Below are 57501 nucleotides of genomic sequence, written 5' to 3' on the forward strand. Positions count from 1 at the left end.
CGGAAATGTAGCGCTGCAGGAGACGGACGTCCTTGTAGTCGATGCGCGGAGCGTTTGCGCCGGAGAACGGGCACGTCTTGCGACGACGATGGAACGGGCGACGGACCGGAGCGGAGGAAGCTTCAGACATTCTTAGATCTCCTTATGCACGGTCTTCGCGCGGACGGCGCGGACGATCTTCACGGTCACCGAAGCCACCTTCACGCGGCGGGCGAGGACCACGGTCGCCGAAGCCGCCTTCACGCGGGCCACGGGCGCCATCACGCGGGCCGCGGTCGTCGCGGTCGCGCTTCTGCATCATGGCAGACGGGCCTTCTTCGTGCTTTTCAACTGCGATCGTCATATAGCGCAGGACATCTTCGCTGATGCGCATCTGGCGTTCCATTTCCTGGACGGCAGCTGCCGGTGCATCGATGTCCATCAGGGCGTAGTGTGCCTTGCGGTTCTTCTTGATGCGGTAGGTGAGGGACTTGAGGCCCCAGTTCTCGATGCGCCCGACCTTGCCGCCGTTAGCTTCGATCACACCCTTGTACTGTTCTACGAGGGCATCGACCTGCTGAGCGGAAATATCCTGTCGGGCAAGGAATACATGTTCATAAAGAGCCATGACAGCTTTGCCTTTCTTGCGTTGGTTCAACCCGATATTCGGCGGCTAAGCCTCAACGACTGCTCCTGACAGGCGGCAAGCGCCAAGCAAGAAAAGCGTTCCGAGACGGTCGAGAGCGGAGACACGGGAGGCTGGAACGCTTCCGTTCCGACGATTCTCTTGCGAAAACCGGCCCTCCGTTCAGCCACCAGCCAGAAGACCGGGTTTGCGAACAGGGCGCCTTATACGGATTTTTGGCGGAAACGCAAGGGACAGTCAGCAATGTTGTCGCTGCGCGCTCAACGACGGAAGCCCCGCCTTGCGCAGGCCGTCGACAAAATGGTCGTAGTGGCTGGGGGCGACATAAGGTGTCAGGATCTTCCAGTAATGCTCGAGATCGGCTGGCACGCTTGTCAAGATTTCCGGGATCAGCCTCTGCGCTTCCTCCTGGCGTCCGAGCTGCCCCAGGCTGGCAAGAAGCACAACGCGATTGAAATAGGCGCGGCGGAGCGAAAGACCTCGCTCGGAGTAATGCACAGCCTCTTCGTAGTTGCCCAAGTGATAGTGCGACAGCGCAATGCGGTCGAGAATGAGATAGGCCAGCGGATCGTGCGGGCTTAGCCTCGTGGCCATATAAAGGGGGTCTAGAGCTTCGACAAAGTGACCGTTGAATATCCGCGCCCAGCCGAGAGCCATATGCGCGAGGGCAAAATTGGGATTGAGGTCGATCGCCTGCTGGGCGGCCTCAATCGCCGCCGGCGCGTTATGGGCTACGAAATGCGCAAGGCACATCGCGTAGTGCGAGTAGGGGTCACGCGGGTCGAGCGTGACGGCGCGCTCCGCCTCTATTCGCAGTTCGGTGCTGTCCCTGTCCACGTCGTCGCTGAAACCATGGAAGCATCGGGCGTAGAGTGAGCGGGCAAGCATCATATGGGCGCGTGCGAAATCGGGATCGAGCTCGATCGCGCGGCGGTGCCAGGCAATGGCTTCGATGAAATGCTCGACGGTATCCTGCGCGTTATGGAGCCAGGTGCCGCGCATATGGCTCTCATAAGCGTCGAGATTGTCCGTTGTCCTTATCAGCGCACGCCGGCTTTCACCAATGAGGATTTCCGGCTCGATTGCGCCGACGACATTCGGGGTCAGTTCGTCCTGAATGGCGAAGATATCGGATATTTCCCTGTCGTAGCGCTGCGCCCACAGGTGAACGCCGCTTTCGGCCTCGATCAGCTGCCCGGTGACACGGACGCGCGTCCCGGACCTGCGGACACTTCCCTCGACGAGGTAGCGGACGCCGAGATCACGTCCGATCTGCTTGACGTCGACGGCGCGCCCCTTATAGGCGAACGATGAGTTTTGGGCGATGACGAAAAACCAGCGGTAGAGCGAGAGCGCCGTGATGATGTCCTCGGTCAGGCCATCGGCAAAGAACTCCTGCTCCGGGTCGTCAGACATGTTGACGAAAGGCAGCACGGCGATTGAGGGCTTGTCCGGAAGTCTGAGCGGTCCACCGAGCGCGCCCGTTTCCACCGGGTCTTCCCGGCCCCAATGGACCCGATGCACTGGCACCGGGCGAGGAATGTTCTTCAGCGTGCGGTCGCCCATCGGCACGAGGGGAAAGTCCAGCTTTCCCTCGATCTGCTCGCGCAACCCGCCGGAAATGCAGAGTCCGGAAGGCAGCGCTACCTCCTGCAGACGGGCTGCGACGTTCACTCCGTCGCCAAGCAGGTTCTCCCCGGAGACGACGACATCGCCGAGATTGAGCCCGAGACGGAATTCCATCCGCCGGTCCGGCGGCAGGTCGGCGTTGCGTCGATGAAGCGCGCGCTGGATCGCGACCGCAGCGCGAACGCCTTGTACGGCGCTTGGGAATTCCGCAACGACGCTGTCTCCGGCGCTGCCGAAGACCCGTCCTCCATGCTCTCGTACGAAATCGCTGATCGTAGCGGTGTAGATGCTCAGCGTCGCAAGCGCATCTTCCTCGTTGGCTGCAACGAGGCGGCTGTAGCCGGCAACGTCGCCGGCAAGGATGACTGCGAGCTTCCGTTCCACGGTATAAGCGCTCCTGTGGCGCTGCCAGAGCCTTATAAACCTAGCTGAAATGCGCAAAACGGAGAAGCAGAAATTGATAGCCGGGCGAAGTCACCGAAACTTGTCGTTGCAAGTGCCGGCGAAAGCCGCACGGCTTCCATGCGGAGTAACGATCTGGCCAGGGAAGGCCAGATCGTTGTGCGTCGTCTGACAGCCCTAGATCGGCATCGGGTACTGGCGGTGAACTTGCTCGATTTCAGCCAAAACCTCGTGTGACAGCTTGAGGCTGACCGAACTTATGTCCGTATCGAGTTGCTTCATCGTCGTCGCGCCGATAATCACGGATGCCATGAAGCGGCGGCTCAGGCAGAATGCGAGCGCCATCGCACAAGGGTCGAGCCCGTGCCGTGCAGCGATATCGAGATAGGCCTTCGTCGGCGCTTCCTGCAAGGGCTGCAAACGGCCGCCGATGTCGCCGTTGATCGATCCGCGCGAGCCCTCCGGCTTGGCGCCGTCGACATATTTACCGCTGAGGATGCCGCCGGCGAGGGGAGAGTAGGCGAGCAGACCGACGTCCTCATGATGCGACAACTCCGCCAGATCGAGATCGTAATGGCGGTAGAGCAGATTGTACTCGTTCTGGATCGTCGCGACGCGCGGCAGATCGAGCTGTTGGGAAAGCGATAGATATTTTTGCGTGCCCCAGGTCGTCTCGTTGGAGAGACCGAAGGCGCGCACCTTGCCCTCCTTCACCAGTTCGCCCATTGTCTCGAGGATTTCGATGACATTGGCGAGCGCCTTCGCGCGGTCCTGCTTGAAGGGATCGTAGTGCCAAGCCTGGCGGAAATGGAAATGCCCACGGCTCGGCCAGTGAATCTGGTAGAGGTCGATGTAGTCCGTCTTCAGCCGCTTCAGGCTCGCCTCGATCGCCAAGCGAATGTTGTTGGCATCGGCGCCGTCGCCGTCGCGAATATAGGAGCGGCCGGGACCCGCGACCTTGGTGGCCAGTACGATATCCTTGCGCTTGCCAGTCTTCTGGAACCAGCCGCCGATATACTCTTCCGTCAGCCCCTGCGTCTCCACCGAAACCGGTGTGGTTGGATAAAGCTCGGCCGTGTCGAAGAAGTTGACGCCTTTCTCGACGGAATAGTCCATCTGCCCATGCGCCTCGGCCTCCGTGTTTTGCGTGCCCCAGGTCATGGTGCCGAGGCAGATTTCGGACACGGAAATATCCGTGCGGCCAAGTTCCTTGTATTTCATCTGAAAGCCTTGAAGGTGATCTGGAAAAGAAAAGGTCTGGAAGGACGGCGCAAATCTAGACCGGAATTGTGCAAGCGCAAGAGGCAAAACCGGGCTTTCTCGCCGCCGGAAAAGCCTTGGAACGCGGGCGTCCGGCACTTGACTCTCTGACAAAGAATGTCAATTGGAGGCAAAACACTCAAAGGCCCATATAAAAGGGACGCAGGATGACCATCGCTTTCACATTTCCGGGGCAGGGCAGCCAGGCTGTCGGCATGGGCAAGGATCTTGCCGAGAATTTCGCCGAGGCACGCGCCGTCTTCCAAGACGTCGACGAAGCTCTGGGCGAGAAGCTCTCCGAGACCATGTTCAACGGTCCGGAGGACACGCTGACGCTGACCGCCAATGCACAGCCGGCGCTGATGGCGGTCTCGATGGCCGTCATTCGCGTCCTGGAAGCCAAGGGTGTCGATCTGGAGGCGAAGGTCTCCTACGTCGCCGGCCATTCGCTCGGCGAATACTCCGCGCTTTGCGCCGCCGGTACCTTCTCGCTTGCAGATACCGCGCGCCTGCTGCGCATTCGCGGCAATGCCATGCAGGCTGCCGTACCGGTTGGCGTTGGCGCGATGGCTGCCATCATTGGCCTCGAACATGCCGATGTCGTCGCCCTGTGCGAAGAGGCTTCAGCCGTCGGCTCCTGCCAGGTCGCCAACGACAATGGCGGCGGCCAGATCGTCATTTCAGGCGAGAAGGCAGCCGTCGAGAAGGGCGCCGCGATTGCGAGCCAAAAGGGTGCGAAGCGCGCAATCCTGCTCCCGGTCTCCGCTCCTTTCCATTCTTCGCTGATGGCGCCCGCTGCTGAAGCAATGCGTGAAGCGCTGGCGGGTGTGAAGAAGTCGAACCCGGTCGTGCCCTTGATCGCCAACGTGCGTGCCGCACCGGTGACCGACGCCGACGAGATTGCCAGGCTGCTCGTCGAGCAAGTCACGGGCCAGGTCCGCTGGCGCGAGACGGTTGAATGGTTCGCGGCCAATGGCGCTACGACGCTTTATGAGATTGGCTCAGGCAAGGTCCTGACCGGCCTCGCACGCCGCATCGACAAGACCGTGAACGGCATTGCCGTCAATACGCCTGCCGATATCGATGCGGCCGTTGCCGCTCTGATGGCATGATTGATTTAACGATTACAAGGAACGCTTCCATGCTCGATCTTTCCGGCCGCAAGGCTCTCGTTACCGGCGCATCCGGCGGCATTGGCGAGGAAATCGCCCGCATCCTTCACAAACAGGGCGCCATCGTCGGCCTGCACGGAACGCGCGTCGAGAAGCTCGAGGCGCTGGCGAATGATCTCGGCGATCGCGTCAAGATCTTTCCGGCGAACCTTGCAGACCGCGACGAAGTCAAAGCACTCGGAGTCAAAGCCGAGGCCGATCTCGAAGGCCTCGACATCCTCGTCAACAATGCCGGCATCACCAAGGATGGCCTGTTTGTTCGTATGAGCGATGAAGACTGGGATAACGTCATCGAAGTGAACCTGACGGCGATGTTCCGCCTGACGCGCGAGCTGACGCATCCGATGATGCGGCGCCGTTATGGCCGCATCATCAACATCACCTCGGTCGTTGGCGTTACCGGCAACCCAGGTCAGGCGAACTACTGCGCCTCCAAGGCAGGCATGATCGGCTTCACCAAGTCGCTGGCTCAGGAGATTGCAACCCGCAACGTCACTGTCAACTGCGTGGCGCCGGGCTTCATCGAGTCCGCCATGACCGGCAAGCTGAACGACAAGCAGAAGGAAGCGATCATGGGAGCGATCCCGATGAAGCGCATGGGCACGGGCGCCGAAGTTGCCTCCGCCGTCGCCTATCTCGCCTCGTCGGAAGCTGCGTATATGACTGGCCAGACGCTGCACGTAAACGGCGGCATGGCCATGATCTGAAACGGGAAACTGCCTTCCGGGCAGATTTTCCCCGCAATAGCGTGTTGACCAACCCGATGGGGTTGATTTTCTGGCTTTGCGGCAGACTTAAACCGTGTTAAGCGGGCCATGACTGTGAACAGTCTCCCGAGAAAGCAGACGGACCGGCGGGCTTTTGTGCAAGCCTGGGACATTTCTGGTAGCCGGGGTCAAAGAGTTTGCCGAGGTGGCTTCAAGGGGCGCCGCAGGCTGAAACAGGGTAGGGATGTCACAAGGCATTCTGATCAGGACATAAGGTCGAGGAAACCGACATGAGCGATATCGCAGAACGCGTAAAGAAAATTGTTATTGATCATCTTGGCGTCGATGCCGACAAGGTTGTCGAAAGCGCCAGCTTTATCGACGATCTGGGCGCAGACTCGCTCGATACCGTCGAACTGGTCATGGCGTTCGAAGAAGAATTCGGCGTTGAGATTCCGGATGACGCTGCTGACTCGATCCTGACGGTCGGCGATGCCGTAAAGTTTATCGAAAAGGCTCAGGCTTAATCCTGAGCATTTGAGAAAGAGGGCGGACCCGGAGTCCGCCCTTTTTATTTCTGGCATGGTTCTCCAAGAACATAAAAGGCGGGGAATGCAGTCGATGAGACGGGTCGTTATAACAGGTACCGGTATGGTATCGCCCTTGGGATGCGGAACGGAAGTGACGTGGTCCCGCTTGCTTGCGGGTCACAACGGCGCCCGCCTGGTCACTGAATTCGAAATCGACGACCTCCCCGCAAAGATCGCCTGCCGCATTCCGGTTGGTGACGGCAGCGACGGCACCTTCAATGTCGACGACTGGATGGAGCCCAAGGAACAGCGCAAGGTCGATCCCTTCATCATCTACGGCATGGCAGCCGCCGACATGGCGCTGAACGATGCGAACTGGCATCCGCAGACGGACGAAGAGCAGGTCTCGACGGGCGTGCTGATCGGCTCCGGCATTGGTGGCATCGAAGGTATTGTCGAAGCCGGCTATACGCTGCGCGACAAGGGCCCGCGCCGTATTTCTCCATTCTTCATTCCCGGCCGTCTGATCAACCTCGTATCCGGCCAGGTATCGATCCGTCACAAGCTGCGTGGGCCGAACCACTCGGTGGTCACGGCATGCTCGACCGGCGCGCACGCGATCGGCGACGCAGCCCGTCTCATCGCATTCGGCGATGCCGACGTCATGGTCGCGGGGGGCACGGAGTCCCCCGTCAGCCGCATCTCGCTGGCCGGCTTCGCCGCCTGCAAGGCGCTGTCCACCCAGCATAACGACAATCCGACCAAGGCATCGCGTCCATACGATAATGACCGCGACGGCTTCGTCATGGGTGAGGGCGCCGGCATCGTCGTTCTCGAAGAACTGGAACACGCCCAGGCGCGTGGCGCCAAGATCTATGCCGAGGTCGTGGGCTATGGTCTTTCCGGTGACGCCTATCACATCACCGCCCCGTCAGAGGACGGCGAAGGCGCGCAGCGTTGCATGACGATGGCGTTGAAGCGCGCCGGCTTGACGCCCGCGGATATCGACTACATCAACGCGCATGGCACATCGACGATGGCCGATACGATCGAACTCGGTGCCGTCGAGCGCCTGGTCGGCAATGCGGCCTCCAAGATCTCGATGTCGTCGACGAAGTCTGCGACGGGCCACCTGCTCGGTGCGGCCGGTGCGATCGAGGCGATCTTTGCAACGCTTGCCATTCGCGATAACGTTGCGCCTCCGACGCTCAATCTCGACAATCCTGAGCGCGAGAGCGCAATCGATCTCGTTCCGCACAAGGCGCGCCAGCGGGAAATCAACGTCGCGCTGTCGAATTCTTTCGGATTCGGCGGTACGAATGCATCGTTGGTGCTGCGCCGCTACGTCGCTTGAGTGCAGGCGTTGACGTCCTGACGGTGGGGCTGCACCACGCGCGGCGTGGCCCTACCTGCATTTTGCCGCATTGCTTAGCAAGAAGCGGGACTTGAGGCCAAGTTTAGAGGATTGCCGGTGAGCGATACGAACCACAGCAACGGGACGATCGGCGAGGAAAGCCAGCAGACGCAGAGCGGGCCGATTATTCCCAAGTCGCCGAGCGAGGCGCTTCGGCCGGAACGAGTTCCCGAGCCGCCGAAGCGCTCGAAGAAGGCGCGCAGCCAGGTTATCATTTTCCTGAACTTCGTGATGACGCTTGTCGTGCTCGGCTGCGCAGCCGCCGTCTTCCTTTTCTATTACGCGATCTCTTCCTACCAGAATCCCGGTCCCCTGGAGACAAATACGAATTTCATCGTACGAAGCGGCGCCGGCGTTGCTGAGATCGCCGCAAGCCTCGAACGCAACAACATCGTGTCGGACGCACGTATCTTCCGTTATCTCACCACGACGCATCTTGATGACGGCGAGAGCCTCAAGGCGGGCGAGTACGAAATCAAGGCGCATGCTTCCATGAACGACATCATGGAACTGCTGAAATCCGGAAAGTCGATCCTGTATTCCGTCGCGTTTCCGGAAGGCCTCACAGTCCGCCAGATGTTCAATCGTCTGAACGAGGATAGCGTGCTGGAAGGCGACCTGCCGACCGTCGTGCCTGCCGAAGGAAGCCTGCGTCCGGATACCTACAAGTTCTCGCGCGGCACGAAGCGGGCCGAGATCATCGAGCAGATGGCTGCGGCACAGCAGAAGCTTGTCGACCAGGTTTGGGACAAGCGCGACCCGTCGCTGCAGCTCAAGTCAAAGGGCGAACTGATCATCCTTGCTTCGATCGTCGAAAAGGAGACCGGCGTTCCGGACGAGCGCGCCCATGTGGCTTCCGTCTTTCTCAACCGGCTGGACAAGGGGATGCGCCTCCAGTCCGATCCGACGATCATTTACGGGCTGTTCGGCGGCGATGGAAAGCCGGCGGATCGCCCGATCTATCAATCAGACCTCAAGAAGGAAACGCCCTTCAACACTTATGTAGTCAAGGGCCTTCCCCCGACGCCGATCGCCAATCCGGGCCGAGACGCGCTGGAGGCTGTCGCCAATCCCTGGAAGACGCAGGATCTCTATTTCGTTGCCGATGGTTCCGGCGGGCATGTCTTCGCAACGACGCTCGAGGAACACAATGCCAACGTCAAACGCTGGCGTCAGCTGGAAGCGGCCAAGGGTGCCGACCCCAATATTGTCGTTGACGGACAGCCTGAAAGCCAGACGCAGTCGGATGCGCCCGCCGCGCCGGCTGCCCAGAAGAAAAAGAAAACGAACTGATTTTCGGAGGCTTGCATGGCTTTGCAGTCCATGACCGGTTTTGCACGGTGTGAGGGCACGAGTGGCCGCTGGCGCTGGGCGTGGGAACTGCGGTCGGTCAACGGCAAGGGCCTGGATCTGCGCTTGCGGCTCCCGCCGGGGCTGGAGCGCATGGAGAATGATGTTCGCCGCCTCGCCGGCGAGCGCTTCAGCCGCGGCAATATGCAGGCGTCGCTTTCCGTCTCTGCCGGCGAGAGCCGCATTGAAACCGTCCTCAATCAGGAAGCGCTCTCCGCCGTGCTCGCCTTGCGTGACCAGCTTGGCGGCATCATCGATCCCGCGCCATTGCAGTTGGATACTTTGCTCGCCATCCGCGGCATCATCGAATTCCGTGAGACCGAAGACGGCGACGAAGCGATCGCAGCGCGCGATTCCGACATTGTCGAAGGCCTGATCACGGCCCTTGCCGACTTGCGTCAGATGCGCGAACTGGAGGGTGCCGCATTGTCGCGTGTCCTTCTGGACCATATCGCCACGATCGAAGGATTGACGCAGACCATCGACCGTGACCCCTCCCGCTCTCCGCAAGAGATTGCTGGCCGACTGGCTGCGCAAGTCGCCTTGCTGATGGATGGTTCGGGAAAGCTGGATCGCGACAGGCTGCATGCGGAAGCCGCGTTGTTGGCCACCAGGGCGGATCTTCGCGAAGAGATCGACCGCCTGAAGGCGCATGTGGTTGCCGCCCGCGACCTGCTCAGCAAGGGTGGTCCCGCCGGGCGGAAGCTCGATTTCCTTGCACAGGAATTTAACCGCGAATCGAATACCATCTGCTCGAAGTCGAATGTCGCTGCGGTCACGGCCGCCGGCATCGAGCTGAAAGTCGCTATCGACCAGTTCCGCGAGCAGGTCCAGAATCTGGAGTAGACCAATGAAGCCGGCGAAAACCGCGCCCATCCCGATAGCCCGCCGCGGTCTCATGCTTGTCATCTCGTCGCCATCGGGCGCCGGGAAGTCGACGATCGCTCGCACCCTGCTGGAAACGGACAAGCAGATCGGTTTGTCCGTCAGCGTGACCACGCGCCAGCGCCGGCCAAGCGAGATTGAGGGCATCCACTACCATTTTAAGTCGGTCCGCGAATTCGAACGGCTGCGCGATGCCGACGAATTGCTGGAGTGGGCCGAGGTGCACGGCAATTTCTATGGCACGCCGCGGGAGCCCGTTGAGCAGGCGATGGCAGACGGCCGTGACATGCTGTTCGATATTGATTGGCAGGGCGCACAGCAGCTTCAGGACAAGATGTCCGCCGATGTCGTGTCCATCTTTGTTCTGCCGCCGACGATGACGGAGCTTCAGTCCCGCCTGCATCGCCGGGCCGAGGACACGGAGGAGGTGATCGCGACGCGTCTCGCCAATTCGCGCTCGGAGATCGGGCATTGGCGGGAGTACGACTACGTCATTATCAATGACGATTTGAACACTGCTTTCGAGGCGGTGCAATCGATCGTTCGTTCCGAACGGCTACGCCGCGACCGGCGCCACGGCATGTTTGATTTCGTCACAAAGCTGCTTGAGGAAACGCCGGCTCTTTAAAGGCTGTTGGCAAGCAGGCAGAACTCGGCGACCGACAGCGTCTCGGCCCGCCGTTGCGGGTCAATGCCCACCTTGTTGAGCAAGGCCTCGCCGCCGAGGGGCTTGAGGCTCTGGCGCAGCATCTTGCGACGCTGGCCGAAGGCCGCGTGGGTGACCTTTTCCAGATCAGCGACAGAGCAGGGGATCGGGTTCTCGTTCGGGGTCAGATGAACGACCGTCGACGTCACTTTCGGTGGCGGTGTGAAGGCCTGCGGCGATACATCAAACGCCATATGCGCCTTCGTGCGCCATCCGCAAAGCACGCCAAGACGTCCATAGTGATCATCCTCTTCGGTCGCGACGATGCGCTCGCCGACTTCTTTCTGGAACATCAGCGTCAGCGATTGCCAGAAGGGAGGCCACTGTTTCGGCAGGATCCAATTGACCAGAAGCTGCGTGCCCACATTGTAGGGCAGGTTAGCGATGATCTTCACCGGACCTTCTGGTGGCAGAGCTTCGAAGTCCGTCTTCAATGCGTCGCCTTCGATCACCTCAAGCCGTCCCGGATAGTGGGCAGCAATTTCGGCGAGGGCCGGTAGGCAGCGAGAATCGCGCTCGACGGCGATCACTTTCTTTGCGCCGAGCGCCAGAATGGCGCGCGTCAGGCCGCCCGGGCCCGGGCCTACTTCGAAAACCGTGACGTCTTCCAGCGAGCCGGCCGTTCGCGCAACCTTTTGCGTCAGGTTGAGATCGAGCAGAAAATTCTGGCCGAGCGCCTTCCGTGCATCAAGGCCATGACGTTGAATGACATCGCGAAGGGGCGGCAGCCCATCCAAGGCAGCCATCAAAGGCGCCCTTCCACAGTGCGTCCAAGGTGGCCGGCGAGCTTCAGGGCTGCGACGAGGCTGCCTTCACGTGCAAGTCCCTTGCCGGCAATGCCGAAGGCGGTACCATGATCGGGCGAGGTGCGCACGAAGGGCAAGCCAAGGGTGACGTTGACAGAATCGTCGAAGCCAAGCGCCTTGGCCGGTATCAGCGCCTGGTCGTGGTACATGCAGATTGCGACGTCGTAACGCGCCCGGGCCTCGTCGTGAAACATGGTGTCGGCGGGCAGGGGCCCGATCGCATTGATGCCTTCGGACCTAAGGAACTGGATGGCCGGCTTGATGATCGCCTCATCCTCCTTGCCGATCGTGCCGTCTTCGCCAGCGTGCGGATTGAGACCGGCTATCGCGAGCCGCGGCTGCTCGATCCCGAAGCGACGCCTAAGGTCGGCATCAGCGATCCGGCAGGTCTCGACGATGAGTTCCGCCGTCAGCGCCTGAGGCACGTCCTTGAGGGGAATATGGATTGTGACCGGAATGGTGCGCAGCTTTGGACCGGCGAGCATCATCACCGGCATAGCTGCTTTTCCCGTCGCTCGGGCGGCGAGATCTGCCAGAAATTCGGTGTGTCCCGGGAAGGGGAAGCCGGACTCGTAAAGCACCGACTTGGCGATTGGATTGGTGACGACGCCAAGGGCTTCACCTGAAATCGTCAGCGAGACGGCTGTTTCGATCGCAGCGATCGTGGCCTTCGCTGTTGCGACGTGGGGCTCGCCCGCCACAACCCCGATGCCTGCAGCTATGGGAAGCACGGGGAGGGCATCGGCAAAGACGTCATTGGCGTTGGCACAATCGGTCTCGCGAATGGCAACCGTCAGGGCCAGCAGCTTGGCACGCAACGCCAGCACATCAGGGTCGCCAATGAACACGAACGGAGGGAGTCCGAGCTCCCTGCGCCGCATCCAAGCCAGCAATGTGATGTCGGGGCCGACACCGGCCGGATCGCCCTGGCTCAGCGCGAGTGGGCGCGAGAACGAAATCGCCATCTTGCTCAGGGGCGCATGATCTGCGCCTTCTTGCGCAGCTCTTCGAGATATTTCTGGGCGTTGGGGTTTTCAGGAGGTGCGTTCTTGCCTGCCTTCGCCTTGTCGAGGTCTTCCTGGCGGAACACCATTTCCGCTGCCTGGTCGTCGGACACCTGACGCTGGCTGCATATGGCTATATATTCCACACCCCTGTCGGTCACGCGCGTCGCCGTCGTGTTGCCCTTTGCCTGTTCGACGAGCGGCTTCCACTCTGCCGGAAGTTCGGGAGCCATAACGCGGCCGAGGTCGCGTACCGATACGTCGCGCATCGTTGCGGCAAACACCTTAGCCTGCTCGCAACCTGGATACTTCGACCGCGATGCCTCGGCTTCGCTCTTGCGCTTGCCGACGATGCCCTTCTTGCTGGCGGGGACGACGAAGATCATCTGCTGCAAAATATATTCCGTGGTTTCCGGCTTCTGCTTGTTCTCCATCATGCGGGCAACAAGGTCGGAATTCGACATATGGGCGCTCGAGCCGTAGCGAGCATTGACGAGGCGCGGCCAGCTCATCTGCACGGCAATGAAAGCCTTGAAATGAGCGACACCGACGCCGGCGCGTTCGAGAATCTGCGTCATCTGATCGGTCGTCAGCTTGTTGCCGCTCGCAAACCGCGCGAACGATGCATCGACGTCGTCCTTGGAAACCGACATGCGCACGCGCGCGATTTCCTGCTGCTTCAGTGCTTGGTCGACCAGCTGTTCTTCGGCGGCCTTCGCATCAGCCTTCTGGTGCTGCAGCCGGAGGAATGCCTGGCGCTTGGCGACATCACCGCTGGTTATGGCCGTGCCGTTGACGACCACTCTGACTTCGCTTGCTGCAAAAACTGATCCCGTCTGCGGTGAGGCAAACGCTGCCAACATTGCGAAAGCCGCGCCGGCAATCATTGTTTTGACGGTTCTTTTGGCGCCAATCATCTATCGACCCTTCCCATTGACGCCGCGCATTCACGTCGCGGCGCGCATACCTTCTCGAGACAAACGGGCGTTGCCGCTGTAAATTGAAAACTCAGCATATGCCCTAGATATCAACTGGCGACAATGTCCTGCATAGTCTTACGGCGAAAGAAAGGCCCTTTCTTCCGCCGTACTGCTGAACTCTCCATCAATTCTGGTAGATGGTCGTGTTGGTATCCACCGCGCCGCCGAGGTTGATATCGCCCAGCGTGCGGAAGGTCAACCTGGCGCCAATACTCCAGTCGCTGGCGGTTTCGGCGCTGGTATCACGCTTTTCGCTATATGCGATCGTAAAGATCGTGCATTCGTCCTCATAGGTCAGGCCGAATGTTTTCCTCACGATGGTGTTGTCCTGAAGATCCCAGGCTACGCCGCCAAATACCGACCAATAATCCTTGAACTTAACAGTTCCCTTGGCCTGGATCTCATCGTTGTCCTCCGCAAAGCCATACGCCGGCTGCGCTGAGACATGCGTGTAGATCAGCTGGCTTTGGAGGTTGTCGTTCTGGAAGCCGGCTGTCAAATCGCCGCGACGGAAACCGAGGTTCTTTTCGTCAAGCCGATAGGAGGCCGCGAGGGCGATGCCCTGCGGCGTTTCAATGCCGCCGAGACCGACGAAGTCGGACACGTCGCTCTCCAGACCAGAGTCCGCGCCGACATTCACCAGATCAGCTGTGTCGAAGGAATTCTGGCCGCCGAGCTGGTAGGACTGGCCGAATATGCCGTGCAGCTTGTAACCATTGTCGAACGTGCCAGTGTACTGGAAGCCGACGTTGGCGCGCGTGCCACCCTCGATGCGGTCGTAACCGGCGAACTTGTCACGTTCGAAAAGACTGGTCGCGTCGAACACAAAGCTCTGCGCGTCCTCGTTCGGAAGACCGCCGGCAAGGCGTTCGTCGGGCCGCGCATAGATTTGAACGATGGGTTCGAACAGGTGCGTGCTGTTTGCGGTCGTGCCAAGGATGGGATAGCGCATTTCCAACCCGGCGGTAAACATCGAACGCGTCGCCGCATTGCTGTCGTCGTAGTTGCCGTCATAGACAAACGTGCCAGAGGTCGGCGGAGGTGTCATGTTCAACGCCAAGGCGTCACCGCGCGCAGCGAGCAACGGCGTGATCAGGAAACCCTCAGGCGTCACAAACGTCCGCTTCCATTCCAGTTCGCCCGTCAGACGGGACGTCTGGCCGTCAAGACCACGGAACCGGTCGAATCCTGCGACGCTGTAGAAGTCGTCGTGAGTGCGCGACAGGTTCGTGAAGTTGATATCGGCAGAAAGTTCGCCTCCGGCGAGCGGCTGCGGCGCCACGAAGTGATAGTCCATCACCGGATAGACGATTGCCTGTTGCCTCTCGGCGACGTCGTTTGTATCGGCGTTCTGCACGTCGAAATAGAACGAGCGCAGATCGAAGTAATTCCGCTTGCCGAGACCGGTTAGGTAGACCTGGTTTGTCTTTGTCGAGTAGTCCAGTCCTTTCAGACTATAGGTACGAGAGAAGTTGTTGTCGCTCTGCGCCATGACGTCCCAGCCGAACGCCCAGCGAGGGTTGATCTGGAAATCTCCCTTCGACGCGACAACGCCGCGGAGGTCATTTTCGGCATCACTTGTGCCGGCCGTGAAGGTCTCCGGGCTGAGCTGATTGATACCAGCCATGCGCAACGTGTGCGTGCCGTTTTCAAATCTCTGACGATATTCTGCGTCGAGCAGAAAGCCTTGCGTCGTATAACCTGTGCCCGTGACCGTTAGGTCGCTGCTCGGCGAAATAACGTAGTAATACGGGACGGACAGGCCGAAGCCGAGATTTTGAGCGGTGACAAAACTAGGAAACAGGAAGCCGGACTTCCGCTTCACGGTGTTGTCGGGAACTTCGATCCACGGAACGTAGGCAAGCGGATGACCAAGGAGCTCAAAGCGCGCCTTTTCGAGGCGAATCGTATGCTTGACGCCGTCCTGGATGACCCGTTCAGCCTTGACCTGCCAGAAGGGAGGCCGTTCCGGTTTCTCGGCGCAAGGCAAACACGCAGTATAGACGCCCTTGTTCAGGATCATTTGCGTGCCGCCAACACGCTCACCGGTTTCGGCAACCAGGCGCGTATTGTCGGCGGTTTCGATTCTGAGCGCGTTTACGAAGCCGTTTCCAAAGTCGTCGGTGACGTCAAGCTTGTCGGCGTACATGCGATTGCCGTCGGGGCCAACGAGCTCGACGTTGCCAAGCGCCATCAGGCGCCCGGTCTGCTGATTATACTCGACGCGCTGCGACACCATCTTGTAGCCGGCGTAGTTGATCTGCACGCCGCCAATGGCCGAAACGATCTGCGCGTCCTTGTTATAGACGAGCTCGTTTGCCGACAGAATCAGCTTCTCGTCGCCAGATACGGTCGGCTTCATATTTTGCAGGGCATCCTGTGCGAAGGCAGCAGGAAGGCCGTTGGAATAGGTAGACAGAGCCGCGCCTACGAACAGGGCAACCAACTGTTTACTAAGAGTCTTGCGGTCGCCTGCCGCCACTAGCCATCCTCCTGATGAAGCAGAATTGTTGCACCCAAAGCCAAGGCAACGGTGACCGGAATCCACGTCGCCACGAAAGGCGGGACAACCCCACTGCTTCCGAATGCTTTTACAAGCACGGTGACCACATAAAGCACGAAGCCTGACAGGATTCCACCCAGAATCACCGACCTCGATTGGTTGAACCGGCTAAATTTTAGAGACACTGTTGCAGCAATGAGAGTCATGGCAACAAGCAGCAGTGGCTGGGACAACAATGAATGAAATTGCGTCTCGAGAGCCTTGGTCGGAATCCCAAAGGATTTCGCTGCGTCAATTCGGCTCGAAAGATCAAAAAATCCAACAGTTTCAGGGGCTGTCAGCCTTTGCTGGACGAAATCCTGTTTCAAATTGGTGCGGACTCGCACCTCATCCTTGCGTGCCGCGACTTCGCCCGGACGGCGCTCGACAACATTCTTAAGAAGCCAGTAACCATCTTCCAATTTTGCCGACGCGGCGTCCTGCCTCAGGATGATGTGGTCGGTCGAATCGAAATGCACGAATACCGCATCCATAAGCAGCGTGCCGTTCTCCAGAACCGTATGCGCTCCTATGATGGCATCGTCCCCGCTGCTGATCTGGCGAAGCCACGGAACCTGCGGCGCGGCATTCGTCGCCGAGCCTTCTCCGCGCCAGTTGCTCTCGACGATGGCGGCCTGACGTTGCCCCCATGCTGCCAGCGGATTGAGGACAGTCATGACGAGGACGCCGAGCAAAAAGGCGCCGGCAAGAAAGGGCGACATAAACTGCCAAACCGAGATGCCGGCAGCGCGCGTCACGACCAATTCGTATTTTCTGTTGAGGCCGATCAAAACCGTCATGCCCACAAAGAGGGCAATGAAGGGAACGGTCTGCTGCATAATGAGCGGCAGGCGCACGGCCGTCATCACGAGGCCGCCTGTCACGGTGTAGCCGGGAAGACCGGAGAGGCGGCCAGCCGTCTCGCTGAAATCTACGAGGTAGACGATGCCGATCACGCCGAGAAAGAACCACATTGTGGTCAGCAGATAACGACGGAAGAAATAGCGGCCGAGCGTCCCGAAGATCATGCGCTACCTCCCGCGGAGGGACCTGCCGACCGCCCGAAGCGTCGCAACAGTCTTTGCCAAGCTGCGGCGATGTGGTCGCTCATTGCGGACACGACCGACAGACGCTTGTGATGCGACAGAGACGCGATTGCGAGGAGGCTGGCGATCACGGGAATCGCATAGAGGACACCAATATACTCGGGATCAGTATCGATCTGATTAGCGGCGTAGAATGACGCCCAACGAATCGCGAATGCAAAGATGAGCGCCGCCACCATCGGATGCAGCCGCGCTTCGCGATGGGAGCGCGCGTCACCGGCAATCGCCAGCGAAATCAGCGCAAACACCATCGGCAGAACCCAATCCGTCAGACGGCGGTGCAATTCGGCACGATAACTGCCGGGCTTGGCGATGTAGTCCTTGTCGTTCGGATCCGGATTGAGCAAAAACGGAAGCTCGCGGTCGGATGCTCGAAGCGTTGCCTGACCGCGGTTCTGCGTCAGATCGGACAGGTCGAAGGAGTAGGAATCGAAGCGAATGACGGAGACTTCGCCGGTCTGCGTTTTGCGGTGAACCTCGCCATCATGCATGATGAGCGACGTGCCCTTCTCGTCAACGGCGCCTTCCCGTGCGTAGTAGATGAGCTCGAACGCAGGGTCACGCTCGTCGACGACGAACAAGCCCTTAAGCACACGCCCCGCCAGCCGCTCCGATATCTGCACATAAAGACCGGTATCGATGCGGCGGAAGTTCTTCTCCTCAATAACTGTGGAGAGCAGATCCGCGTAAGCCGCAGCCACCATCTGGCGAACGCCGGTCTTGGCCTTCGGCTCGACGACGTTGTCCACCAGAAAGGAAAAGACGCTGATAACCGCGGCGAGGATAAGAATCGGGCGCAGGATGATGCCGCGCTTGGCACCGGCCGCATCGATGACGGTCAGCTCCGAATCGTTGTTCATCGTCGTCAGCGTCTGCGTGACACCAATGACAATTGCGAACGGCAGCACGATCGGAATGATCGATGGAAGGATCAACGTCGCCAGCTTGGCAAACGACCCCATCGACTGGCCGCTGTCGGTTACCAGATTGACGCGCTGCAGAACCTGAGTCGTCCAAATGATCGCGAGCACCGGCAACAGGGCAACGAGAAACATCTGGCCAACACGCCGGAGTATATATGTTTCAAGCAGTTTCATTCATGCCCTTGAACGCCATTTGCGAACCGATGCCGCTATGCAGCGAAATCCATCTACGCTCTTTGGTTCGCTTTTGCGACAAGCCAGCGTCGAAAATTCATTCAAATTTCAGATTTTTTTTTGCCCTGTGGCGAATCGGTGAGAGCAAGTAGACCTGCGAAGATAACAATGGACGAAAGCCATCCGAGGATCACGTCGGAAAGATAGTGCGCGCCGAAAGCAACCCGCATGGCGGGTGCCAGAAACGAGACCGCGGCAAGGGGGAGGGCAAGGGCGGAACGCGCTGGCTGCGGTATCAGGAAAATGAGACAGAAGACCCAGCCGGCGCCTGCCGCTTCGCCGGAAACGAAGGAGCAGTTCGACATGCATTTTCCGGCCATGGAGCCTGCCTGTACGAAGTCGAGGTAGCCGCCGAAATCGAGCGTCTGCCAAGGCCGCGGTCTGCCCCAGTGTGCCTTGAGGAGGAAATTCACCAGGATCACCGGGCCGATGATTAACGAGGCGAGAGCGACCTTGAATGTGCGGGCGCGTGCGACATTGAAGGTGGCTCCACAGTGCCAATAGCACGCCGCTAGTTTCCACAGCATCATGGGGGCGATGAGATACGGCAGCCGAAAAAAGAGAATTCGCAGCAGCCCGAGGTAGGTTTCTTGCCGGTAGGGAAAATACCCGCAGGCTCCGCCAACAGTGGCTGCGGCCTTGCAGGCTTCCTGCACAAAAAAGTGTTTAGATGCGTGGATATCGATCTGGGGAAAGACATTGAACAGCAGAAGCAGCAGCCACCAGAGACAGAGCAGGCCGATAAATGCACGGGCGGGAGCGTCGTTCAATGCAGCAAAACGCCAAGTTGCTCGTGCCCTCGATAATCCTAATGTCGAAATCACCATGCAATTCCTGTGGACTCAATTCCACCAGAGGAATATGCGCCAATGATGACATCCCTTTAACGAGTTCGCGGCTAGTCAAGCTGCCACATCGTCGGGCCAAAGACTTGTCTTCGGGGGTGAAACCCGAAATGATCGGGTGGAGCGGATTTAGGAAAATCCCACTGGAGAAGATATGTCAGCCAAGTTCGATATTTCATTTGAGACGTCCGCCGATATCGTCGGTGGCTACGCGATTCTGCTCCAGGCAGGCGGAGCGGATCTTGCCGCCGGAGCCAAGGTCGCTGACCCCGCTGGCGTGATCGCCAGAGCCGCAAAGATCGCCGGCTTCTCCGCCAAGCCGACGACCGTATTGGATCTCGTTGCTCCCGAAGGTTCAGCTGCCGAGCGGCTTATTGTTGTCGGCCTCGGCAAGCCGGAGGAACTGACCGCTCACGATTGGCTGAAGGCCGGTGGTGTCGCTGCGTCCAAGATCAAGAAGGCCGAAAAGGTCGCGATCTTCGTCGATGCGCCAGGTGCCGGCGTTGGCGCCAAAGAGGCGGCGGATTTTGCGCTTGGAATGCTGTTGCGTGCCTACAGCTTCGACACTTACAAGACCAAAAAGAAGGACGAGGACGGCAATAACCGGAATGGACGGGTGGCGGTGACGATCGTTATCGCCAATGCGACCGATGCCGCCGAGGCCTTCAGGGTCTCCGAAGCTGTCGCCGCAGGGGTCAATCTGGCCCGCGATCTCGTGAATGAGCCGCCGAATGTTCTGGGTCCTGTGGAGTTCGCAGCCAAGGCAAGCGACCTGGAAAAGCTCGGCGTTGAGGTTGAAATCCTCACCGAGAAGGAGATGCAGAAGCTTGGTATGGGTGCGCTGCTAGGCGTGGCGCAAGGCTCCGTCAGGCCTCCGCGACTGGCCGTCATGCAGTGGAAAGGCGGCAAGAGCGGTGAAAGCCCGATCGCCTTCATTGGCAAGGGCGTCGTTTTTGACACCGGTGGCATCTCGATCAAGCCCGCGGCCGGCATGGAGGAAATGAAAGGCGACATGGGTGGCGCTGCGGCCGTCACCGGCCTGATGCATGTCCTCGCGGCGCGCAAGGCGGCCGTGAACGCCGTGGGCATCATCGGCCTCGTCGAGAACATGCCCGACGGAAACGCCCAGCGCCCCGGCGACATCGTCACCTCGATGTCTGGCCAGACGATCGAGGTCATCAATACCGATGCCGAGGGCCGGCTCGTGCTCTGTGATGCGCTCTGGTATTGCAACGACCGCTTCAAGCCCAAATTCATGATCAATTTGGCAACCTTGACGGGCGCGATTCTTGTTGCGCTCGGCAACGTCCATGCCGGTTTGTTCTCGAATGATGACGAGCTCTCAGAGCAACTGACTGCGGCTGGGCTGACGACGAGCGAGAAGCTCTGGCGCATGCCGCTCGGTAAAGAATATGACAAGCTGATCGACAGCAAGTTCGCCGACATGAAGAACACGGGCGGCCGCCATGCGGGCTCGATCACTGCGGCTCATTTCCTGAAACGGTTTGTGCAGGACACGCCTTGGGCGCACCTCGACATCGCGGGAACAGCAATGGGCTCACCGCAGGACGAGATCAATCAGTCCTGGGGTTCCGGCTACGGTGTGCGCCTGCTTGATGAGCTGGTGCGTGCCAACTACGAGTCATGACGGAAGTCCTGTTCTATCATCTGACGGAATCCAAGCTGGAGGACGCCCTTCCGCCGCTGCTCGAAAAAAGCCTCGAGCGCGGCTGGCGGGTTGCCGTGCAGGTGAAGGATGCGGCGCGGCGCGACCTGCTCGATCAGCATCTCTGGACATTTCGGGAGGATAGCTTCCTGCCGCATGGCACGGACGAGGGGGACTTCGCAGTAAATCAGCCGGTTCTCCTCACCGTTTCCGAAGCGAATGCCAACGCCGCGACAGTTCGGTTTATCGTCGATGCCGCAGAGCCACCGCCGGTCGAAACCTATCAGCGGATCGTTTTCATGTTCGATGGCTACGACCAGGAGCAGCTGGAAGGTGCCCGCGCGCAATGGAGGAAGCTGAAAGGTGAGGGGCACAGCCTGACATACTGGCAGCAAACACCCGAGGGGCGATGGGAGAAGAAGGCTTGAACTTTACTGGCCCAGGCCGGAAGCTACCACGACCTCATCGATGAAAGCCTGCTTTGCCCTGGTATATTGCGCGCGGCTTTCTGCATGCTCGCCGGCCAATCCAACCTTCAGTTGCTCGTAGGCACGTGCGAGCCGCGCATCGCCGCGCAGGGCGTCGCGAAAGGCGATCATCCGCTTCCAGTTGTCGCCGCGATACTCCACGACATGGACCAGATGGGTGCGGCTTTCATTTTTGATGCCGCGGCCGAAAATATGGTCATCAGGAACGATGTTGCCACCGGCATAGTCATAGCCGATTGCTTCCATGGCGCCGATGCAGCACAAGCCATCGTCCAAATGCTTGACACCGACAAGTATGTCGATGATCGGCTTCGCCTTGATGCCAGGAATGGCGGTGCTGCCGACGTGCTGAATACCGATCGCGATGTCCCCGAGCGCCTGTCGGATGGCGTGTGCCTCGTTGGCATAGGCTTGTTGCCACAGGGTATTGGGTTCGGCGAGAGAAACCGTCATATTCTTCAAGCCAAGACCGTAAGACGCATCGTCTCGCATGCCGAACCTCCGTGACAGACCGTGAGCCCTTCACAATATTAGGAGGTTCGGCACGTTTCTATCAATCGTGAAACGCGTCGACGAATTTGCGCTTGCCGAGCATGAAGGCATCGGCAACATGGCGAAGAGGCGCGAGATCGACGTCGGACTTGCCGGCTTTGACGATTTCGGCGAAGCGACGGTAGAGCGCGGGGTATTCCTCTTCCGGCGCCGAGAATTTCAATTCGCCATTGATCGACAGCTTGGATCCGCCTTCAGCAAGCTGCACATGGCCGGCTTCGGTTTCCGCGAGGATGTCCCAGCTCTGCTTGCCCGTCTGTCGCCAGTCGAACTCGGCATGAACAGGCAGGTCGTCAGCGTTCTTGAAATGCAGATCGGCAGCAATCGGCGCGTCGCGATTTTCCGGAAATTCGAGCGTTGCGCCCGTCAGGAAGATTGCTTTCGGCAGAATGTGCGTGACGATTGAAAGGGCGTTGATTCCCGGGTCGAAAACGCCAAGACCACCGGCCTGCCAGATCCAGTCCTGGTTCGGATGCCAATGGCGAACGTCTTCCTTCCAGATGACGTGAACGCTCTTGATCGTCGTCGACGCGAGGAAGGACTTCGTGGCTTCGACGGCCGCTGCATAGCGCGAATGCCAGCTCGCAAACAGCGAAACGCCCTTGCTTGCAGCGAGACTTTCAAGATCGGCCACTTCGCTCAGCGTCGCGCCCGGAGGCTTTTCGAGGAAGACGTGCTTGCCGGCAGAAAGCGCCTTGTGGGCGGCTTCGTAGCGATACTGCGGCGGCATGCAGAGCGAAACGGCATCGACCGCCGGGACTGCATCGAGCATTGCATCGATCGTGGTGAAGCTCTGGATGCCTTCGACAGTGCCGTGACGGCTCGCCGTTGCAATGAGCTTGAAGTCGGGATTCTTGGCGATCGAGGGAAGGTGCTGGTCGCGGACGATCTTGCCGACGCCGACGATGGCGAGGTTGATAGGTGACATGCTGGTGGCTCGCGTTCGGTGTTTCGCTCAAAAGTATGATTTATTTTGCGCCTGTTTTAGCAGAAAGAAACCGGCGGGCAAGCGTCGATCGGCCCCATCAGAGAGACGCCATCTCGGCGGGCGCTGTCGGCTTCTCGAACTGCAGCGTTACGACCTTATACCCCTCGGCCTCGAGCGTTGAAAGAAGCGTCGGCAGCATTGTCGCGGTGCGATTGTGGATGTCGTGCATGAGAATGATGCCGCGGCCGCGCCTGTGCAGCAGGTCCATCGTCCGCTTGGTTATGGCCGCAGGCGATGTGTTGAGGTAGTCCTTGCTGTCCACATCCACATCCATCACGACCATGTCGCGCATTGCAACGGCGGCGCGAAGCTTGTGGCTGTCGGCAAGGTATGGAAAGCGAAAAAAGTTGACGTCGACACCGGTCGCGTTGGTGACGGCTGCCGCGCCGCGCGTGATCTCATTCATCGCCATGTCGAAGGCCAGCGTCGCCAGATTGTCGTGCCGGTAAGTGTGGCTGCCGATCGCGTTGCCTTCCATGGCGACCTTGCGAGCAAGCTCCGGATGCAGTTCCGCCAATTCGCCGACCATCATGAAAGCGCCCTTGACGCCAAACTGGTCCAGTGTCGCGAGCACGCGGTCCGTCCGGCCAGGAATGGGGCCGTCATCGAAGCTGAGGATGACCTCCTTGTCGTGCAAGTGCAGGTCGTGAATGGAAGCGACCGTCAATGTTCGGCCGGCGAGGTGAAGGGGGCGCGTGTCGTGAGACATTTGGGGTAGACGACCTTCCGTTTCCGCTATCTGGCTGCCTTCCTGTGCGACGATGGAGGAGGTCTTGATCGTGGTGTCTGGCGCAGGCGCAGGCCGCTTGGTGGTTTGGCAGCCGGCCAGGGCCACGCTCAAGATGAGACTGGAAAGGAAGGCGAAGCGATGCATGAAAAGGGCTCAACAAATCAGTCATGAATGTTGAGACAACCTTGATGATTATGGTTAACGATCGGTTTCGATCGCCCCGAGATTGCCGAATAGTGCTTCATCCGACAAGCTTCCGCCGCCGGCTGTGCCTATCCCGCCATGGCTTCTTCGTATTCCGACGAAAGCTCCAGCCACTGCTCTTCAGCAGCCGCGAGCTTTGCGGCGGCTTCGCCGCGCTGCTTGGCTTTTTCGGCAGCCTTCGCGGGCGCCTTTTCATAGAGCAGCGGATCTGCAAGTTCTGCATCAAGCGCCTGAATCAGTTTCTCCAGCTTGCCGGTCAAGGATTCGATTTCGTTGATCTTTTTCTTGAGCGGCGCAAGCGACGCGCGTTTCTCGGCATTCAGCTTGCGCTGGTCCGCCTTCGAGGCGAACTCTTCAGCGAGTTGAGGCTTTTCATCTTTCTTTTTGCCCGACGCGACAACGAGGTCGCGATACTCGTCCATATCGCCTTCGAAAGTCGTCACGGTACCATTGTTGACGAGCCACAATCGATCGACCGTCGCCTCGATGAGATGGCGATCGTGCGAGATCAGGATGACGGCACCCTCGTAGTCATTGAGCGCTTCGATGAGTGCCCGCCGGCTGTCGATGTCGAGGTGGTTTGTGGGCTCGTCGAGAATCAGCAAATTCGGCGCGTGGAAGGCAGCGAGACCCATCAGCAAGCGGGCCTTCTCGCCACCGGAGAGATCCTTTGCCGCGGTGGACATCTTTTCGGTTGCAAGGCCCATCTGGGCGACGCGCGCTCGCACCTTCGCTTCCGGCGCGTCCGGCATCAAGCGGCGCACATGCTCGACGGGTGACTGGTCGGGGATCAGATCCTCGAGTTGATGCTGCGCGAAGAAGCCGATCTTCAGGTTCGGCGCGAGCTTGACTTCTCCCGTCTCTGCTGACAGGCGACCGGAAATGAATTTCGCGAACGTGGATTTGCCGTTGCCGTTAGAGCCCAGCAGTGCGATGCGATCGTCGTTGTCGATGCGCAGGTTCAGGCCTCTCAAGATCGGCTTGCCGGGCTCATAGCCGACCGCGCCGCCGCTGATGGCAACGATCGGGGAGGCCGGCTGCCTTTCCGGCTCCGGGAAGGTGATCGGCTGGACGTGATCCTCGATGACGGCGGCCACCGTGCCCATGCGCTCCAGCGCCTTGACGCGGCTCTGCGCCTGGCGCGCCTTTGAAGCCTTTGCCTTGAAGCGGTCGATGAAACTCTGCAAGTGTTTGCGCGCAACCTCGTTCTTTGCCCGTGCCTTGGTCTGCAACTCGTCAGCTTCGGCCTTTTGCCGTTCGAACTGGTCGTATCCGCCGCGATAGAAGGTGAGCTTCTTCTGGTCGAGATGAACGATCGAGTTGACGGCGTTGTTCAGCAGGTCCCGGTCGTGGCTGATGATGATGACCGTATGCGGATAACGGCGCACATAGTCCTCGAGCCACAACGTGCCTTCGAGGTCGAGATAGTTGGTCGGTTCGTCGAGGAGCAGCAGGTCGGGCTCGGAGAATAGGACGGCCGCGAGGGCGACGCGCATCCGCCAGCCGCCCGAGAAGGACGAGGCCGATCGCGACTGCGCTTCCTGATCGAAGCCGAGGCCCGCGAGGATGCTGGCGGCACGCGCTTCCGCTGAATGCGCGTCGATATCGACCAGTCGCATCTGGATTTCGGCGATGCGGTGCGGATCTGTGGCATTTTCCGCCTCCACCAGCAACGCCGAGCGCTCCTTGTCGGCTGCCAGTACGATTTCAATCAGCGCGTCTTCCGTTCCCGGTGCTTCCTGCGCCACCTGACCGATGCGAGCATTTTTCGGGATCGATATCGAACCGCTTTCCGAAGCCAAATCGCCGGTGATGACCCGAAAAAGCGTGGACTTGCCCGCACCGTTGCGGCCGACCAGTCCGGCCTTTGCGCCGGCCGGCAACGAAACGCTGGCGTGATCGAGAAGCAGGCGGCCGGCAACACGTGCGGAAATATCGGAAATCGTGATCATGCGCCGGGTTTTGGCGGAACTCTTGGCCGAAGGCAAGGGCGCGGCGAAGCCGGATGGCACGATATGGCGGAAAGTTACATCGCTACCGCAACCCTTTATCGCTTAGCGCGTGCTGAAGTTAATTGCGCTCTATGATTGCTTCGGCGATAAGCATCGTGCGATGCCCGCACGGATTGAAGGATAGGCATTTATGTCCCGCAACGCCGATATTCTCGTGGTGTCGCGAGTTGAAGGCGCAGTACTTGGGGCGGATGAAAGCCTGAGCCTGGCGCTCAGCGCCCGAAGGCTTGCACGGGCTGGCGCCGGTTTGATTGGGCCGCGTGCAGTGCGACGCGCGCATTCGCCTGCAGCTGCGATGCCGTCGCTGCGTCAGCGCTCAATGCAATCCCGAGCGAAATCGTGAGCTTGGCAGGCGCGGTGTTGTCAGAGGTCGCAAAAGCCAGGTGATCTTCCACGGAGGCGCGCAGCCGGACGGCAATCGCCAGGGCCTCCTGCATGCCGACATTGGCAAACAGAAATGCGAATTCATCGCCATCAGTCCGCGCAACAAGATCGTTTTTCTTGATCGACTTGCGAAAGAGATCCGCAAGTTTCTTCAGCAACCGGGTGCCGACCTGCGTGCCGTAGCGGGTACTGAGTGCCTTGAAGTCGTCGACATCGACCATGATCAGGGCATTGCCGGAGGCGCCTTCCTCGCGATCATAGAGATCTGCGATTGCCTTGTTGAGCGCGATGCGGTTGGGAATCCCGGTGAGCTTGTCGGTGGCCGACGCGGAATGAGCGGCTGCAATGCCAAGCTCAATTGTTTCCAGGCGCTCGACGTCGCTCCTCAGCCGGGCCTCGATATCCTTTTCCGAAGCCAACACGGTGGAGAGAGAGGTCGATAGATACTCCATCTCGCTCATGAACGAGCCGAGGCTCTGGTCCAGATTGCCCGCGATGGATTGCAATGCTGTTTCTGCAGCGCGTACGAATGCCTGCTTTTGGCGAAGGCTTTCCGAAAGTCGCTCCGCTGCCTCCCGCAGCATCTTGCTAGTTTCGCCATGAGAGACTTCGCTGGCGAGACCGCAATGGCTGACAAGCCGGTACCTCAGGCCCAGCTCGTCGAGAGAAGCTTGCCGCGGGCTTGGGCCGAGCGCCGCGATATCCTGCGCCAGGCCGGCGTTCTGGCCGATGATCGCCTCGTGCAAAAGCTCATAGTTGCGAGGCAGGCCGGCGATCGTGAGCCTTGCCATATGCTGCGCGATCCGCTGGATATCCGTCGGGGCAGCCGGACGTGGTGCGGCTTCGCGTTGTACCTGTGAGTTCGGCGCAGTTCGCATGACGATCCCCTCGTTCCGACGCTATGGCCGGCGTTTGGTTCTCTATGCAACTATCGCGCTTAAGATAGCTTAAATTCTGCGCTTGTAGTTGAAGTCGCGGCGCGAAACAGTGAAATGCAGTTAATGCATAGTATCCATTGCGCATTTACTGTCGCGAAAAGCAGCGGAACGTGATCGAGACGAATGCGATGCCCTCCGGTGGGAAGGTCGTCGTCTGGACAGCAGATCTGCGCGCATCTGCTCTGCGGCAACAGGCAATCGTTTCGTGACAGCGGCGTGAAATTGCCGATGCCCACTTGTTTTCGGGCTATCAGGCGGGTAAACACCGCCCACTTTTCCCACGGAATAAAGGATTTTGACCAATGGCGATTGAACGCACCTTCTCGATGATCAAGCCGGACGCAACGAAGCGCAACCTGACGGGCGCTATCACCAAGATTCTCGAAGACGCCGGCCTGCGCGTCGTCGCTTCCAAGCGCGTCTGGATGAGCAAGCGCGAAGCCGAAGGCTTCTACGCCGTTCACAAGGATCGCCCGTTCTTCGGTGAACTCGTTGAAACCATGACCTCCGGCCCGACGATCGTCCAGGTTCTGGAAGGCGAAAACGCGATCCTCAAGAACCGCGAAGTCATGGGTGCGACCAACCCGGCCAACGCTGACGAAGGCACGATCCGCAAGACACACGCCCTGTCGATCGGCGAAAACTCGGTTCACGGCTCAGACGCCCCGGAAACCGCTGCTCAGGAAATCAAGTACTGGTTCTCCGACACAGAAATCGTCGGCTGAGACAGGCTCTCAGGGAATCCGCTGAAGGTATTGAATTGACTCTGAAAGCCGGGGCTCTGCTCCGGCTTTTTACGTTGAAGGGCAGGTCGCGGCGGAATCGTAATCCACAGTGCCGTCCGGTTTGAAGACCTCAGGATTCTTTGTATACAGCGGACCAACGACCAGCGGCTTGCCGGGCATGACAGACTGGTCAAGGCTCGAAATCACCTCGGTCTTCAGGCTTTGTAATGTCTCTCCCTTGGCGTCGACAAGACGAACGCTCACGGCGTAAGGCTTGTCCTTCTTGACGCAATGAATTGCAGGGCTCTGAAGCGTGATCTTGTCCCAGAACGGGTAGATCTTTTCATTCGTCACTAACACGTCGCCGCCCGCAGGGTTCTCGAATTCCGCGATGGCGACAGTGCCTTCCGGGATAGGGGCCTTCTTGTTCAGCGTCACGACATAGGTCGCGATCGCGATCCGGTAGTTGAAAACGAAGACGCGTCCGCTGACCTCGACAAACTTGTCGGTCTCTCGCTGGCATCCGGTCAGCACTGCACTTGCAAGCAGCACGGCCATCGATATCGCTTTCATGGCGCTTCCTCCTCTTTCCTCCGGCGATAATGCCGGTTCGCCTTGGCGCGATTGCCGCACACCGCCATGTCGCACCAGGCGCGACTTCTGTTCTTGCTGCGGTCGATGAAGAGCCAGCCGCAATTGCGGCAGACCTTCATACGTTCGGGGTCAGGCATCGCGATGAGCCGTAACACGGAATGCGCGGTTGCTACGTCGAGGCCGTTTGCTCCATTGGCACCATGCAGCGTGCGGGCCAGCGCCCCCAGAAGGTCGGCGAGCAGCTGATCGTCATTATCGCCTGAAACGCGAGCCCGGAAATACCTGTCCGTCGCCTCGCGCAACTCCAGGAAGTTCCCTTTGTTATCTGGCGCCGGAGCAACCATGTCACCGAAGATCGCCCGCTCCGCGCAGAACTCCGCTGCAGCCTGCGGAAAGGTTTCCAGTTGGGCGGGTGCTTCGAAGCGGTCGATCCGTCGCGTCTCGTCATGCCTCAGGACGACGCTGTTGGCGACATCCAGTGCCAATGCGCCTCCGGAAAAGCGGTGTGGGGTCCAGGAGAAGCTCATGATGAAAATATAACTGGTAAAATACGTTTTGCTAGTTATGATTTCTGCAATCGGGAGTTCTTTATGGCCTATCTGCTGCAGCAATTGGCGAACGCGGTCCCTGTGGCTGCACTCTACGCCGCGCTTGCGTTCGGCTACGCCATCGCCTTTGGGGTCACCAAGCGCGCCGATATCACCTATGGGGCGATCTTCGCCTTCTCGGGTCAGATTTTGCTGCTCTTCACCGATCTAGGCTACAACAGGCTCTGGCTGATCCTGCCGGCCGCGCTGGCACTGGGGGCTCTGTTTTCGGTTATCTATTCGATGCTGGCGGCAATCTGGATCGGGCGCTCCATCATGCTGCCGCTGGTGCGCCAGTCGTCGAATACTGTGATCGTGGCGGCGCTCGGCATCACCATCGTCCTCATGGAAACGGCCAGGCTTGCATCCGACACGAAAAGCCTGTGGCTTTCGCCTTTCCTGAACAGCGCCGTGGTATTCTGGAGCGACGGGGCGTTCAAGGTGACGCTCACGGAGATCCAACTCATCAATACCGGATTGATGTGTGCCATGATGGCGCTCGGCGTTGTCATCATGAGGGGCACGTCCTGGGGGCGTCTGTGGCGCGCGGTTACCGACGATCCCCTGGCAGCAGAACTCTGCGGCACCAGCGCCGATCGCGTGTTCCTCATCGCCTACGCGTCGGCAGGCTTGATCGCCACGGCATGTGGCATCCTCGCCACCTTCTACTACGGCACGATGGATTTCGGCGCCGGCCTGATGTTCGGCCTCAAGGTTTTGATGGTCGCAGCTGTCGGCGGATATTCGGACCCGTTGAAGTCGGCCGCCGGCGCCGCCGGTCTCGGTGTCGCGGAGACGATGTGGAGCGCCTACGGCCCCTATCTCTGGCGCGACCTGGTGGTCTTCTCGCTCCTTGTGCTTCTTCTCGTTCTCAGCAGGAGGGAGCGGGCCATACCCTGACTATTTCCACTTGTCGCGTGCAGCGTCATCCGCGTCCCGGGCCGCAACCCATTCGCCCGTGGAGCCATCCTTGCCGTGCTCCTTCTTCCAGAAAGGAGCGGCTGTCTTCAGATAGTCCATTACGAAATTCGCACCGTCGAATGCAGCCTGCCTGTGCGGCGCCGCGGCGATGACAAGCACGATATTCTTTCGCGCGGCGATCTTGCCGTAGCGGTGGATGGCTGTCAGGCCGAGGAGCCCGAAACGTTCGATCGCAAGGCCTGCAATCCGTGTCATCTCCGCTTCGGCCATCCCCGGATAATGTTCGAGTTCAAGTGCTGCAAGCCTTCCGCCCTCGTCACGGCACAAGCCTGAGAACGTGACGATCGCGCCAACACCGTCGGTGCCTGTGCTGAGCCGGTCGACTTCCGCCTGCAGGTCGAAGTCCTCGCGCTGGACGCGGATATGCGGCTGGACCTTGCTGCTCACGTCAGCCTCCGGTCATCGGCGGGAAAATACCGATCTCCCTGGCGTTGCCGATCGGCTCGTCGTGGTCGACGTGCTCCTGGTCGATCGCGACGCGAATGACATCGGGAAACTGAAGCGCGGTCTCATATTCCTCGCCCATCGTCTTCAAATAATTCAGAAGATCAGTGACGGTGACGACGGAAGCGGGCAGGGCGATGTCTTCTTCAGCCTTACCGATCCGCTCGCGCACCCAGGCGAAATAGACGAGCTTTGTCATTCTTCATCATCCACGATGTGCTTCAGGCCGGCCCGGAAATAGTCGTAGCCAGTGTAGATCGTCAGAATCGCTGCGATCCAGAGAAGACCGATGCCTGTCTTCGTCGTATAAGGGAACACTTCGTCGCCAGCAGGGCCAGCGAGCAGGAACGCGATCGCGACCAGCTGCACCGTGGTCTTCCACTTGGCAATCCGGGTCACGGGCACGCTGACCTTGAGGGCCGCCAGATATTCGCGCAGTCCCGAAACCAGGATCTCGCGGCAGAGAATGGTGATCGCCGCCCAGATGGACCAGCCGGCAATCGTCTGGTCCGCTGCGACCAGCAGCAGAATGGACGCAACCAGCAGCTTGTCGGCGATCGGATCGAGCATCCGGCCGATGTTCGATGTCTGATTCCAGATGCGGGCGAGATAGCCGTCGAGAAAGTCGGTAATCGACGCGATGACGAAGATCCACAGCGCCACCCATCGGGCCGTGTTGCTGATCGCCAGCTTTCCTTCGAGAAAGAAGCACAGCACGATCAGCGGCACTGCCAGAATGCGGCCGTAGGTCAGCAGGTTCGGTATATTATATGCGCGCGATGCCATGAAACATATCTCTGAAGTGATGTGCCCGTAGATGACGGCTTTGACCGCAAAGCGTCAACATTCTTTCTGTTTTTTCGCTGCCTTTGCGTGGAATTTGCGACCGCCTCCACCTATTTCGCGGCGTCGTCGTGAAAATGGTTGTAAACTTGCTTGGCGACGGTCTCCGAAATACCCTCGACGGCCATCAGGTCGGAAAGGGCGGCGCGGGAGACCGCCTTGGCGGTTCCGAAATGCTGCAGCAAAGCGCGCTTGCGCGACGGCCCGATCCCGCCGATCTCGTCGAGCGGATTCTTGACCATCTCCTTCTTACGCCGGGCGCGATGCGAGCCGATCGCGAAGCGGTGCGCTTCGTCGCGCATGCGCTGAATGAAATAGAGGACGGGGTCGCGTGGCGGCAAGGTGAAGCTCTCGCGTCCCGGCGGGAAGAAACGCTCGCGCCCGGCGTCTCGGTCGACGCCCTTGGCCACGCCGATGGCGATCACGCTGTCGGTAATCCCCAATTCCTCGAGGATGGCGCGCACGGCCGTCATCTGTCCCTGTCCGCCGTCGATCAGGATCACATCAGGCCAAGCGGGGAAGGGCATATCGGCTGCATCCGCCGGCGATGCCGGCTGGCTGCGGTCAGGAATTCCCTCTTCCTTGAGTAGCCGGGAAAAGCGGCGCGTCATCACCTCGCGCATCATGCCGAAGTCGTCGCCCGGCGTGATGTCGGTCGATTTGATGTTGAACTTTCGGTACTGGTTCTTCACGAAGCCTTCCGGCCCCGCGACGACCATGCCGCCGACGGCATTGGTGCCCATGATGTGGGAGTTGTCGTAGATCTCGACGCGCTGGGGCACATAGGGGAGCCGGAACGTCTCCTTGAAACCCTCGAGCAGGCGAGACTGCGAGGCCGTTTCAGCGAGCTTCCGGCCGTGCGCCTCGCGTGCGTTGGCGATCACGTGCTCGACCAGATCACGCTTCTCTCCGCGCTGTGGCACGAGGATGGACACCTTGTGTCCGGCTTTTTCGCCGAGTGCGGCCGCAAGCAGTTCGATCTCTTCTATGGTCTCCGAAAGCAGGATCTGCTTCGGCACCGGCTTGTCGTCGTAGAACTGGGCCAGGAAGGCGTTCAGCACCTCGGCAGCCGACAGCTGCGGGTCGGCCTTCGGGAAATAGGCGCGGTTACCCCAGTTCTGTCCGGTGCGGAAGAAGAACACCTGGATGCAGGAGATGCCGCCTTCATGATGGATCGCGAAGACATCCGCCTCTTCCACGCCTGCCGGATTGATGCCCTGGTGGCTGGAAACATGCGAGAGCGAGGCCAAACGGTCGCGGTAGACGGCGGCGCGTTCGAAGTCGAGATCGTCCGCCGCGAGGTTCATCGCCTGCGCCATATGTTCCTTGACCTTCTGGCTCTTGCCGGAAAGGAAGTCCTTGGCCTCCTGAACGAGCTCGGCGTATCCCTCGTCGCTGACCTCATGCGTGCACGGGCCGGAACAGCGCTTGATCTGATAGAGAAGACAGGGGCGGGTGCGTGTTTCGAAGACGCTGTCGGTACAGGTCCGAATGAGGAAGGCGCGCTGCAACGAGTTGATCGTACGTCCGACGGCGCCGGCTGACGCAAAGGGCCCGAAGTAGTCGCCCTTGCGGGCACGGGCGCCACGGTGCTTGAAGATCGCCGGGGCGCGATGATCGCCCGTGATCAGGATGTAGGGAAACGACTTGTCGTCGCGCAGCAGCACATTAAAGCGTGGCCGCAAACGTTTGATCAGATTCGCTTCCAAGAGCAGCGCTTCGGTCTCGGTGCGCGTCGTCACGAACTCCATGTTCGCCGTCAGTCGCACCATCTGAGCGATGCGGTTCGAGTGCACACGGCCGAGCGCGTAGTTGCTGACGCGCTTCTTGAGACTGCGGGCCTTGCCGACGTAAAGAACGTCGCCGGCCTCGTTGAACATGCGGTAGACGCCCGGACTGTTCGGCAGCCGTTTGACGAATTCGGCAATCAGTTCGGCACCGACGAGGCCGGTTTCGTTGACCCCGCCTTCATTCCAATCGATCGCAGCCGAAATCGGCGCAGCGGAGGCCTCACTCTCCACGTCGATATCGTCGTCGCTTTCGTCCGTTTCGTCGTAAAGAACGCCGCCGTCGGGCAGCTTTCTTGAATTCATTCCATAATCTCCGCCACATCGGGCGTCTGCCAGGCAAGATGCTGGCCGCCGTCGAGGGCAATCATTTGACCGGTGATCGAGGGCATTTCGTAGAGGAAGCGAATCGTTTTGCCGAATTCCTCGAGCTTTGGCCCTCGCTTGAGGATAAGCGCGGAAACCTGCGCTTGGAAGTCCTCTTGCGACTGCCGCTCGCTCGGCATCGATGGACCGGGGCCGATAGCGTTGACGCGGATGCGCGGCGCGAGCGCCTGCGCCATGGTCTGTGTCGCCGTCCACAGGGCCGATTTCGATAATGTATAGGAATAGAAGCTCGGTCGTAGCGCCCAGACGCGCTGGTCGATGACGTTGACGACCAGCCCATCCGTCTGTTCGGGCAGTTGCGCCGCAAAGTTCGCCGAGAGAATCGAGGGCGCTCGGACATGGACGGCGAAATGCTCGTCCCAGGCCTTGGCATCGATATGGCGGACGGAATCTTCGTGGAAAACGGAGGCGTTATTGACGAGCAGATCGATCGGTCCAAGCGTCTCTGAGACCTTCCTTATCAGATCGCTTGTCTCGTCAATTTTCTCGAGGTCCGCTTGCACGGCGACCGCCCGAGAACCGCTTCGCCGCAGTTCCGCCGCGAAATTCTCGGCTGCGTCAATCGAACGACTGGCGTGGATCGCGACCGAAAAGCCATTCGCGGCCAGATCCTCGACTATCGCCCTGCCTATTCTTTTGGCCGCCCCGGTCACGAGTGCCGTCCGAAGTCTTTTCTCGTTCAAAATCATGCCTTTTCGCCACGAAACTCTGTTCGCTGCTTATATAGGCTGCAGCGAAGGGCAGATAAATAGGCGTTTTGATTGCGATGCGTTGGGAATTATTGTATGTATTATTTAAGAATATAATTTCCTAAAATAAGTATTCATGATTTAACCATTCATTATGGTTAACAAATATTCTGTTGCTGCAAAGCAACATCGAATTTCAGCCATTCAGGCGCCACAATCAAATCACAATTTGGCTCTTTCAAATCCTCAATTGGGCATCAATTTCCCTTCCGAACCGCAAGGGACATTTGTAATAGCCCGCGAATGCTTCGCTGTAAGACAGTTGACGAAGGACGCGGGTCTGAAAGGAGACGAGTATGCGTACATTTATTGCTAGCCTGTTGGTTTCGACCGTTGCCCTTGGCGGGTTTTCCGCCGCTTATGCAGCTGATGCCGTTGACCAGATCCCGGAAGCTCCGGTTGCACAGAATGAACCGGTAACACCGGCAGGCAACTGGCAGGGCTTCTACCTCGGTGGCGCCGGCACCTACAACCTCGGTGGCTTCGGCGACAAGTACAACGCGCGTGCTCTCGGCGGTCAGATCTATTCCGGTTACAACTGGCAGGCTGGCCAGATCGTTTACGGTGCCGAAGCCGACATCGGCTATTCCGGTGCTGACGGCGCTGCCGGCGGCGGCGAGGGCAAGAACGAAGTCAACGGCTCGATTCGCGGCCGTATCGGCTACGATCTGAACCCGTTCCTGCTGTATGGTACAGCGGGTCTTGCCGCCACCAAGAACAAGTTCAGCAACGCCGCCGGCTCTGACACTGACACGTCGCTCGGTTACACGGTTGGCGCGGGTGCAGAAACCTTCGTGACCAACAACATCACGGCGCGTGTCGAGTACCGTTACACCAACTACGCTGACAGCGACTTCAACGTCGGTGGCGCGAACATTTCGCGCGGTTACGACGAACACAGCGTCAAGGTCGGTATCGGCGTCAAGTTCTAAGCCGAACATCGAATACGAAAAGCCGGGCTCTAGCCCTAAATGCAGTTCACTTAGTGAGCTGCGGGCAAGTTTGATGGTTCAGGATGGGGATTCGTTTTCCCATCCTGTTTTTGTTTGTGATGTCACGCACCCTTGGACATTCGGCCGAATTATCGGCTCTTTCGCAGGCGATCGACCCGGACTGGATCGCTCAGGCTCTCGCCACGACAGGCAAGGCGAGCATCCGCAAGCGCAAGCTGCCAGCCGAGCAGGTCGTCTGGCTGGTGATTGCGTTGGCCCTTTATCGTCATCAGTCGATCCCGGAGGTGGTGGCCCATCTTGATCTGGTTTTGCCCGATGAGGTCAACGCGGATATTGCCAAGAGCGCGTTGACACAGGCACGGCAGCGCTTGGGTCAGGCACCGTTGGCGCAGTTGTTTGCAATGAGTGCATCATGCTGGGATGAACGCCACCAATCCGGGCGTGCCTGGCGGGGTCTTTGTCGTTATGCCGTGGACGGCAGCACGCTGCGGACGTCCGACAGCCCGGAGAACCGGGCGCATTTTGGAGCGCAGGCCTACGCGTCTGGCGTTGTCGCAAGCTATCCGCAATTGCGGCTGCTGACGCTGACGGCGCTGGCGACGCATCTGGTGCGTGATGCGGTGTTCGGAGCCTATGGCACAAACGAGATGCTCTATGCCAAAAGCCTGCTCGACCGGGTTCCGGACCATTCGCTGACGGTCTTCGACAAGGGCTTCTTCAGTGCCAGCCTTCTCTTGCAATTGCAGACGAAGGGACATGAGCGTCACTGGCTGATTCCGGCCAAAGCCAACAGCACATGGGAACGACTGGATCCGCACCCCACCGATTATCGGGTGCGCATGAAGGTCTCGCCCCAGGCGCGGCAGGCAGAACCGGACTTGCCGGCCTTCTGGGAGGTCAGGGCCATCGAGACGACCACCAGCCATGGCAAAAAGCGCATATTGTTGACATCGCTGATGGACAGACAAACTTATCCGGCAAGCGAAATCGTCCATCAGTATGAAGAGCGATGGCGCATCGAGACAAGTTATCGCGAACTCAAGCAGGAGCTTCTCGGTAGCGAACTGACCCTGCGAAGCGGCACGCCGGAGACTGTCTATCAGGAGGTCTGGGGCGCGTTGCTGGCCTACAATCTGGTGCGGCTCGAAATGGCAGAGGTCGCGACCGAAGCCCAAGTCGAGCCAACCCGACTAAGCTTTATCACAGCCCTGCATTACCTGCGTCACGAATGGGGATGGATGGCGATCGAAGCACCCGGCAAAATCCCCGCCCACCTCACCAGATTGAGAAACAGATTGGCAGACTTGCTGCTGACAGAAAAACGGGGGCGATCATGCCCCCGTGTCGTCAAAAAACTCCCTGCCAGATACCCGATAAGAGCCGTAAGCAAACCTAAGTGAACTGCATTAGGGCTTTAGCCCGGCTTTTTTTGTTTGTCAGATGAACCCTCAAGCGTCCTGCTTTGGGAAGTCAGTCGAAACTGCAAGCTCACGCCATGCGGCGAGTTCCTTCGCGAGATGTTCGTTCTTCGCTTCGACCACCGCCACGGTATCGCTGCCGAACGGCATTCGCAGCGGCGGGTTTTGCGAATGTGCCAGTGTGACCATTGCCTTCGCAAGGCGAGCAGGGTCGCCGGGCTGCTGGTGGTTATGGCCGGCAGCGAATTCGCGCATCGCGCCGACAGGCGTTTCCCGGTAGTCAGCGATCGAACTCGGGCTGACGGCGAGAGAGCTCTCGTCCAGGAAGTCGGTGCGGAAGAAGCCGGGCTCGACGATCGTCACCTTGATGCCCAGCGGGGCCACTTCAGCTGCCAGCGCCTCAGACAGGCACGTTGACGAGAGCTATTGGCTGCGCGATGCCCAGCGAATGGCGGCGGCCGGTTTCAACGTCGTGCGCCTTGGCGAGTTTGCATGGCACCTGATCGAACCTCAGGAAGGGCACTTCGACTTTTCGCTGTTCGATCGGGCCATCGATGTCTTGGCCTGCGAAGGTATCAAGACGATCTTCTGCACGCCGACTGCGACGCCACCGCGTTGGCTGACATCAACCTATCCTGAGGTGCTGCGCACGGACGAGTGGGGCCGCACAGCGTCTCACGGCTCACGCCAACACGCAGACACGAACAGCCCTGTCTACCGTATTCACAGCCGACGCATCACGGAGGCTTTGGCCCGGCACTACGCGGGCAATCCGAACGTCATCGGCTGGCAAACCGACAATGAATTGAACACGACTGTGTCGACGTCATACGCCGAGGCAACCGAACGGGAGTTCCGGCGCTATCTTCGGGATCGCTATGAAACCATTGCGGCGTTGAATTTCGCGTGGGGCGGGAACTTCTGGGCGCTGGCCTACGACAACTTTGACCAGATCGCTGTGCCTCGAAAGGACAATCCGGGTTTTCCTGCTCCAGGGCACCTGCAGGACTATCACCGGTTCCTGGCGCATGCGACGGCTGTCTTCCAGCATGACCAGGTGGAAATTCTCCGTCGAGCGAACTCCGACTGGTTCATCTTCCACAATCTCGGCCGTCTTGAAGACATCGATTTCCGCGGTCAGTTCGGTCAGGACCTCGACTTCCTTGGCTTCGACGTTTACCCGATGCTCTACGACGAGATGAGGCGCAGCGGTGGTCATCCCGCCACTCAAGCCTTGCATCTTGACATCTGCCGCGCCTATTCAGGCAATTTCATCGTTCCCGAACAGGCTTCAGGCTTCGGGAGTCAGCCTGGTTTCTCGACAATGACGCCTGAGCCGGGTGAGATGCGACGGATGGCACTGAGCTCGGTCGCCCGTGGGGCCGACGGCCTCCTGTTTTTCCGCTGGCGTCCAGCACATTTCGGCGCCGAAATTTACTGGATGGGTATCATTGACCACGATGACGTGCCCCGCCGCCGCTACCAGGAAGCCGTTCAGTTCGCCGGGGATATCAGCAAGATAAAGCCGCACCTGCTTGGTACGACTGTGCGCATGGACGTCGCCATCGCCGGCGCGGACTTCGACAATCAGGAGGCCTATAAGACTTATCCCATGGGTATGCCAAGCCCCTTGGAAGACGGGCTGCTTCTCCATCGCTACTGCTATTCCAGGGGTATAGCGTGTGGCTTCATCCATCCCGAAGACGACTTGTCGCGGATCAAGATCCTATATGTGCCGCATTGGGTAATCTGGCGACCGGAATGGAACGAGAATGTGGAAGCGTTCGTCAAGGATGGCGGGACCTTGATTGTCGGTGCGATGACGGGGACCAGAGACGAGAACAACCATATTCCAACCGAACTCGCTCCGGGAGCGGGACTATCCAGACTATGCGGCGTTCGCGTCGAGGAGTTCGGCCGTCTCGCAGAGCCGGGTGCCGATGGGCTCTTCGGCCTGCACGGAACTGAGTACGGCCTCCACAATCCAGCGAAGCGTCTGCCGGCGAGTTCGGCGACCAGACGTTACAGTTTCAGTCTCGGCAACCAGGAGTACGACGCAGCGCACCTGTACGAGCTTCTTCGGCTCGACGATGACGTGAAGGTCATCGGGCGATGGACAAACCGCTTCGCCAGCGGTCGACCAATGGTTACAGTCCGCAGGTTCGGTAACGGTCGTGCGGTTTATGTCGGAACGTATCTAACCGAACCGTTGGTCGAAGCCTTGGCGACCCAATTGTTCGCAGAAAGCCATGTTCAACCTCTTCTCCAGGACTTGCCGCCGAATGTGGAAGTCACAATGCGGGAGGCCGATGACCGCAAGTTGCTGTTCGTCCTAAATTGCGACGCCGAAGCAACGGAAATCAAAACTCCTCCGCAAGGCATCGATCTAATCACCGGTCGGCGTGTCGAAGAAAAGTTGACGCTGGGCCCACATGAATGCGCTGTAATTCAGTTCTGAAGAGCAGCAATATCCTGCCAAAAGCTTCGAAACTCGAATTTGCAAGCTTAGCTCAGGAAGCGTTGAAGGCGCCGCGAAAACGGACGTCAACGACTGCTGTCAGCCATCGCGAGTTTGCAAGTTCGATTTCTCTCAAGGCGACTGTCTGGCGAGGCCATTACGCATATTGCAGTTGATTGAAGTTGCTCCAGCAAAGACGCCGACTTCAATCTCGTGCTGTTTGAGGAAGACCCTCGACCGGGTAGCCGAGGGCCGCCCCGGTACGGAGACATGACCGGGCAGATGGGGCGGATCGCGCCGACTGACCTTGCCATGATAATAGGGTTAGGACCTGCCAAGCGAGGATGCCCCAACGGCCGAGAGGCGAACATTTGGGCTACCCTTGCAACCTTCGAAGAAGCACGCCCAATCGCTCCTCGGATGGGCAGTCCTCAAGATCTGGGCGAACCGGTATGCCACCCCCTTCTCGGTTCCTCACTTCGCTCGGGCTATAACCGAACGCTCGCTTGAACGCGCGGCCAAACTCGGCGCCGTCGCTGAAACCGCGCTCTTCGGCAATCTGAAATATCAGCCGCCGATCGTTGGGGTCGGTCAACGCCGCATAAGCACTCAGCAACCGACGATGCTGAATGTAATGCATCACCCCGCCGAAGGGCTCGAACAGGTTGTAAAGGCGCGTGCGCGAGACCCCGAGCTCCCGTCGCACCATCTCACTTCCGAGTTTCGGGTCGAGCAACCGGTTGTGCACCAGTTGCCGTGCCCTTTCGAGAAGCACATTGGCGATCGGTCCTTCGGCCGCCTCGATATGATCTGCGGATGGCGACACACAGGCAAGGATCATTGCCCGTGTGGCGGCCGCGAGCCCCGGCAGATCGGCCCTGGCGAGCATCGGCAGACGATTGGCGACGTCAATCAGGTAGTCCGAGAACAATCGTCCCATGCCTGTCCCAAGCGTCGAAAATTCCGCCGAGCTAAGCGTGGCCGCCGTCTCAAGCGAAAGATCGCGCGGCACGAACAGCACGAGCATTTCGCCTTGATCGACGACGCCGGTGAAAGAGCGACCAAGCGAATGAATCTGGGCCTCACCGGGACCCGCGGTAAACACACTTCTTCCCGCATCGGTCCTAATCTTTCCAGACAGCAGGATCGTCATTGTCCAGTGATCGATCGGATCCCGCCTAAGATGTCCCGGCAGGCTGGAAAATGCGAGGCTGTCAGTACTGATTTGAGCAAGCAAAAGACTGCCAAGGTCCCAAAGCTTCTGCCGGCCGTGGAAGGCGGCGGTCGTCGGGTCGATGTCAGCCAGTTCGAGCATAGGCTCGAAACTACTGTGCCATGCCGCAAACTGATCCGGTCGCGGCAACCCTGCGGTCGAAAATTCAAAGGAGGGCAAGGACGATGCCCTCTCGTCTTCCCAAGCCGCCGCCTCGCAATTCGGGCTCGCAAGGCTTTCGTCGTCCAGGTGCCGTGCGAGCAACCCGACAGGCGCTGTGCCGTCTTCGGTCCTCATCGCATCAACTCCTGGGGGCCGATGTCAGCGCGCAACCGGTTGCCGGTGCCGGAACGTTCATCCCTAAAGACATGGAATTTAAACGCAAATTCCGACGCGCGCCGTCGTGTCGCGGCATGATTTTCGCCCGCACCATGAGCGAGGCCGCACCGTCAGCGTGCCCGCCAAACAGATTGCGGCGTGTCGTCGTGCGATCCGTGTCGAAGCGTTTCCAGCAGTTCGAAGACGCGCTGGCTGGAGTGCGGGGTCTGCGCTGAAGGCGACCACCTGAAATGGCAACGATCCTCCTCAGGGTGTAGGTCGTTGCCAAGTCTGTGGAAAGACTGGTTGAGAGAACAGAAAAAAATGTGCAGTTCATTCGTACTCTCCTCTTGGGGGCCAGGTGACGACTGAATGATGCAAGCGAACTGTTTTCTGCGGGCTTTGAGAATGGCCTTCCATCCGCACGCGGTGAATGCCGAATATTTCAGCGTTCATCTCGGCAAATGGCGATAAGCCCCCAGTGGTGGCATTTCCTCCAAACCACAATCTAGCCATTTCGTCTTGTCTTCTCAACCGTCAGATGCATCAGGAGCCAGGCGACTTCGCTGTCGATGGACCTTACGCTGTCTGCGCCCCAAAATTCATCTACCGAACCTGGCGCGGATAGCCTAGAACTACGATACGCTTCGCTTCATGCGTGTAGCCCGCGTGAGCGACCATAACCGATTGTCCGCGAGACACCTTGTTGTCGACCGATTTGACCAGCTCGCCAGGGAATAAGACCGAGCCATGTCCTCAATGCGATTGTCCGTCATTGCGATCATGCTATTGGTTCTCGTCGGCTGTGGCGGACCACGCGCGGTGCTCGGCCTTCCCGTGGCATCGTCATCAGGCGCAGAACCACGGGCAATCGTTCCGATCTATGTGGCTACCACGCGCGCGCGATCCGATAATCTTTCCCTACCTTATTCGGCTGAGCGGTCGAAGACGCTGAATTTTGCGAAGCTCGACATTGGAGTTCCAAGAAACCACGTTCCTGGCCGCGTCGAGACAAGCGGACGCCTGCCCGATCCCAGCCGGCACTTTTCGGCGCGAACCTACCAGCCGATCGCCGAGCGACAAGAATTCATCAGGCGGCTGAATACCGCGCTGGCGCAGCGTGCGCCCGAAAATCGCGAGATCTTAATCTTCGTCCACGGATACAACAACAACTTCGCCGACAGCGTCTTCCGTAATGCTCAGATCACCTACGATTACAATATCAAGTCGGTCTCGTTGCACTATGCCTGGCAGTCAGGAGCGTCCGTCCCTCTCTACGTCTTCGACCGCGATAGCGCCCTCGTCGGCCGGCGGGGACTTGCCGAGACGATCGAGATCGCTGCGGAGACGAATGCGACGAGAGTGATCCTGGTCGGTCATTCAATGGGCGCCTATGTCGTCACCGAAGCCTTACGCGATCTGGCCCTTAGAGGCCGCACCAGCACTGTGAAGCGCGTGGGTGGAGTGGTGCTCGCGGCCCCGGACATCGACGTCGACGTGTTCCTGAGCCAGCTTGACGATATCGGAGATATCCCGCGCCCGTTTACGATCATCGTTTCACAGCGCGATCGAGCGCTCGGGATTTCCCGGCAATTGGCGGGCGGCCGCCCGCGTGTCGGCAGCGGCTCGGATGTCGCGATTCTTCAAAAAAGGGAGATCGCTGTTATCGATGTCTCTGACATCGATGGCGGTAGACACAACGTCTTTGCCAGTTCACCGACGCTCATGGACATCGTCAGCAACAATGCCCTGATGCGCAGCGTGCTCCGAGAGGATCAAGGCCCTGTTGGCCAGACCATGCTGGCAGACGGAGCATCGGTGGTCGAAGGTGCTGCATCCCTGGTGATTTTTCTTCCAAGCCGCATTCTGGGTGGGCTTGCGCAAGCAGCTGCTGGGCAATAGCGCACGTGTGCAGGTCGAGCCCACATCGCCCGAGCCTTTAGCCTTGCAGCGGCGCGCATTGACCACCTGTCAAGCTGCGAGAAGGCTGAAGGTGCCCAACAGATATAATGCTATAACATAGTAGAGCACGTGCAGCGCGTATGTTTGGCCGTTTCCGGTGTAGACTCTCCGCACCACTCCCGCCGCACCGACAGTCAGATCGCAAAGCCCATCCCAGACGAAGTTGGCAAGTGGGGTCACGAGCGGGGCAAACATTGATCGATAGAAGGCGTAGAAATGCGCGGTGCTGACAGGCATGGAACGGCCCCGCCAAGTTCTATAGATCAACAGGAACACCCCAAGCAGCGCCGTTGCGATCGCCACGCTTATGGCCATGACGGGCAAGGGGTTCCAGTAGCCATAGATGGTCTCCAGCGACATGCCTTGCCACACCAGCGTCGATGCGAAGTATGGGTCGATCGCGGCGGACACGGGATCCATCACCAGCTTCGGGAAGAAGGACAGCAGGAAAATTGCCAGAACCAGAACGAACTGCGGCACCAGTAGCGTCAAAGGCGCTTCCGTGATTTCATCGTGCGCTGCCTTTCGCTGCCCCAGGAAGAGCGCATAGGCAAAGCGAAACATGTAGAGAAAACCAATGAAGGTCGCGAGCACAGCAACGATCGCAAGGCCGTACCAACGTCTGTCCACCATCGCACTCAACAGCAGCCATTTTCCGCCGAAGCCGGCAAGCGGCGGCAGACCGGACATCGAGATAAGAGCAATGACCACCGACGCGAAGGTGAGCGGCATCTTTCGGCCAAGGCCCCCGATCTCATCGAACAACCGCGTGCCGGTGCGCAGGATGACGGCGGCTGCGGCAAGAAAAAGGATGCCCTTTACCATCAGATGGTTGGCGACCAGGTAGAAAGCGGTGACCCAACCGAGATGGCTCATCAAGGCGATCGCCGTGATGATGTAACCGATCTGGCTCATGCTGGAATAGCCGAGCATGCGCTTCAGGTCGCTCTGCTGAAACGCCATCACTGCACCAGCGATGGTCGTTAGAAGCCCGATCCAACCCATCACATGCGCCATCTCGAGCCCAACCTTTGAGCGAATGGCGAGATAAGTCACCATAAACAAGCCGAAGATCGCCACCTTGCTGATGACGGCGGACAGCATCGCCGAGAGATCATCGTCGGCCTCGGCATAGGCGCCCGGCAGCCAGACATGGACGCCAACAGCCCCGGTTTTGATGAGAAATCCGATCGAAAGGAACATGAAGGCCGGCGCCGCATCCGAGCCAGCCGTGGCAAATGCTGCAAGCGCCGTGCTGCCGTTGGCGCTGGTGGCAACGCCGAAGCCCGCGAGCAGGCAAAACGCCGACACCAGAGAAAACAGCAGGAACTGCAGCACATAGGGGTGGGCGCCGGGCCGCTGCGCGATCAGGAAATAGGAAGAAAGGGTGATGATCTCCCAATGGAAAAAGAACTCAAGGCTGGTGGCGGCGCGCAGCAGACTGGCGATCGACAACAGCAGGATCGCCATCATCGGATAGAAGCCTCGGCGAGAATCGGAGCGATAGAGGCTGGCGAAAGCAATGACCATACCGCCTGCGAGGAGTAGTACGGTAAACAGTCGGCGCAAACCTTCGATATCGTCAGCGATCCACAGACCGACAACCAGCACCGCCGCTATCATCAGAACGCACTTGATCCGGCCGGCAAGCCCGTCAAGCAGGCACAGAACGCCACCAACGCAAAGCGGTCCGACAAGCCACAGCGACGCTGCACCGGAAAGGGCCGCCGCCACATAGCCACTCACAAACAGTAGAACGGCGCTGGCCATCACTGGAACCAACCGCGCCAGGCCGATGGGCGCCAGGTTGCCAGCCGGCAAACCACTGTCTAACTGGCTCGGCATCGGCCGCGTCGCCTGCTTGAACCAGCGGAACATATAGGCTGCCTCAAGCAGCGACCCGGCCAGAATGACGGCAATCCAGATGTATCGCTCGCCGGCCGCCGCCTGCATCACGAGCTCCCATTTCGCCCAGAAGCCGGGAAATGGCGGCAAGCCGGCAATCGCGACCAGAAACACAGCAAGGATAAAGAGCACAAGTCGATTGCCGGCGACATCGGACCAACCGCCGATCTCACGCCGCTCGACAATGCCGGCAAGCCAGAACAGACCGGCCTTCGCGAGTAGATGGTTGATGAAGAGGCCCCCGACCACCAGCGGCAGTGACTGCTCGGCCCCAAGCTGATGCAGCAGCGCCAGTGCAAGCATCAGAAGCCCCATCTGCGCGATGGAGGAATAACCGAGCATCCGTTGAACGCTCGTCTGGTTCAGCCCGACGAGATTGGAGAACAGGAAGGTGATCCCACCCGATACGGCGAGGATGCCCAGGTGATCGCCAAAAAGCGGCAGCAGCTTGAAAAGCGCAAAGAACACACCCGCCGACACCCCGACAGAGACAAGGGCTGCGATGCCGCTGGCCGCCGTCTCGTAGACGTCGAGCCCCCATCCATTGGCCGGGAACGGCTTCAGTTCCAGCACGAGGCAGGCCAGCACGAACAGCAGCGCGCTCACGCCGATCGGGCCGGTGATTGCCGCCCGGTTGGTGATCATGTCGTCGATATTGAGCGTACCGGTCACATGGTAGAGAAGCCCGGCTCCCAACAGGAAGAAGGACGAGGCAAGCACCGTCGCCATGATGTATTTGAAGCTGGCCGCAAGCGCTGCGGGCGTCCGTTCAACCCCAAGAAGCCCATAGGTTCCGATCGACGTGATTTCCAGGAAAACGAACTGGTTGAACAGATCGCGGGTCATGACCATTCCGTTGATGCCCATGATCAGGATCAGGTAGAGCAAGAGCGCCGGATAGCTTGAGCGCAACTGCGCCCAAAGGTGCCAGGCACCGAGCAGCGCGACGACATTGACGCAAAGGGAGAAAAACCCCTCCCACGGCCCAAAGCGCAGATTGATCGAGAATGGCGGCACGCTGCCCGCAGTTAAAATCTCGAAGGTCGGCGCGCCATTGTGGATCGCCCACAGGCAGACGCACGAAATAAAGGTCATGCCCAGAAGTGCTACGACAAAGCCCACCGCCGGCAACGGCTTGGCGATGCGGTAGAGCAGGGGAATGAGAAATCCACCGCCAAGGCCAAGCAGGAAGATGTTCAGTGGCTGGAGGAGGCTGCCTACCATTTAGACTCCGTCAGCACGTCGATCGAAAGAGTTTTTCGCACGGCATGCAGCCGGATCGCGAATGACAGCATGATCGCGGTGACCGAAAAGCCGATGACGATAGCAGTCACGACCAGTGCGGCAGGAATGGGATCGACCGCGTGCGCGGCCGCATCTGAAGCGCTGAGCGCCACGTCGACGATCGGCGCGGTCGCGCCGCTTACATAGCCGGTCGCCACCAGAACGATGTGCATACCGGTATCGATCAGCGAAAAGCCGATGATGATGCGCAGGATGTTGCGATGCCTGAGCATGCCCCAGAAGCCGATGAGCACGAGAAGAAATCCCGTGGTGAGAAGTATCTGTGATATCGCCAGCCCCATCGCGCTCCCCGTCTGTCGTCATTCAATTGCGAAACCGATCGATAATGACGCTCAGTTCGGCACCGACCTTGATACCCAGCAGAGCCGATATCAGCGGAATGGCCCCGGCACTGAAGAGCGTCCCGAAATTACCGCGCGGCAGAATATGGCTGTCGAGAAAACCGCCGCCAAAGACAATCCCGACAATGCCGATCGAGACATAGAAAACGCCTGCCAGCGATTCCGTGATGCTGAGGAAAGCATGATGGAGCGGCGCTGAGGGATAGGCGAGCATCAAGAGCATCACACCGGAGGCAACAACTGCGCCACCCTGGAATCCACCGCCAGCCGACAGGTGGCCGTTGATGATGACATACGCACCGAACAGGAAGATAACAGGAAGCACCACCTCTGCGCCGTTGCGCACCAGTTCGCTCGGCCCCTGTGTCACGCCAACAGGCTTGGAAAATGGCGTCTCATCCGCTTCACTTGCCAACAGCAGGCCGACGCTCGCTGCCACCATGAACAGCACTGCAACCTCTCCCAATGTGTCGAAGCCGCGAAAAGTGATCAGAATTCCGGTCACAACATTGGGGGCGCCAAGATCCGCCGGCACCTGCGTCAGATAATGCACCGCCAAGGCAGAGAGCGTCTGGCGTTCGCCATAGTCGCTGACAAGTCCAGCAAAGATGACGGCGAATGCCAGCACGGCGAGCAGGCTGAACGCGCGCCTCATAGCGAGCCCTCTTCGGCAGCATTGTCGTTTTCGTCGCGCAGAGCGTCGACGATCGTCGTTGCCGCCATCGGTGTGCGGATTGCATGCGCGGCCCGCGACAGCGCGTGTGACGACAACGGATTGGTCATGAGCACGAAATAGGCGATGATCAGCAGCTTCAACGACCAGTCGGGATGATAGATTCCGAGGCCGGCAAGAACCAGGATATTGCCGAGCGTCGAGGCCTTGGTGCCCGCCTGGATGCGCGTGAAGACATCGGGCATGCGCAACAGACCGACCCCCGCAGAGAAGAGGAAAAACGCACCAACGAGGATAACGAGGCTGCCAACCAGATCACTCATCGACAGGTCCTTCACCTCTGGTCTTGCGTATCGCATAAAGGAAGATCAGCGTTGCAAGACCCGACCCGATCGCAGCCTCGGCCATGGCGACGTCAGGCGCAGCCAACAGCACATAGGACGCCGCCGCAAACAGGCTTGCCAGTCCGGCGCTGACCATCGCTGCCATGAGATTGCTGAGCACGACGGCCAGCACTCCGCTCACCAGAATGCTGCCGCATACCAACAGGATCAGCATCTCCAGCATCTGGCTACGGCCCCTTTTCCAGAAAGCGGGCAATGGCAAGGACAGCCAGAAAGCTCAGGAGACCGTAGACAAGAGCAACGTCGATATAGACGAAGCGCCCGGATATGTGGGCGTAAAGCGCGATCAGCGCGATCGTGACGACCGTCAGCATATCGATGGCCACCACCCGATCGATCGCCGTGCGGCCGATGATCAGCCGCAGCACGCCGAAGACGATGCTGAAGAAGATCAAGACGACGGAGATCTGCAGGATGATCTCAGCCAAACACCACCCCCAAGTGCCTTTCGAAAGGCCCGATGATCATTCGCGTCGCGCCTTCCGGATCGGTCGTCTTGACGTCGAGCCAATGAATGAAGAGTGCATCGCCTCTGAGATCCATCACCAGCGAGCCCGGCGTGAGCGCGATCGAATTTGCGAGCGCCAGCCGTCCGATCGGCGACTTGAGCGACGTCCTGACCTTGACGATCCCCGGACGAATGTCGATGCGTGGCGCGTAGACATAGCCAAGCATGTTGACGTTCGCCTTTACCAATTCGACCAAGAAAACGCCGGTATAGGCAATGAAATGAAAGATCTTGCTCGGCGTCACTTTGATCCGCCAGACATCGCCACGACGCATGAAAATCACCGCCACGACCAACGATACCAGCGCGCCGACGCCCATGATCGCCGGTTCTACCGATGAATTGATCACCAGCCAGACGACGAACAGCAAGCTCCAGAGGAGGATCAGGCCCTGTGGCAATCCCGATGCGCGTGACTGCGGTGTTGCGTGGTCTTCTGGCATCGCACAGGCTTTCGACGGGTTATGATGGTGTAATAGCGCGCAGTCCCCGCAGGCCAACTTCCTTCATGCATGCCCCCTGCAGGGCCCGATTTGTATCCGGCCTTTTCACCGGTCGCATGGGCCGTGAGGCGTCCTGGCGACACTTTAGCATCGCCTATGTCGGGCTGTGATCGGCACTGAATCCAGAAACTATGCTTGTGGTCCGATATGCCGCCCGATCAGCGCGCATTTTTGCGACACCTCTTGACCAACACTCAAAAACGGCGAAATCAATGACGCGACGGTCAGTCAGGCGGCTGGAAAAATGCCGCCCCGGTCGCATTGCCAAGGCAGCGCCGAATCCGATGTCGTTGGAACGTAGGTCTTGCCGAAACGACCCGTTTGTTTGGTGGCTTGGCCACGATCGCGTTGTGGTACGACACGCTGATCGGCCAGGATCGGCGCGAACGCCATGATCGAGGAGAACGATCGTATGAATTGCCACGCCCCTCTTGCCGATCGACCGGTGTGCAAGTCCGGCAGATTTCCTCTCTGCCAGAACAGTGTTCGATCATTATGCGCAGCCGAACCCAAACGGATACCGGTTCGATGAACCAGACGGCCCCGCAATCAGGATCTGCTGTTCCCGTCGTACCCAGCCTTGCTCAGTTTCACCCGCTCAGCGTGGCTGAAGCGAAGGTGGTTGCACATCTGCAGCTGGGAGACTTCGACCGATTGGGCGATGGTCTACGCCCGGAACGGGAAGACCCCGAGCGAACCGTGCGGGCGGACCTTTTGCGCTATCTCATCCTCGGCAGCGATGGCTACCGTTTGCATGAAAAGGGGCTGAGGCTGAGCGGCGCCTGGATAACCGATATTCTCGATCTTGAAGGATGCCGGGTTCCTCGCGACATCGGTCTCAAGGACTGCCACTTCGAAGCCTCGCCAGTGTTGCGCTCCGCCATCATCGACAATCTCTTCCTCGACGGCTCGGCCTTACCCGGCTTTCAGGCCGATAGGCTCGAAGCGCGCGGCTGCCTTTCGCTTCGCGGCGCGATCGTAACAGGCGAAATCCGCCTTCCCGGCGCGCGGATCGGCGGCAGCATAGAGGCCGACGGCGTTTCGATCGCTGCCCCCGGCGGGATCGCGCTCGACGCTGATGGACTGGAAACCCGAGGCGGCGTTCTGTTGCGCGGTGCCGATGTGCGCGGCGGCATCAATCTTTCCGCGGTTCGCCTTGGCGGCGACGTCAACGCGGTCGGTGCCCGGTTTGAACGCCCCGGTGAAGTCGTTTTCAACGGTGACGCGATCGTAGCAGCAGGCGACCTCGCCTTGCGAGGGGCTACCATTGTCGGTGAGACCCGCCTGCTGGGTGCCCGCTTCGGTGGCGACATCGATTGCACCTCGGCGTCACTTTCGCAGCCGGGCGGTTATGCGCTGCGGCTCAATCGAACCACCATTGACGGCGCATTCTTTCTGCGACAGAACGCATCCGTCGAGGGCGCGCTGGACCTGACTGCCACAACGATCGGCGCAATCGACGACGAACCAACGAGCTGGCCTAAGACCGGCGACTTGCTTCTCAATCGCTGCCGGTATGGGGCCTTCATCGGCGGGCCGGCTGATGCGGAAAGCCGGCTCGACTGGCTGTCGCGCCAGACGCCTGACCGTTGGAAGGCGGACTTCTGGCCGCAGCCCTACGAGCAGTTATCGATGGTCTTGCGGGAGATGGGGCATGACGAGGATGCTCGCGCCGTCCTGATCACCAAGGAGCGACTACAACGGCGGGCGCGTCGGGCACGCGCCAAAAATCCGATGTTGCGTGCAGTCCTGGGGGGCACCGATGCCGTCCTTGCGGTGACGCTGCGCTACGGGCGGCAACCCCTTTTGGCGCTGGTCTGGCTCATGCTCTTTTGGGCGATCGGTACCGGGATCTTTGCTGTCGCCTATCGCAGCGGCGCAATGAAACCAAACAGTCCTGTCGTCCTGCGTTCCCCGGAATGGACGATGTGCGATCTCCAACGAACCGAAAGCCGCTTCATGCCATCAAGCGGACAGGATTTGACGGGACGTGCCGAGGTTGGAGAAAACCAGCTCACCTGTTTCCGCAATCAACCGGAAGCAGCCAGCTACCCAGAGTTCAATGCGTTGATGTATTCGTTGGATGTTCTTCTGCCGGTGGCCTCGATCGGGCAAAAGGACTACTGGCGACCGGACTCGTTGAAGCCAAACGGCACGTTCACCTTGAAATACTATTTCTTCCAGTCGGTGATTGGCTGGGCACTCAGCCTTCTGGCTGTCGCTGGTTTTTCGGGGCTGGTGAAATCACAATAGGCGAGAACGTGAGCATCTCCCGCCGTTTCCACGCTCACGCACGGCGCGATCTTTGAGATTCGCTTGTCGCGCTTTAGTTCTTTGTTTTCACGCATGTCTTTGGCCCGCCGGTTCCCGCCTTCGGGAGACATGCTTTAGCCTGCCGGCCGTTCCTCATTCCGCGATGTGCCCAACGGTGTCGCCTGGAAAAACCTGGGCAGGCGCGTCTCGCAATCCGGATCGTCGCGCCGACCGTCACACCAGCAATCTTAGAAGCGCCAGATCAAGGGCACGATGAATACTGCAACGACAAAGAACCAGATCAACAAGGGCAATCCAAGCTTCCAGTAGTCGTTGAAGGCATAGCCGCCGGGGCCCATCACCATCAGGTTCGTCGGTGTCGCGATCGGCGTCAGGAAGGCAGCAGCTGCAGCGACAGCTGTGCTCATGAGCACCGGACGCGGAGAAATCCCCATGGCCGTTGCCGCCGCCACGCCGATCGGGATGACGATCAGTGCCGTTGCAGTGTTGCTGATCAGTTGCCCCATGATCGCCGTCAGGATAAACAGCCCGGCGAGCAGGGCAACTGGTCCTGCATCGCCAACGAGATTTACGAGATGCTCTGCCATCAGTTTGGCTGCACCTGTTTGCACCATGGCAGTCGAAAGCGGCATCATCGCGCCAACAAGGATGACCGTCGTCCAGCCCACAGCGCGATAGGCTTGCTCGACACTCATGATCCCTGACAGGATGATCGCACCAGCAGCAAGCAGACCCGCGACCGCCGGCGGCACGATGCCGGTGGCAAGTAGCAGAACCATCGCGATCAGGATGATGACTGCCTGGCGCGCGCCCGGCCCCATCGGGACAGCCTGACGGCGGACAAGCTCAGGCGAATTGACAACCAGAACGTCCGGGTCATTGAGGTGAACATCGAGTGCCTTCCAGGTTCCCTGCAGCAGCATCGTATCGCCTGCCTGCAACGCGATGCCGCCTGCATCCTTCGTGGTACTGCCGGGCGCGATCCCGGCGCCGGCGCGCTGTACCGCTAGAATGATGAGATCGCCGCTGTCTGTGACCATGCCAGGAAAAACCGTTTCGCCGATAAGCCCGGAGCGCGGCGGGATGACGACCTCGGCAAGACCCGAGCTGCGATTGAACAAGGTTTCCTCGCCGTGACCGGTCGCCTTCTCGTCGCGAAAGGCGAGATGCATCGCGGATGCGAATGCGGCTGCGACGTCAGGCTCGCCACGCAAGAGAAGATGATCCCCCTCGGCAATATGAGGCCTGCGGAGCGGGCCGGCCGTCTCCCCCTCCTGAATGGCGACAAGTTGTAACCCCTGATGCGCCAAGAGATCGACCCCGGTGGATGCGAGGCCGACAAAAGGCGAGCTTGCGCGCACACGCATCTGGTATATGCCGCTTGCAAGCCCGTATTGCTCGACAAGGGTCTTGGCATGATGGCTGAAATCGGCCGGCATGGTTGCGCCGTTGCGTTCGGGAAGCAGCTGCTTTCCGAACAATATGATGATCGCCATCGTGCCCGCCAGAAGCGGAAGACCCACGAGCGCAAATTCAAAGAACCCGAAGCCTCCGGCGCCCGCGTCGGTGCCTGCCTCCGACACCAGTACGTTTACCGGCGTTCCCGTCAGCGCCAGCATGGAACCTGCATGCGCGGAAAAGACCAGCGGCATGAGCAGTTGCGACGAGTTTCGCCGCAGGCGAACAGCGATGACCACCACGACCGGCAACAGGGCCGCGACTGCGCCGTTGACGCTGATCAGTGCAGTAAGCAGCGACACCAGTGCCATCGTCAGAAGCAGAAGGCGCGTCCGGCTCTCCTCGCCCGCACCACGGATCAGCAGTTGTCCGGCCCAGGCGGTCACACCGGTGACCTCAAGTCCGGAGCTGACGACGAAAAGCGACGCGATGAAGATGACCGCTGGATCACCGAAACCGCCAAGAGCCTGGCCGATCGTCAGGACACCGCTCGCCCAAAGGGCAAGCGCAGTCAGCATCGCCACAAAGACGACCGGCAACTTGTTCCAGACAAACAGAACGACGGCAACGGCGATGATAGTCGCGGTGTATGCTATTGGACTCAATCGCCTTGCTCCCTTGTGCCTCTAACCGTCCAAACCACGCAGTCCAAGCCCAATCGCGCAACCATCGGGATCTCCAAGTTTGCCTCCCTCGGCCTGGATCGACAAAGACCGGGCTGAGGCGCGATGACTGCAGCCAAGTGCAGCATGACAGCCGCACCTGCTGCAGCCGACCACGGCACACGGCCCTGCGAACACATCAATCGTCGAGCGTCGCCATAAGCACGCCCAGACGGCAGCCCTTCTCGTACTCCTTGAGGTTCACATATTCCTTGATGGTGTGAATCTCGGCTTGTCCAGCCCCAATGGTGATGGTGGGAACGCCATGCTTGTCGAGCCAATTGGCATCCAAGCCCCCGTTCGAAAACACATACACTGGCTCGATATCGAGCATCTGCAGCGCTTTCGTCGCGCGTTTCACGATTGGCGTGTCTTTGCCCAATTCAAAGGGCGGATAGGATGCCTGATGGCTGAATTTCACCTCGGCCTTGTCGCCCTGATCGTCCGTCACCTCGCTCTGGGCCTTGGCAAAGGCTTCCTTGTAGCCGTTCGCAATCTTCGTCGCGAATGTCGCCTCAGGGCTGCGCGCCTCGCCCTTGATGAACGCGTAGTCGGTCACGACATTGGTCGCATCACCGGCCGGCTTGTTGCCCTTGCCTCCGAAAATGCCGACGTTGCTGGTGCCTCGACCGTCCGGTTTGATCACCTTGCCGAACCAGCCGCTGTGCTTTGCTTCGGCCAAAGCCATGGCGCCGACCAGGGTTGCCGAAATACCTTTCTCCGGCGCGACACCTGCGTGCGACGCACGGCCTGTGATCTCGACTTCCCAGTTTTCTTGGCCGACGGCGCCGACAATCAGGTCGGCGGCCATCTGGCCATCGACGTTGATGCACATCACAGCGCCGTTGAGATCAGCTGGGTTGAGCTCACGTGCCCCGTGCAGCCCACTTTCCTCGCGTACCGTGAACAGCAGCGTGATTGGCGGGTGCGGCAACTTGTGTTTGATCAGCGTCTCGGCAACCACGACGAGGACCGCGACGCCGGTTCGGGCATCACCGCCCAAGGCGGTGGTACCGTCTGAGACGATGCGGTTGCCCTCGCGCCGAGGCTTGGCGCCAGCGCAAAGTGGCACCGTGTCAAGGTGCGTGGAAAAAAGAAGCCGCGGACCCGGCCGCGTTCCTGGAATATCCACGATCAGATTGCCTGTCTCGGTCGGCAACGGGATGCGCTTGTTGGCATCGTCGAAGCGAATGGCCGATTCCGGCACGCCGATCTTTTTCAGAGCGTCGCAGACGGCAAGGCCAATATTCTTTTCCTGTCCGGTGACGCCCTCCACCGATAAGAAGCGCATCAGATGGTCTTCTGCGGCGGCGACGTCGAGAGGGATTAAGGTGTTGCTCATGATACCCATCCGTTCATTCGAGTGTTTATTCGTTCACGGTTGCCGCATCGATCGTCATAGGCCCCACGGCAGTCCGAGGGCCTTCCAGACCGCAAAGAGACCCGTCCACAAGACGAAGATCAGCACGACATAAGGAAGCATCAGAGAGACGATCGTGCCGACACCGGCGGACTTGTCGTATTTCTGGGCAAAGCCGACGACGAGCGCGAAGTAGGCATTGAGCGGCGTGATAGCATTCATCGGTGAATCGCCGACGCGATAGGCGGCAAGCACGGCTTCCGGCTCGACGCCGAGCTTCATCAGAAGCGGAACGAAGACAGGAGCGAAGATCGCCCACTTGGCAATGGCGCCCGTCAGCAGCAGATCGATGATCGCAACCACGACGATAAATCCGATCAACAGCGGTAACGCTCCGATATTGGCGGCCTGCAGGACGCCCGAAAGGCTAAGCGCCATGACGGTGCCGATATTCGTGTAGGTGAAGTAGGCAACGAACTGGCTCAGCACGAAGAACAGGAAGATGGTTCCGCCCATGTTCTTGATCGACTTCTCGATTGCCGCGATGACCTCGGCCAGTGTCTTCAGCGTGCCGGCGCCGATGCCGTAGGCCCAGCCCGTCACCAGGAAGATCAGCATGATCAGCGCTATCAGGCCGTTCATGAAGGGTGAATTGCCGATGAGTTCGCCGGTATCGGGATTGCGCAACGGCGCGCCGCTGGGGATCGTCAAAAGCAGGAAAACCACGAGAAGACCGATCAGACCATAGAGCGCGAACCGCAAGCCGCGCGATTCCTGCTCGGAAAGGGTCGCCCCCTGAGCCTGCACGCCGCCCTCTGCGGTTGCCGGATCATAGTCTCCCAGCCGCGGCGCGATCATGCGATCGGTGATGAACGCAATCACCACCGTCAGGAACAGGACCGAGACAATGGAAAACCAGACGTTGGATGCCAGACCGATCGAGCGTGCGGGATCGACAAGGTGCGCCGCATCGTTGGTGAATTCGACGAGCACGGCATCGAGTGGCTTGATCAGCATATTGACCGTGAAGGCGCCGGCCACGGCAGCAAAGCCAAGCGCAAGGCCCGCCAGAGGGTGTCGCCCGACCGCCAGATAGGCAACGCCCGCAAGCGGTATCAGCACGAGATAGCCGGCATCCGCCGCGATACTTGCGAGGATGCCGACGAAAGCCAGGATATAGGTCAGCGCCCAGCGGGGTGAGACAATGACGAGCTTGCGGATCAGCGCCGTGACCAGACCGGATTCCTCTGCGACGCCTGCGCCGATCATGGCAGCGATCATCAGCCCGACCGCGGTAAAGCTCATGAAATTGGGAATGAGCGATGAATATAGAAAGCGGATGCCCTCCACATTCACCAGGCTGCGGATTGCTGTCGACGCCTGCTCAATCTCGTGTGTGTCAGGATTGATGCGCTCGTAGCTCACCGCCGCTCCGAAAGCGCCGAGTACGGCCGACAAAATGATGACGATGCCGATCAGTATAAGGAAGATGATGACGGGATGGGGAACCATGTTTCCCACCTTCTCAACGCCGTCGAGAAATCTCTGCATCGTGGTCTTTGACGCGGCATTGGCAGTGGCCATGTCTTGCCTCCAGTTGAACCGAGGTATGTCGTACCCGAAGGGTGCTCAAATGCGCTTGGTTGGCACGTTGCCGTGACAGCCGTTGACCAGCGAAGTGGCATCGATCTCAACATGCAATCAGTCGCGCGTACATGCCTTGTGTAACAAACCGATCTTGCCCACCAACGGTGGCCGACAGCCCAGAACGCTCAAAAATCGCGATATAATTCAATAAATTAATGTCGTTGTCTGCCCATCCAGTCTGACCGCTGGCGCAACGGCTAGAATTCAGCAGCGATCATTCGGGAGAGGGAAGGAGAGGTAGCGCAAAAGAGCGACCTCTTTCGCAAGCCCGCGTTCGAACTACTGGCCCGTTACCCGCTGGCGTGAAGGACACCGACCGCGATTTCATGTTCATCACCCGTTAGCGCGGGCAAGCTGCGATATAGCGCCGACCATTGCGATCCTGAAACTCGCACTGCCCTGGACGACCGGCCACGTTGCCGATCACAGCGCCGGAAGCCCCACCGATCGCAGCGCCAACGGCCGCACCACGCACATTATTCGTCACCGCACCACCGACCACCGCTCCCGTTGCGGCACCAATACCGGCACCCTGCTGCGTCGGCGTGCAGCTTGCAAGTGCCAGACCCGCCATCGAACACATCAGTAACTGCTTCATCACTCTATCCTCTGTGACGCTCAATTAAGTCCGTAGATCGCGGCAGAAGCCTATGCACCATCATCACAACTATAGTGTCGCAGAAGACTGTCTGTGATCGGCATAGAATCCCAAAACCAAGCTCTGAGTTCAAATCTCTTGGATCTGCTGACAGCTAAGTCGTCCGCTTTACAGCGCGAATCTGCGCCGGCAGCGATCCTATGTCTCCTGCGCGAACAGCCTCGCAGGCACTGTCCCGGGGTGGGCGCCAAGGCAATTGACTATCTTTCGACAAAGGCAAGGTCGATCGGCAGACGCGGGCCGTCTATTCAAACATTGCCAACATCGCACCGCTCGCTTCGTGAAGCGTCAGGTTGTGATCGAATGCCCCCGTCTCAAGAAAATTCATGGTTTCAACAACGACGATTGGATTGAACATCATAAAGGTGTGCGTGGTATGAAGCACCAAATGGTCGCTCGCTCCCTCGATCTTCGTCGAGGCGACCGACACTTTTCCATCATTCGGTCCTTCGATGATGGAATTGAAGATAGGATTTAGCGAAATGTCACCGGCGATGATCCCTAGCGGATAATCGGGGTTCGGTAGAACCTTTGGTGTGGCACTGGCGTCGGTTCCGAGTTCTAGCCCCGCAGGTCCATTGATCCACTGGAACGGCGCGATATCGCCAAAGACATCCACGATCTCGGAGCCGTTGTTGGGTGGAGCAAGCATCACGACACGTCCCAAACTCAGGGGCCGTGTGTGAGCAAGCCAGTAGCGGACCAGAATTCCCCCAAGCGAGTGGGTTACGAAGTTGACGCGCCGGGCCCCGCACGCTTCGACCGATTTTCCTACGTAATGCGCGAGACCGGCAATCGATGCGGTCGTTGAAGGGTACTCTTCGTTGATGACGAAGAATCCACGCTGCACCAGCACCCTTTCGACAAGCCAGAACGATCCGCTGCCGCGGGCAAGCCCGTGCATCAGCACAACACATTCCAAGGAAGGGCGCTCGATGCCCATCGCCATTGGTTGATCCAGCCAAAGGCATGCCACAGGAAGCGATACGCAGAGATTGAAGACAAATCGAAGAGCGCGCCCGAGCGAGCGTGCGCGTTCCAGCATGGAGATCCGATGGCTATATCGAAACCAATTCAAGCGCATGGCGGATTTGATCTATCTCTATGTGCATGTGCTGGCCGGATGCTCTCTGTCTCTGGAGTTTACTGGCGTTGCTGTGGAGCCATGCTCGAATATCCGCCAGCGGCGTGTGACATGACCGCATCTATCGGCCTCATTTACGCATGCCGAGAAAGCCTCTGACGGTCGGACACTATACGAGCTTCGGCGACATATCGCGCCCGATCGGCTCTGGCATCCAA

General features: G+C 59.4%; 52 protein-coding genes and 1 pseudogene (1 of these 53 only partly in view). 16 read left to right on the plus strand and 37 right to left on the minus strand.

Translation table 11 applies throughout. The annotated features are described in order from the left end of the window. The 4 genes from rpsR to WGT02_RS07900 form a co-directional block, all read right to left on the minus strand. Positions 1 to 130: the 5' portion of a 30S ribosomal protein S18 gene (gene rpsR / locus WGT02_RS07885; RefSeq protein WP_004680498.1), read on the minus strand. It extends 119 nt beyond the left edge of the window; only the first 130 of its 249 coding nucleotides appear in the window; it begins with the start codon at positions 128 to 130; the stop codon falls past the left edge of the window. Positions 131 to 142: 12 nt separating this feature from the next. Further along, positions 143 to 607 (minus strand): 30S ribosomal protein S6, encoded by a 465-nt coding sequence (rpsF, locus tag WGT02_RS07890; protein ID WP_024316467.1) that lies wholly within the window; start codon positions 605 to 607, stop codon positions 143 to 145. 255 nt (positions 608 to 862) lie between these two features. Then, entirely contained in the window at positions 863 to 2638 is a 1776-nt protein-coding gene (locus WGT02_RS07895) for an adenylate/guanylate cyclase domain-containing protein (protein WP_208248414.1), read from the minus strand. A 195-nt stretch (positions 2639 to 2833) separates the two neighbouring features. After that, complete coding sequence (locus WGT02_RS07900) at positions 2834 to 3877, minus strand: aldo/keto reductase (RefSeq protein ID WP_024316469.1); 1044 nt, start codon at positions 3875 to 3877, stop codon at positions 2834 to 2836. A 206-nt stretch (positions 3878 to 4083) separates the two neighbouring features. On the opposite strand from WGT02_RS07900, the gene fabD reads away from it, so the two are divergent. The 7 genes from fabD to gmk all read left to right on the plus strand — a co-directional run bounded on the left by fabD (position 4084) and on the right by gmk (position 10602). Next, entirely contained in the window at positions 4084 to 5028 is a 945-nt protein-coding gene (gene fabD, locus WGT02_RS07905) for an ACP S-malonyltransferase (RefSeq protein WP_024316470.1), read from the plus strand. 29 nt (positions 5029 to 5057) lie between these two features. Continuing rightward, positions 5058 to 5795 carry a 3-oxoacyl-[acyl-carrier-protein] reductase gene (gene fabG, locus WGT02_RS07910; RefSeq protein WP_024316471.1) on the plus strand — a complete coding sequence of 246 codons (738 nt, stop codon included), beginning with the start codon at positions 5058 to 5060 and terminating at the stop codon, positions 5793 to 5795. A gap of 290 nt (positions 5796 to 6085) precedes the next feature. Beyond that, a complete protein-coding gene (locus WGT02_RS07915) occupies positions 6086 to 6322 on the plus strand; it encodes an acyl carrier protein (protein ID WP_003547058.1) in 237 nt (78 codons plus the stop codon). A 94-nt stretch (positions 6323 to 6416) separates the two neighbouring features. Beyond that, a complete protein-coding gene (fabF, locus tag WGT02_RS07920; RefSeq protein ID WP_208248411.1) occupies positions 6417 to 7679 on the plus strand; it encodes a beta-ketoacyl-ACP synthase II in 1263 nt (420 codons plus the stop codon). A gap of 117 nt (positions 7680 to 7796) precedes the next feature. Next, a complete protein-coding gene (gene mltG, locus WGT02_RS07925; RefSeq protein WP_024316473.1) occupies positions 7797 to 9032 on the plus strand; it encodes an endolytic transglycosylase MltG in 1236 nt (411 codons plus the stop codon). A 15-nt stretch (positions 9033 to 9047) separates the two neighbouring features. After that, on the plus strand, positions 9048 to 9935 hold the full coding sequence (locus WGT02_RS07930; protein WP_208248408.1) for a YicC/YloC family endoribonuclease: 888 nt from the start codon (positions 9048 to 9050) through the stop codon (positions 9933 to 9935). A 4-nt stretch (positions 9936 to 9939) separates the two neighbouring features. Then, positions 9940 to 10602, plus strand: coding sequence for a guanylate kinase (gmk, locus tag WGT02_RS07935; RefSeq protein ID WP_024316475.1), 663 nt, complete (start codon positions 9940 to 9942; stop codon positions 10600 to 10602). Here gmk and rsmA read toward each other — a convergent pair. The 7 genes from rsmA to WGT02_RS07970 form a co-directional block, all read right to left on the minus strand. Further along, positions 10599 to 11426 carry a 16S rRNA (adenine(1518)-N(6)/adenine(1519)-N(6))-dimethyltransferase RsmA gene (rsmA, locus tag WGT02_RS07940; protein WP_024316476.1) on the minus strand — a complete coding sequence of 276 codons (828 nt, stop codon included), beginning with the start codon at positions 11424 to 11426 and terminating at the stop codon, positions 10599 to 10601. The genes gmk and rsmA overlap by 4 nt on opposite strands. Further along, the gene (gene pdxA / locus WGT02_RS07945) at positions 11426 to 12451 is read right to left on the minus strand and encodes a 4-hydroxythreonine-4-phosphate dehydrogenase PdxA (RefSeq protein ID WP_208248404.1); all 1026 of its coding nucleotides are present in this window, start codon (positions 12449 to 12451) and stop codon (positions 11426 to 11428) included. The genes rsmA and pdxA overlap by 1 nt, the downstream gene beginning before the upstream one ends. 5 nt (positions 12452 to 12456) lie before the next feature. Then, entirely contained in the window at positions 12457 to 13407 is a 951-nt protein-coding gene (locus WGT02_RS07950; RefSeq protein ID WP_024316478.1) for a peptidylprolyl isomerase, read from the minus strand. 187 nt (positions 13408 to 13594) lie between these two features. Further along, complete coding sequence (locus tag WGT02_RS07955) at positions 13595 to 15952, minus strand: LPS-assembly protein LptD (protein ID WP_024316479.1); 2358 nt, start codon at positions 15950 to 15952, stop codon at positions 13595 to 13597. After that, complete coding sequence (gene lptG, locus WGT02_RS07960) at positions 15952 to 17040, minus strand: LPS export ABC transporter permease LptG (RefSeq protein WP_208248402.1); 1089 nt, start codon at positions 17038 to 17040, stop codon at positions 15952 to 15954. The genes WGT02_RS07955 and lptG overlap by 1 nt, the downstream gene beginning before the upstream one ends. Next, positions 17037 to 18215: an LPS export ABC transporter permease LptF gene (gene lptF, locus WGT02_RS07965; RefSeq protein ID WP_024316481.1), complete on the minus strand. Its 1179-nt coding sequence runs from the start codon at positions 18213 to 18215 to the stop codon at positions 17037 to 17039. Before lptF ends, lptG begins: the two co-directional genes overlap by 4 nt. A gap of 101 nt (positions 18216 to 18316) precedes the next feature. Beyond that, entirely contained in the window at positions 18317 to 19045 is a 729-nt protein-coding gene (locus WGT02_RS07970; RefSeq protein ID WP_225039590.1) for a phosphatase PAP2 family protein, read from the minus strand. A 229-nt stretch (positions 19046 to 19274) separates the two neighbouring features. Here WGT02_RS07970 and WGT02_RS07975 point away from each other — a divergent pair, with 229 nt between their 5' ends. Together WGT02_RS07975 and WGT02_RS07980 are read left to right on the plus strand one after the other, a co-directional pair. Continuing rightward, positions 19275 to 20768, plus strand: coding sequence for a leucyl aminopeptidase (locus WGT02_RS07975; protein ID WP_024316483.1), 1494 nt, complete (start codon positions 19275 to 19277; stop codon positions 20766 to 20768). Continuing rightward, positions 20765 to 21214: a DNA polymerase III subunit chi gene (locus WGT02_RS07980; RefSeq protein WP_024316484.1), complete on the plus strand. Its 450-nt coding sequence runs from the start codon at positions 20765 to 20767 to the stop codon at positions 21212 to 21214. Before WGT02_RS07975 ends, WGT02_RS07980 begins: the two co-directional genes overlap by 4 nt. A gap of 3 nt (positions 21215 to 21217) precedes the next feature. Here WGT02_RS07980 and WGT02_RS07985 read toward each other — a convergent pair whose 3' ends face one another. The 5 genes from WGT02_RS07985 to WGT02_RS08005 form a co-directional block, all read right to left on the minus strand. Continuing rightward, positions 21218 to 21766, minus strand: a complete 549-nt coding sequence (locus WGT02_RS07985) for a GrpB family protein (protein ID WP_208248398.1) — start codon at positions 21764 to 21766, stop codon at positions 21218 to 21220. Positions 21767 to 21827: 61 nt separating this feature from the next. Beyond that, the gene (locus WGT02_RS07990; RefSeq protein WP_208248396.1) at positions 21828 to 22754 is read right to left on the minus strand and encodes a Gfo/Idh/MocA family protein; all 927 of its coding nucleotides are present in this window, start codon (positions 22752 to 22754) and stop codon (positions 21828 to 21830) included. Positions 22755 to 22851: 97 nt separating this feature from the next. Beyond that, positions 22852 to 23688 carry a polysaccharide deacetylase family protein gene (locus WGT02_RS07995; protein ID WP_208248394.1) on the minus strand — a complete coding sequence of 279 codons (837 nt, stop codon included), beginning with the start codon at positions 23686 to 23688 and terminating at the stop codon, positions 22852 to 22854. A 128-nt stretch (positions 23689 to 23816) separates the two neighbouring features. Then, entirely contained in the window at positions 23817 to 25700 is a 1884-nt protein-coding gene (locus tag WGT02_RS08000; RefSeq protein WP_208248393.1) for an ABC-F family ATP-binding cassette domain-containing protein, read from the minus strand. 272 nt (positions 25701 to 25972) lie between these two features. Next, the gene (locus WGT02_RS08005; RefSeq protein ID WP_208248380.1) at positions 25973 to 27022 is read right to left on the minus strand and encodes a diguanylate cyclase; all 1050 of its coding nucleotides are present in this window, start codon (positions 27020 to 27022) and stop codon (positions 25973 to 25975) included. Positions 27023 to 27384: 362 nt separating this feature from the next. Here WGT02_RS08005 and ndk point away from each other — a divergent pair, with 362 nt between their 5' ends. After that, positions 27385 to 27807 carry a nucleoside-diphosphate kinase gene (ndk, locus tag WGT02_RS08010; RefSeq protein ID WP_037116991.1) on the plus strand — a complete coding sequence of 141 codons (423 nt, stop codon included), beginning with the start codon at positions 27385 to 27387 and terminating at the stop codon, positions 27805 to 27807. 69 nt (positions 27808 to 27876) lie between these two features. Here the strand turns inward: ndk and WGT02_RS08015 are convergent, their stop codons facing one another. Continuing rightward, positions 27877 to 28380 carry a lipoprotein gene (locus WGT02_RS08015; RefSeq protein ID WP_024316492.1) on the minus strand — a complete coding sequence of 168 codons (504 nt, stop codon included), beginning with the start codon at positions 28378 to 28380 and terminating at the stop codon, positions 27877 to 27879. Then, a complete protein-coding gene (locus WGT02_RS08020; protein ID WP_208250496.1) occupies positions 28377 to 28928 on the minus strand; it encodes a CGNR zinc finger domain-containing protein in 552 nt (183 codons plus the stop codon). The genes WGT02_RS08015 and WGT02_RS08020 overlap by 4 nt, the downstream gene beginning before the upstream one ends. Positions 28929 to 28991: 63 nt before the next feature. Here WGT02_RS08020 and WGT02_RS08025 point away from each other — a divergent pair, with 63 nt between their 5' ends. Then, a complete protein-coding gene (locus tag WGT02_RS08025) occupies positions 28992 to 29888 on the plus strand; it encodes a branched-chain amino acid ABC transporter permease (RefSeq protein ID WP_024316494.1) in 897 nt (298 codons plus the stop codon). On the opposite strand, the gene WGT02_RS08030 is transcribed toward WGT02_RS08025, so the two are convergent. From WGT02_RS08030 to WGT02_RS08050, 5 genes are all read right to left on the minus strand, one after another. Next, entirely contained in the window at positions 29889 to 30356 is a 468-nt protein-coding gene (locus WGT02_RS08030) for a molybdenum cofactor biosynthesis protein MoaE (protein WP_024316495.1), read from the minus strand. A gap of 1 nt (position 30357) precedes the next feature. Then, complete coding sequence (gene moaD, locus WGT02_RS08035) at positions 30358 to 30612, minus strand: molybdopterin converting factor subunit 1 (RefSeq protein WP_024316496.1); 255 nt, start codon at positions 30610 to 30612, stop codon at positions 30358 to 30360. After that, complete coding sequence (pgsA, locus tag WGT02_RS08040; protein ID WP_024316497.1) at positions 30609 to 31199, minus strand: CDP-diacylglycerol--glycerol-3-phosphate 3-phosphatidyltransferase; 591 nt, start codon at positions 31197 to 31199, stop codon at positions 30609 to 30611. Before pgsA ends, moaD begins: the two co-directional genes overlap by 4 nt. A 110-nt stretch (positions 31200 to 31309) precedes the next feature. Beyond that, positions 31310 to 33349 carry an excinuclease ABC subunit UvrC gene (gene uvrC, locus WGT02_RS08045; protein ID WP_208248365.1) on the minus strand — a complete coding sequence of 680 codons (2040 nt, stop codon included), beginning with the start codon at positions 33347 to 33349 and terminating at the stop codon, positions 31310 to 31312. Next, a complete protein-coding gene (locus WGT02_RS08050; protein WP_024316499.1) occupies positions 33346 to 34113 on the minus strand; it encodes an SDR family oxidoreductase in 768 nt (255 codons plus the stop codon). The genes uvrC and WGT02_RS08050 overlap by 4 nt, the downstream gene beginning before the upstream one ends. A 362-nt stretch (positions 34114 to 34475) precedes the next feature. Between WGT02_RS08050 and WGT02_RS08055 the strand changes: the two genes are divergently transcribed. Then, the gene (locus WGT02_RS08055; RefSeq protein WP_024316500.1) at positions 34476 to 35111 is read left to right on the plus strand and encodes an outer membrane protein; all 636 of its coding nucleotides are present in this window, start codon (positions 34476 to 34478) and stop codon (positions 35109 to 35111) included. Positions 35112 to 35194: 83 nt separating this feature from the next. Continuing rightward, complete coding sequence (locus tag WGT02_RS08060) at positions 35195 to 36532, plus strand: IS4 family transposase (protein WP_197901934.1); 1338 nt, start codon at positions 35195 to 35197, stop codon at positions 36530 to 36532. Between the two features lie 48 nt (positions 36533 to 36580). Here WGT02_RS08060 and WGT02_RS08065 read toward each other — a convergent pair. Next, positions 36581 to 36958: pseudogene (locus tag WGT02_RS08065) on the minus strand (short-chain dehydrogenase/reductase); the annotation flags it as partial. On the opposite strand from WGT02_RS08065, the gene WGT02_RS08070 reads away from it, so the two are divergent. Then, positions 36918 to 39008 carry a beta-galactosidase gene (locus WGT02_RS08070; RefSeq protein WP_208248364.1) on the plus strand — a complete coding sequence of 697 codons (2091 nt, stop codon included), beginning with the start codon at positions 36918 to 36920 and terminating at the stop codon, positions 39006 to 39008. The pseudogene WGT02_RS08065 and the gene WGT02_RS08070 sit on opposite strands and share 41 nt — an antisense overlap. A gap of 376 nt (positions 39009 to 39384) precedes the next feature. On the opposite strand, the gene WGT02_RS08075 is transcribed toward WGT02_RS08070, so the two are convergent. Next, a complete protein-coding gene (locus WGT02_RS08075; RefSeq protein WP_024317358.1) occupies positions 39385 to 40518 on the minus strand; it encodes a helix-turn-helix domain-containing protein in 1134 nt (377 codons plus the stop codon). A gap of 771 nt (positions 40519 to 41289) precedes the next feature. On the opposite strand from WGT02_RS08075, the gene WGT02_RS08080 reads away from it, so the two are divergent. Further along, the gene (locus WGT02_RS08080; protein WP_208248362.1) at positions 41290 to 42441 is read left to right on the plus strand and encodes an alpha/beta hydrolase; all 1152 of its coding nucleotides are present in this window, start codon (positions 41290 to 41292) and stop codon (positions 42439 to 42441) included. Between the two features lie 69 nt (positions 42442 to 42510). Here the strand turns inward: WGT02_RS08080 and WGT02_RS08085 are convergent, their stop codons facing one another. From WGT02_RS08085 to WGT02_RS08115, 7 genes are read right to left on the minus strand one after another with little or no spacing between them, the layout of a single operon-like run. Further along, positions 42511 to 45630, minus strand: coding sequence for a proton-conducting transporter membrane subunit (locus tag WGT02_RS08085; protein ID WP_208248361.1), 3120 nt, complete (start codon positions 45628 to 45630; stop codon positions 42511 to 42513). Beyond that, complete coding sequence (locus tag WGT02_RS08090; protein WP_024317361.1) at positions 45624 to 45992, minus strand: sodium:proton antiporter; 369 nt, start codon at positions 45990 to 45992, stop codon at positions 45624 to 45626. Before WGT02_RS08090 ends, WGT02_RS08085 begins: the two co-directional genes overlap by 7 nt. Positions 45993 to 46014: 22 nt before the next feature. Beyond that, the gene (gene mbhE / locus WGT02_RS08095) at positions 46015 to 46707 is read right to left on the minus strand and encodes a hydrogen gas-evolving membrane-bound hydrogenase subunit E (protein WP_208248360.1); all 693 of its coding nucleotides are present in this window, start codon (positions 46705 to 46707) and stop codon (positions 46015 to 46017) included. Next, positions 46704 to 47048 carry a monovalent cation/H(+) antiporter subunit G gene (mnhG, locus tag WGT02_RS08100; protein WP_024317363.1) on the minus strand — a complete coding sequence of 115 codons (345 nt, stop codon included), beginning with the start codon at positions 47046 to 47048 and terminating at the stop codon, positions 46704 to 46706. Before mnhG ends, mbhE begins: the two co-directional genes overlap by 4 nt. Then, positions 47041 to 47292, minus strand: coding sequence for a hydrogenase subunit MbhD domain-containing protein (locus WGT02_RS08105; RefSeq protein ID WP_024317364.1), 252 nt, complete (start codon positions 47290 to 47292; stop codon positions 47041 to 47043). The genes mnhG and WGT02_RS08105 overlap by 8 nt, the downstream gene beginning before the upstream one ends. Before the next feature lie 4 nt (positions 47293 to 47296). Next, positions 47297 to 47557 carry a monovalent cation/H+ antiporter complex subunit F gene (locus WGT02_RS08110; protein WP_024317365.1) on the minus strand — a complete coding sequence of 87 codons (261 nt, stop codon included), beginning with the start codon at positions 47555 to 47557 and terminating at the stop codon, positions 47297 to 47299. After that, entirely contained in the window at positions 47550 to 48080 is a 531-nt protein-coding gene (locus WGT02_RS08115; protein WP_024317366.1) for a Na+/H+ antiporter subunit E, read from the minus strand. Before WGT02_RS08115 ends, WGT02_RS08110 begins: the two co-directional genes overlap by 8 nt. Before the next feature lie 588 nt (positions 48081 to 48668). Between WGT02_RS08115 and WGT02_RS08120 the strand changes: the two genes are divergently transcribed. After that, a complete protein-coding gene (locus tag WGT02_RS08120; RefSeq protein WP_208248358.1) occupies positions 48669 to 50393 on the plus strand; it encodes a hypothetical protein in 1725 nt (574 codons plus the stop codon). Between the two features lie 248 nt (positions 50394 to 50641). Here WGT02_RS08120 and WGT02_RS08125 read toward each other — a convergent pair whose 3' ends face one another. The 5 genes from WGT02_RS08125 to WGT02_RS08145 all read right to left on the minus strand — a co-directional run bounded on the left by WGT02_RS08125 (position 50642) and on the right by WGT02_RS08145 (position 57148). Next, on the minus strand, positions 50642 to 52477 hold the full coding sequence (locus WGT02_RS08125) for an SLC13 family permease (RefSeq protein ID WP_024317368.1): 1836 nt from the start codon (positions 52475 to 52477) through the stop codon (positions 50642 to 50644). Positions 52478 to 52673: 196 nt separating this feature from the next. Next, positions 52674 to 53876 (minus strand): M20/M25/M40 family metallo-hydrolase, encoded by a 1203-nt coding sequence (locus WGT02_RS08130; protein ID WP_375679348.1) that lies wholly within the window; start codon positions 53874 to 53876, stop codon positions 52674 to 52676. A 54-nt stretch (positions 53877 to 53930) separates the two neighbouring features. Further along, complete coding sequence (locus tag WGT02_RS08135) at positions 53931 to 55478, minus strand: AbgT family transporter (RefSeq protein WP_024317370.1); 1548 nt, start codon at positions 55476 to 55478, stop codon at positions 53931 to 53933. Between the two features lie 403 nt (positions 55479 to 55881). Then, complete coding sequence (locus WGT02_RS08140; RefSeq protein WP_024317371.1) at positions 55882 to 56139, minus strand: glycine zipper family protein; 258 nt, start codon at positions 56137 to 56139, stop codon at positions 55882 to 55884. Positions 56140 to 56443: 304 nt separating this feature from the next. After that, positions 56444 to 57148: an alpha/beta hydrolase gene (locus tag WGT02_RS08145; RefSeq protein WP_225039592.1), complete on the minus strand. Its 705-nt coding sequence runs from the start codon at positions 57146 to 57148 to the stop codon at positions 56444 to 56446. Positions 57149 to 57501: the final 353 nt, after the last annotated feature.

It is taken from the genome of Rhizobium sp. T1470, assembly GCF_042140505.1.
GTDB lineage: Bacteria > Pseudomonadota > Alphaproteobacteria > Rhizobiales > Rhizobiaceae > Rhizobium > Rhizobium favelukesii.

Bases quoted from the DNA above. Each gene is read 5' to 3' on its own strand.
- WGT02_RS08120 (WP_208248358.1), top strand. From the start codon at position 48,669: ATGAACCAGACGGCCCCGCAATCAGGATCTGCTGTTCCCGTCGTACCC.
- uvrC (WP_208248365.1), bottom strand. From the start codon at position 33,349: ATGAATTCAAGAAAGCTGCCCGACGGCGGCGTTCTTTACGACGAAACG.
- WGT02_RS08015 (WP_024316492.1), bottom strand. From the start codon at position 28,380: ATGAAAGCGATATCGATGGCCGTGCTGCTTGCAAGTGCAGTGCTGACC.
- WGT02_RS08075 (WP_024317358.1), bottom strand. From the start codon at position 40,518: ATGAGGACCGAAGACGGCACAGCGCCTGTCGGGTTGCTCGCACGGCAC.
- WGT02_RS07950 (WP_024316478.1), bottom strand. From the start codon at position 13,407: ATGATTGGCGCCAAAAGAACCGTCAAAACAATGATTGCCGGCGCGGCT.
- moaD (WP_024316496.1), bottom strand. From the start codon at position 30,612: ATGACAAAGCTCGTCTATTTCGCCTGGGTGCGCGAGCGGATCGGTAAG.
- WGT02_RS08055 (WP_024316500.1), top strand. From the start codon at position 34,476: ATGCGTACATTTATTGCTAGCCTGTTGGTTTCGACCGTTGCCCTTGGC.
- gmk (WP_024316475.1), top strand. From the start codon at position 9,940: ATGAAGCCGGCGAAAACCGCGCCCATCCCGATAGCCCGCCGCGGTCTC.
- WGT02_RS08005 (WP_208248380.1), bottom strand. From the start codon at position 27,022: ATGCGAACTGCGCCGAACTCACAGGTACAACGCGAAGCCGCACCACGT.
- WGT02_RS07985 (WP_208248398.1), bottom strand. From the start codon at position 21,766: ATGCGAGACGATGCGTCTTACGGTCTTGGCTTGAAGAATATGACGGTT.
- mbhE (WP_208248360.1), bottom strand. From the start codon at position 46,707: ATGAGGCGCGCGTTCAGCCTGCTCGCCGTGCTGGCATTCGCCGTCATC.
- WGT02_RS07995 (WP_208248394.1), bottom strand. From the start codon at position 23,688: ATGCATCGCTTCGCCTTCCTTTCCAGTCTCATCTTGAGCGTGGCCCTG.
- WGT02_RS08115 (WP_024317366.1), bottom strand. From the start codon at position 48,080: ATGCCAGAAGACCACGCAACACCGCAGTCACGCGCATCGGGATTGCCA.
- WGT02_RS08020 (WP_208250496.1), bottom strand. From the start codon at position 28,928: ATGAGCTTCTCCTGGACCCCACACCGCTTTTCCGGAGGCGCATTGGCA.
- pdxA (WP_208248404.1), bottom strand. From the start codon at position 12,451: ATGGCGATTTCGTTCTCGCGCCCACTCGCGCTGAGCCAGGGCGATCCG.
- lptF (WP_024316481.1), bottom strand. From the start codon at position 18,215: ATGAAACTGCTTGAAACATATATACTCCGGCGTGTTGGCCAGATGTTT.
- WGT02_RS08140 (WP_024317371.1), bottom strand. From the start codon at position 56,139: ATGAAGCAGTTACTGATGTGTTCGATGGCGGGTCTGGCACTTGCAAGC.
- WGT02_RS07915 (WP_003547058.1), top strand. From the start codon at position 6,086: ATGAGCGATATCGCAGAACGCGTAAAGAAAATTGTTATTGATCATCTT.
- WGT02_RS08060 (WP_197901934.1), top strand. From the start codon at position 35,195: ATGGGGATTCGTTTTCCCATCCTGTTTTTGTTTGTGATGTCACGCACC.
- rsmA (WP_024316476.1), bottom strand. From the start codon at position 11,426: ATGGCTGCCTTGGATGGGCTGCCGCCCCTTCGCGATGTCATTCAACGT.
- fabG (WP_024316471.1), top strand. From the start codon at position 5,058: ATGCTCGATCTTTCCGGCCGCAAGGCTCTCGTTACCGGCGCATCCGGC.
- WGT02_RS08135 (WP_024317370.1), bottom strand. From the start codon at position 55,478: ATGGCCACTGCCAATGCCGCGTCAAAGACCACGATGCAGAGATTTCTC.
- mnhG (WP_024317363.1), bottom strand. From the start codon at position 47,048: ATGAGTGATCTGGTTGGCAGCCTCGTTATCCTCGTTGGTGCGTTTTTC.
- lptG (WP_208248402.1), bottom strand. From the start codon at position 17,040: ATGATCTTCGGGACGCTCGGCCGCTATTTCTTCCGTCGTTATCTGCTG.
- WGT02_RS08000 (WP_208248393.1), bottom strand. From the start codon at position 25,700: ATGATCACGATTTCCGATATTTCCGCACGTGTTGCCGGCCGCCTGCTT.
- ndk (WP_037116991.1), top strand. From the start codon at position 27,385: ATGGCGATTGAACGCACCTTCTCGATGATCAAGCCGGACGCAACGAAG.
- fabF (WP_208248411.1), top strand. From the start codon at position 6,417: ATGAGACGGGTCGTTATAACAGGTACCGGTATGGTATCGCCCTTGGGA.
- WGT02_RS07930 (WP_208248408.1), top strand. From the start codon at position 9,048: ATGGCTTTGCAGTCCATGACCGGTTTTGCACGGTGTGAGGGCACGAGT.
- WGT02_RS08085 (WP_208248361.1), bottom strand. From the start codon at position 45,630: ATGGTAGGCAGCCTCCTCCAGCCACTGAACATCTTCCTGCTTGGCCTT.
- WGT02_RS08130 (WP_375679348.1), bottom strand. From the start codon at position 53,876: ATGAGCAACACCTTAATCCCTCTCGACGTCGCCGCCGCAGAAGACCAT.
- WGT02_RS07975 (WP_024316483.1), top strand. From the start codon at position 19,275: ATGTCAGCCAAGTTCGATATTTCATTTGAGACGTCCGCCGATATCGTC.
- WGT02_RS07990 (WP_208248396.1), bottom strand. From the start codon at position 22,754: ATGTCACCTATCAACCTCGCCATCGTCGGCGTCGGCAAGATCGTCCGC.
- pgsA (WP_024316497.1), bottom strand. From the start codon at position 31,199: ATGGCATCGCGCGCATATAATATACCGAACCTGCTGACCTACGGCCGC.
- WGT02_RS08070 (WP_208248364.1), top strand. From the start codon at position 36,918: ATGCCCAGCGGGGCCACTTCAGCTGCCAGCGCCTCAGACAGGCACGTT.
- WGT02_RS07980 (WP_024316484.1), top strand. From the start codon at position 20,765: ATGACGGAAGTCCTGTTCTATCATCTGACGGAATCCAAGCTGGAGGAC.
- WGT02_RS08025 (WP_024316494.1), top strand. From the start codon at position 28,992: ATGGCCTATCTGCTGCAGCAATTGGCGAACGCGGTCCCTGTGGCTGCA.
- WGT02_RS08090 (WP_024317361.1), bottom strand. From the start codon at position 45,992: ATGGGGCTGGCGATATCACAGATACTTCTCACCACGGGATTTCTTCTC.
- WGT02_RS07900 (WP_024316469.1), bottom strand. From the start codon at position 3,877: ATGAAATACAAGGAACTTGGCCGCACGGATATTTCCGTGTCCGAAATC.
- rpsF (WP_024316467.1), bottom strand. From the start codon at position 607: ATGGCTCTTTATGAACATGTATTCCTTGCCCGACAGGATATTTCCGCT.
- fabD (WP_024316470.1), top strand. From the start codon at position 4,084: ATGACCATCGCTTTCACATTTCCGGGGCAGGGCAGCCAGGCTGTCGGC.
- WGT02_RS08080 (WP_208248362.1), top strand. From the start codon at position 41,290: ATGTCCTCAATGCGATTGTCCGTCATTGCGATCATGCTATTGGTTCTC.
- WGT02_RS08145 (WP_225039592.1), bottom strand. From the start codon at position 57,148: ATGGCGATGGGCATCGAGCGCCCTTCCTTGGAATGTGTTGTGCTGATG.
- WGT02_RS08105 (WP_024317364.1), bottom strand. From the start codon at position 47,292: ATGCTGGAGATGCTGATCCTGTTGGTATGCGGCAGCATTCTGGTGAGC.